Raw genomic sequence first — 54,900 nt, 5'->3', positions numbered from 1 at the left:
GGCGCTTCCCGGACGCGGCCGAAGCGGTCGACGAGCAGTTGGAGACCGACTACACCGACCTCGGGGAGTTCGTCACCCCGTACCGCCACGAGGGCGGCAAGACCGTCGCGTTCGAGCTCGTCGCGGACCTCGGTGACGCCCCCGACGTCGTCGTCGTCCCGACCGGGTCCGGCGAGGTCGTCGCCGGCGTCCGCAAGGGGTTCGTCGAGCTCGACCGGGTCGGTGCGATCGACGGGACTCCGAAGGTCGTCGCGGCGCAGGCGTCCGGCTGCGCCCCGATCGCGGCCGCGGTCGAGCGCGGCCTCGACGAGCCCGAGCCGTGGGAGACGCCGGACACGATCTGCGGCGAACTGGAGATCCCCGACCCGGCTGGCGGCGCCGCGGCCGTTGAGGCGGTCACGGAGAGCGGCGGGACCGCGGTCGGCGTCGACGACGAGGACATCCTCGCGAGCGCGACCGCCGTGGCGCAGAACGAGGTCGTCGAGATGGGCGCCACCGGCGGCGCGGCCCCCGCCGGGGCGTGGGCGCTCGCGGAGGACGGCTTCTTCGATGGCGACGAGACCGTCGTGCTGCTCAACAGCGACGCCGGACTGAAGACGCCGGACGTCCTGCGCAGCCACCTGATGGGTCAGGGAATCTGAGCCGGAACGTCGGTCAGCGGTCGGTGCGACTCGCGCGCTCCTCGCCGGTCACTCGCGCCGCGCGAGCAGCCCGGTCGCGAGCAGCGCGAGGGCGGCCGCGACGACGCCGAAGCCGGGCGACTCCGCGCCCGTCTCTCCGGCGCTTCCGTCGCTCTCGTTCCCGTCCGCGGCGGTCAGACCCGTTTCGTTCCCGTCCGCGCCGTCGGTCGACGAGCCGTCGTCCGCGCCGTCGGTCGCGGTACCGTTGCCCGACGAATCGCCGTCGTCCGCGCCGTCCGTCGACTCGCCGCCCTCGCTCCGGAGTTCGACCACCGCGTTCGACAGCGTCGTCGTCGACTCGATCACGCTGCGCGGCGCCGGCTGGTTGAGGTAGTTCACGTTCATGACCACGTAGCTGTCCTCGGTGCCCGCGGTCGTGCTGGCGTACGGTTCGGTGTCGAGGATCGCCGCTTCGGGGTCGGTGACGAGGATCAGTTCCGGGTTCGCTTCGAGGATGACCTCGTCGGAGAGCTGCGGGTACCCCGATCCGACGTCGGCGGCGACGTTCTCGGTCCCGCCGACGGTCATGATCGCGTCGATGAAGGTGTTGTTCGCCGCGACGTAGCCGCCGCCGAGCGGGTACAGCGCAGCCGGGCGGTCGACGCCGCTCGTCCGCTCCTCCGCGGCCTCGACCGCGTCGTACATCTCCTCGTTGGTCTCCGCGGCGGCGTCGCACGCCCCCACGAGCCGACCGATCGTCTCCGTCTTCTCGGCGATGTCGTCGATCGAGGTGGCCGCGGGGAAGTGGTACACCGTCAGCCCCTGCTCGCGGAGCGGCTCGACGTCGGCCGCCGAGGAGTTCGGCGCCAGCACGAGGTCGGGCTCGGTGGCGACGACGCGCTCGACGCTCGCGCCGAACGAGGCGGAGACGTTCGCGCGCTCCTCGGCGCCGTCGAGGTAGGTGGCGAACCGGCTCACGCCGACGACCCGGTCCTGTGCGCCCAGCTCCCACAGCGTCTGCGCGGCCGAGGGGTTGATCGTCGTGATCCGCTCGGGGCGCTCCTCCAGCGTCACCGTGGTCCCGGTGGCGTCGGTCGCGCTGACCGGGAAGCCGCAGGCGCCGTCAGTCTGCGCGGGGCCGCCCCCCGTCGCGCCCGCGGCTCCGACCGCCGGCTGCGCGCCCGCGGTCGGTCCGTCGATCGATATCGTCGGCTGTGCGCCCGCGGCAGTCCCGGCGACGCCGCCGATCAGGGCGGTCGTCACCAGCACGGCCATCGCGATCGCGAAGCTGTTTCGCATCGCATCCACGACCGGGCTCGTCCAATAAGTATTTACCTACTACAAGTTGTGTTGGAGTACGGATGCGTCCCTGGGTGCGGTCGGCGGGCTGGTCGGCGGCGATAGCCGCGCTGCTCGCGGTCGTCGTCGTCGTCAGCGCCGCGATCGGACCGGTCCGAATCCCACCCGAGACCGTCGTGAAATCGGTGTTGAACGCCTTTTCCGTGCCGTCGGGAATTGAGACGACCGCGAGCGGCGTCGGCCCGCTGCCGGTCCCCGGCGTCGGGCCGCTCACGCTCCCGGGACTCGGCCTCGCGTTCGCGTCGCCGTTCGCGTTCCCCGTCGACGCCGTCCACCAGCAGATCGTCGTGGGGGTGCGGCTCCCGCGGATCCTGCTCGCCGCGCTCGTCGGGTTCGCGCTCGCGGCCGCCGGCACGGTGATGCAGGGCTTCTTCCGCAATCCGATGGCGGACCCGTCGATCATCGGCGTCTCCTCCGGGGCCGCGGTCGGCGCGGTCGCGTTCATCGTCTTCCCCGTCGCGCTCTCGACGACCGTCGCCGTCCCCCTCCTCGGCGCCGTCGAGGTCTCGCTCTCGCGCGGCGCGGGGACCAGCCTCTTCGCGTTCGCCGGCGCGCTCGTCGCCGCCTTCGGCGTGTACGCCATCGCGACCCGTCACGGTCGGACGCCCGTCGCCACCCTGCTCTTGGCCGGCGTCGCGGTCCAGACGTTCCTCGGCGCGGTGGTCTCGTACCTCCAGCTACAGGCCGGCGAGTCGCTCCGGCAGATCGTCGCGTGGCTGATGGGCCACCTCTCGGGCGCGGCGTGGAGCGAGGTCGCTGTCACCGCCGCCGTCGTGCCGCCGCTGTTCGCCGTGTTGCTCGCGTACGCCCGCGACCTCAACGTCCTCCTGCTCGGCGAGGAGGAGGCCCGCGGGCTGGGTATCGCGGTGGAGCGCACGAAGCGGATCCTGCTCGCGGCCTCGGCGCTCGTCACGGCCGCCGGCGTCGCGTTCGCCGGCGTGATCGGGTTCGTCGGCCTCATCGTCCCGCACATGCTCCGGCTCGTCGTCGGCCCCGACCACCGAGTGCTCCTCCCGACCGCGGCGCTCGCGGGCGGTACCTTCCTCGTCGCGGCCGACACGGTCGCGCGCTCGGCGCCAGCCGAGTACCCGGTCGGCATCATCACCGCCGCGGTCGGCGCGCCCTTCTTCGTCTACCTGCTCGTGACCCGGGAGGTGACGGAGCTGTGAGCGCGGACCGCTCCGACGACGAGGCTCCCTCGGCCGCCGCGGCCGACCCCGAGTCGCTCCCCGACACGTCGCTCTCGTTCGGTGACGAACCGCTCCTGTCGGCGTCGGATGTCGCCGTCTCGTTCGACGACGTCGACGTCGTCTCCGGCGTCGACCTCCGGGTCGAGCCCGGCTCGCTCGTCGGCCTCGTCGGCCCCAACGGCGCCGGCAAGACCACGGTGCTGCGCGCGGTCACCGGCGCGGTCGAGCCGGACGCGGGAACGGTCCGGATCGGGGGCGAGCGGGCGTCGTCGCTGTCGCCCCGCGAGGTCGGGCGCCGCGTCGCGAGCGTCCCGCAGACGACGAACCTGGCGTTCGACTTCCCCGTGCGACACGTCGTCGAGATGGGGCGAACGCCGCACCTCGGTCGCCTCGACGCGCACGGGGTCGAGGACGACGACGCGGTCAACGCCGCGATGACCGCGGCCGACGTCGAGCGCTTGGCGGACCGGTCGATCACGGCGGTCTCGGGCGGTGAGCGCCAGCGCGTGCTGCTCGCGCGGGCGCTGGCGCAGGCGGCCCCGCTCCTCCTCCTGGACGAGCCGACCGCCAGCCTCGACGTGAACCACGCGGTCGAGACCCTCGAACTGGTCCGCGAGTTCGTCGACGACGGCGAACGCGGTGCGATCGCCGCGATCCACGACCTGGACGCGGCCGCGAGGTACTGCGACGAGGTCGTCGTCCTCGCGAACGGCGGCGTCCGGGCGGCCGGCCCGCCGGAGTCGGTGCTGTCGGCGTCCGCGGTCGGCGCCGCCTTCGACGCGGAGGCGTTCGTCGGTCGCAACCCGGCGACCGGGACGCCCGCGGTGACGGCGTTCCCGCACAGCGACGTCGAACCGCGGCGGGTTCACGTGATCGGCACGGGGCGCCCGGCCGCGCGCGTCGTCGCCCGGTTGGCCGCCGCGGGCCACGAGCCGTCGGTCGGGGTGGTCCCGGAGGGCGATGCGGCCGCCGGCGCCGCCGCGGACGCGGGCGCGACGGCGGTGACGGCGCCGCCGTTCGAGGGACCGACCCCGGAGACGACTGCCGCGGCCCGCGACCTCGCCGCCGAGGCGGACGCGACGCTCGCGGTCGGGACCGCCGGGGGCGAGTCCGTGATCGCGGGCGGCCCGAAGGCGGGCGGCCCGAACGCGGACGTAGCGGCGGCCGCGGACCGCCTCGTTCCCGTTCCGGCGGACGTCGACGACGCGAAACTGCTCGACGCGGTCGGGGCCGCGGCCGCGACCGCGGACCGAGGGTGACCCGCCGAGTTCCGCGCGCCATCCGCGAAGCGTCACCGTTTATTCGCTCGCCCCCCTCCGTCCGACGATGAGCGTTCCCTGCGTCGCCGTCGCCCGCGAGCGCGGCGAGACCGTTCGGAGCCGGCTCGCCGACGCCGACGCCCTCGACGGCGACCACCAGATCGCGGTCGACGACGACACGATATACATCCCCGTGGTCGGCCGCGACCGAGTCCCCGCCGACCTCGCGGACCGGATCGTCGCCCGCGACGCGGCGGCGCGGGACCGCCCCACGGCGCCCGCGGAGATCCTCGGCTACGAGCCCTCGCTCGAACGGCTGGGGGGTATCGTCATAATCGACGAGGACGACGACGAGCGCGCCCGCGAGATAGCCGACGCCGTGATGGCGGCCGACCTCCCCTGCGAGACCGTCCTCAACCGCGCGTCGCCGATCGAGGGCGAACTCCGGGTCCGCGAGTGGGACGTGCTGGCCGGGAACGGGACCGAGACCGTCCACCGCGAGTACGGCCACGAGTTCGCGCTCGACGTCGCGGCGGTCTACTTCTCGCCGCGGCTCGCGACCGAGCGCCACCGCGTGGTCGAGCAGGTCGAATCGGGGGAGTCGGCGGTCGACATGTTCGCCGGCGTGGGGCCCTACGCGATCCCGTTGGCGTCCCGCGGCGCCGACGTGGTCGCCTACGACCTCAACGAGCGCGCGGTCGAGTACCTCCGCGAGAACGCCGAGCGCAACGGCGTCGCGGACCGCGTCACCGCGATCGCCGGCGACGCCCGCGACCTCGCGGACTCGCACGCCGGGACCGCAGACCGCCTGGTGATGAACCTCCCGCACTCCGCCGAGGAGTTCCTGGAGGCCGCGGTCGCGCTCGCGGGCGACGACTGCGCGGTCCACTACTACGACATCCAACACGAGGACGACCCGTTCGGCCCGGGCCGGCGCGCGATCGAGGCGGCCGCGGGCGACGCCTACGCCGTCGACGTCGAGACCGAGCGCGTCGTCAGGTCGTACGCCCCTCACGAGTACAACGTCTGTCTCGACGTCCGGCTGACGCGCGTCGACGACTGAGCCCGCCGCCGGGCGCCCGGGGGCGCTCGGACAGACACGTCAGGGGAGTAACTTATGAGTGATGCTCACTAACGTCTCATGGCATGAGCGACGCCGCAGACCCCGAGGAGCGCATCGACGAGACGACCACCTGGCCGGAGCTGGCGATCGGACTGTACGACCGACTGACCGGACGGGACGCGGAGATACACTACCAGTTCGAGGACATGACCGTCGAGGTGCCGAGCGGCACGGGCGACGACGCCGAACACGCCGAGTGGCGCATCGACGGCGGGGTCCGGGTCACCACGAGTGAGCGGGAGTGAGTCGGGGCGGCGGCTCACGGTCGAGACCGAGGACCTGACGCTGTCGACGGGCGGGGCGGAGGCCGAAGTCCACGCGACGGACCGCCGGGTGTTCGTCGAGGTCGACAGCGCTCGCGACGCCCTCCGCATCGCCCGGCGACTCCCGGACGAGTCCGTCTCGAACCTCGCGGTCGCGGAGCTGGTTCGCGGCGGGCTCACCGCCGAGGTCAGGGTCCGCGGCCGAACGGTTGCGGTGGCGGGCGCTGACGCGCGCCCCGGTCCGCTCTCTCACCGCCTCGGCGTCGCGCCCGCCGAGGTCCGGCTCGCGGGGCTCGTCGGCGCCGGCTACGGCGGCCTCTCCGCGGCGGCGCGCCGGACGCGGCGGCTGTTCGCGTAGTTCGCGTCTCGCGCGCCGACGCTCGGATGCGCCGAGCGGTCCGGCCGCTCGCAAGGAGGCGTCGAGACAGCGAGAACGCCGCGCCGCCCGAGGGGGTCGGGGCGGCGCGGCCGTGGCCCGTCACATGACAAGCGGTCGCGGCGGCGGTCTCGGACCAGAGGCGATTCTGCGCTTGGCGCGTCGGAGACGCGTTTCACACGGTAGCCGCGACGGAACGCCGATCGGGATGACGGCCGCGCCGAGTCGTCGTGGGGGTGACGACCGGCGGGACCTTCGCCGCCCGGCACGGGCTTCGACCGGGCACGCACCGCCGAGGGATTCGATCCCCGCCGTCTCGGCACGCGGGCGGTGTCATCACGCTCAGATTGAAGTCCGAACACGTATTTAGTCTTTTTCCTTATATAGTTGTGTTGTCTCCCGATTTCTTGTGTGTCTCATGGTAGTATTCGAGGGTATCAGAGACGTATGTCTGATTAATATCGGAATAATTCACCGGTTCTAGCGAGCGACTGGAGGCGCCGAATCGCCGCTCCGTCACCGTTTCGGAACCCTTATTTTTCCGTCCGGGAATTGAAGCATGCGTGCCGGAGTAGCTCAGCTGGCAGAGCGATTCCTTCGTAAGGAATAGGTCGAGGGTTCAAATCCCTCCTCCGGCTCTTTTCACCGACCGCCGCCGAACCGAGGAGCCTCGACTCGGGCGCCGTCGCACTCCCGTCTTTCCCCGATCGACTACGTCCGATCGTTCGGTCACCGGAACTCGATATAGTATTTATATTATCCAAATAATATTAGGAATGTGAATATCTACCACGGGAGCGTGTGTAGATATATGCGACCAAAATACGACTGTGACGGCGAAGAAGTGTACGAGTGTTTCGAATGCGGTCGTCGGACCGGCTCGCCGGGCGAGTGCGAATGCGGGGGTGAACTCCACCACCTCGGGCGCTCGCGGGACCTGTGACCGGCGGACTCGACCGACCTCGGACGGTCGTCGGTTCGGTCAGTTGTCCCCGGTAGCGTCGGCCTCGTCGCTCCCGTCGTCGGAGTCTCTCTCGGCTCCCTCGCCGTCGCCCGCGTCCGCCTCGGGGTCGTAGCCGGGGAGCGAGAGGACGTTCTCGCGGCCCAGTCGGAACCCGTCGAGGTCGCCCTCGTCGCGGAGTCCGGTCACCACCTGGCTCGTCTTCGCGGCGGTCCAGTCCAACTCCTCGGCCACCCGCTTCTGTTTCATCCGCCCGCCCCGCGACTCGATCAGCCGAAGCACCTGTTCCTCGTTGCTCAACAGGTCGCTGTCGACGGGCGGCGTCTCGGCCGACCCGCGCTCCGATTCGCCGCCGTCCGCGTCGCCGCCGTCGCGCTCCGCCCCGTCGCTCGCGGCCGCGCCGACGGTCGCCGCGTCCGCCGCCTCGCCCGCGGTCGCCTCGCTCTCGGTCGCCGTCTCTTCGCTCCCGGCCGCGACGACTCCCGCGCCCGCGTCGTCCTCGTCGCCCCGCCGACGATACGCGACGGCCCCCCCGGCGACGACGAGCAGGCCGAAGAGCGCGACCGCTCCGGCGGTCGGCAGCCCGGAGAGCGGGCCCGCGGGGGCGACCGTGAGCCGCGGCTGCCCGGCCGAGAAGTCGACCGGGCCGTTCCAGACGACGGACTGCTCGCGCACCTCGTCCGGGTCCGGCGTCGTCTCTTCTAGGCGGTACCCCTCGGGCCACGAGACGATGAGCGACGAGGAGCCGTCTAAGAACAGCCCGCCGACCGCGTCGCCGACCCGGAGTCGGTCGCCGTCGACGGCGGCGAAGTTCGTCCACTCGAACCGATAGGTCAACACGCCGTACGCCTGGGGGAGCTCGCGGCGCTCGGCGGTCACGGTCACGTTCGACACCGTCATGTTTCGGCCCGTTGCCGACTCGGCGGTCGCCGCGGTCGAGACCATCCGCTCGCGGAAGCGGCTCGTGTACGCGTCGGTGTCGCTCTCGACGTCCGCGCGGAGTCCCTCGAACGCCCGTTCCTCCTCGTCGGTTGCGAGTCGGATCCGGTACTCCACGGTCCACTGCGCGTCGCCGTCCGGTTGGACCGCGACCGCCAGCGACACGTCGTCCGGTTCGACGTCCATCTGCGCGAAGCCGCCCTCGAACGGGACCGCGCCCGCGCCGCCGGCACCGAGCGCGAGACCGGCGACTCCGAGGAGGGCGACGACGACGAGGAGAACCGACGCTCGCTGCACGGATCACGTCACGCGGAGAGCCGATAAATTCCTTCTCATCCGCGACGGCTCCGATACCCCGGCGCGGGTCGAACTGCGCCGCGTTCCGAGCCCACCGCGCGGCATCGCTCACCCACCGAGTCGCGGCCCGGCGTCGCCGTTCGAGCCGTTCCCCTCGGAACGGTCACCGCCCGGACCGCCCGGACCGGTCTCCCCGTCGGCGTCGTCTCCGGAGTCGGGCGGGGCGCCCGTCGACGCGTTTCCGGAATCGTCGTCGGTCGCGGTACCGTTTCCGGGCGGGTCAGACGAGTCGGAGCCGTCCGCGGTATCGGTCTCCGAGCCGTTTTCGGCACTCTCTCCGGCGGGACCGTTCGGTCCGGGGACGCCGCTCGATCCGTTCCCGGGGCCCGTCTCCGACGGTCCCGTCGACCCGTTTCCCGAACCGGCGCTGGGCGTACCGGCTGCTCCGGCTCCCGGCGGTCCGACCGATCCGTTCCCGGGGCCACCCCCGGACGAGCCGTTCTCGGGTGGGCCGGCGTCGCCCGGCGGTCCGCGATCGGTTCCGTTGCCGGGTGGCCCGCGCCGTCCGGGTCCGATCGGCCCCCCGACACCCCCGCCGGCAACGCTGCGGGCGATTGCGGCGACCTCGGGGCCGCTGAGCTCGTTCGCGCGCTCTCGTAGCGCCGCCAACCGCTCGGGGTCGACGCCGCGCTCGTCCCGGACGGCGGCCGGGAGCGACGCGACGACGCTCGCGCTCCGATTCAGCGCGCGGGCGAGCGTCTCGATCCGCGCGGTCGTCCTCGCCATCCGGGCGGCGTACTCGCCCCGGCTCAGCTCGCCGGCCTCGCGCCGCTCGCGGAGCTCCTGCTGCCGCTGCTCCAGCTCCGCGAGGCGCTCTTCGGTCCGGTTCAGCCGGTCCGCGACGACGTCGGCGCGGCTCTCGTTGGTCTCGGACCGTCTGAGCGCCACCTCGAATGCGCGCGACTCGACTTCTCCCTCGATTTCGGCGCCCTGAACCCCGACGACGCCGGCGAGACGCTCACCGGGACTGAGGTCGAGCGAGGCGTTCGCGCCGCTCCCGTTCGTCGTCGTCGGGTCGAGCTGTGCGGTCACCGTTCCCGCCGGTGCGCCGGCGACGGCGCCGGCGATCACCGCCGCGGCGACGGCCGCCGCGAGGAGACTCGCGATCCATCGGTTCATCACCAGTCCGTACGCGTCCCTCACCTATATATCCGGAACTCCGTTAAGCCGGATCAACGCGGATTAATCGGGGGACGTGACGGGGACGGGGTGATATTCGGAAACGTGCGTCGCCGCGGGATCCCCCTCGTCCCGCGTCAGTACGTCTTCGCGAAGTACGCGGTCCGCTCGGCGTCGTCGTCGCACATCGCGCACGTCTCGTCGCCGTCACCGTCGACGAGCGGGTCGTCGTCCTCGAAGGGGACCATCACGATCTCGGCGGCCAGCGGCTCCTTGATCGGTTCCTCACAGGCCTCGTCGCCGCACCACGGCGCCTTCACGTAGCCGCCGTGCTGGCCGAGCGTCCCGAGGATCTCGGCGCGGTCGTCGGCCTCGCGCACGCCGTCGTCGAGGGTCTCCTCGGCGGTCGCGTACAGCTTGGCGTAGATCTCGTCGAACCCGTCGCGGACGGCGTCTGCGACGCCGTCGCGGTCGACCTCGATCGTCTCGCCGTCGGGGCGGTGAACGAGGGTGAGCTCCCCGTCGTCGACCTCGTGGGGCCCGATTTCGATCCGGAGCGGGACGCCGTTCAACTCGTGTTCGTTGAACTTGAACCCGGGGTTGCGCTCGTCGCGGTCGTCGAGCTCGACGCGGATCCCGGCCTCGTCGAGGTCCTCGGCCACGCCCTCGGCGTACTCCAGCACGTCGTCTTTCGTGTCCTCCTGCCAGATGGGGACGACGACGACCTGCGTGGGCGCGACCGTGTGCGGGAGGACGAGCCCCTGCTCGTCGGAGTGGGTCATGATCAGCGCGCCGAGCGCCCGCCACGAGAGCCCCCACGAGGTGGTGTGTGCGGTCCGCTCCTCCTCGTCCTCGTCGGAGTAGGTGATGTCGAACGCCTCCGCGAACGACTGTCCGAGGTGGTGGGAGGTGCCCGCCTGGACCGACTTCCCGTCGGGCATCAGCGCCTCGACGGTCGTCGTAGTGTCCGCGCCGGGGAACTTGTCGTGGTCGGGCTTCTGTCCCTTGAGGACCGGGAGCGCCAGCAGGTCCTCGTAGACGGACTCGTACTGGTCGAGCCGCGTCAGCGTCTCGTCCCACGCGTCCTCGCTGGTCGCGTGCGCGGTGTGGCCCTCCTGCCAGAGGAACTCCTTCGTGCGGAAGAACGGCTTCGTCTCGGTCGCCTCCCACCGGACGACGGAACACCACTGGTTCACGCGCAGCGGGAGGTCCCGGTGGCTCCGCACCCACTGGCTGATGTACGGGGTGATGATCGACTCGGAGGTGGGCCGGACGGCGAGGCGCTCCTCGAGCTCCTTGTTCCCCGCCTCCTCGACCCACGCCACCTCGGGGTCGAACCCCTCCACGATGTCCTTCTCCCGTTCGAGGTACGACTCGGGAATGAACAGCGGGAAGTAGGCGTTCTGGACTCCGGTCTCCTTGAACTTCGCGTCGAGGAACCCCTGGAGCCGCTCCCAGACGGCGTACGCTCGCGGGCGGGTGACGATGAAGCCGCTCATGCCCTCCGGTCCGTAGTCGGCTAGCCCCGCCTTCCGTACGACCTCGGCGTACCACTCGCCGGTGTTGTGCGTCTTGGACTCGGTGATGCCGAGCTCTTGGTCGTCGTCGCTCATTACTCTCGAAAGCGGGTGTCGCGGGCTTAAAAGGTCCGAACCCGACCGCCGCGTCGGGGCGGCGGCCACGCGCGCCCCGCTCTCGCTCGCGGACGCATCGCGTCGGCGGTCCCGGTCGGACCGGTCGTCCTCCCGGCGCGCCGCCCGCTTCGGTTGGCTCCGATTACTCCTCATAAATATCGCCGGTAAGGCCCGCTTTCGGCGTAAAACGAGCGAAATCCGGTGTGAACGGTCGTCGGGGTACTTGTCCGTCCCACCCGTGGGTCGACGCATGAGGTTCCCGACGAAACGGACCGTCCTACTCATCGCAGCGGCCCTCGTGCTGTCGGCGTTCGCGGCGACGATCGTCCAGCAGGCGCTCGCGGTGTGACCGGGGCAATCGGGGAACGACGGGTCGCCGGAGCCCCTCCCCGGACGCCCGTCGGACCGTCGCGTCCGGAATCCGCCCGAACGCGTGACACGTTCACGTCCACCGATACCGTCGCCGGGGAAACGTTAACCGCCTCGCGTCGCCTACCTCGCCCATGGACCTGTCGGGGCTGCGCCGACACACGCCGCGGTCGCTCGCCGGGCGGCGAGAGGCGGCGGTGCTGGCGCCCGTCATCGAGCGCGGCGGCGACGCCCACCTGCTGTTCACCAAGCGCGCCGCGCACCTCGGCGAACACCCCGGCCAGATGAGCTTCCCCGGCGGCGGCCGAGAGCCGATCGATCGGACGCTGACGGACACCGCGCTCCGCGAAGCCGACGAGGAGGTCGGAATGCGGGCGAACGACGTGGACGTGATCGGCCGTCTCGACGACACGCGCACGTCGAGCAAGTACTCGGTCCGGCCGTTCGTCGGCGTCGCGTCCGACCGCGAGTACGTCCCCGACGAGTCGGAGGTCGCGGAGGTGGCGGTGCTTCCCGTTGACGCCCTCACCGACCCCGACAACTACGAGTCGGAGCGGCGGGTCGGCCACCCTGAGTACGGCGATCACCGCGTCCACTACTTCCACGTCGACGGCTACACCGTCTGGGGCGTGACGGGGCGGATGGTCGTCCAACTGCTGGAGCGAACCACCGACTGGCGTGCCCCCGAGGAGCCGGACCGCGTCATCGGGGCAGACGCGGAACTGCCGATTTGAGGGTCGTTAGCTCCGGATGGGTACTTTTACCACACGGGAACAAAATCCATCGGCATGGTCGACCTCGTCGAAAGCCTCCGCGCCGTCGACGGCGCGGAGGCCCGGGTGATAGCCCACCTCGGGTCCCTCGATTTCACCGTCGAGTACGTCCGGGACGACCTCGAGTCGCGGTACTCCGACCGGGACCTGGAGTCCGCGTACCGGCTGATCATGGCGAACCAGGTCACCGGCGACGAGTTCAAGCAGCTCATAGACGAGTCGTTCGAGGCCCAGACGCTCTTCTTCGAGAACGTCGTCGTGTTCGTGTTGCCCTCGGCCCGCTACGAGGCTATCTTCGCCTCGTTCGACCGGACCGAGCCGTTTCCCGTCCTCGACCTCATCGACGCCGCCGACCGGTCCTGACCGCGCGGCCCGCGGCTCCCGGACGGCCGTTCACTCGGCGGGCTCGACCGCCAGTCGGAGCGTCAGCTCGGCCTCGTCGGCCAGCGCGGCCACGAGGTCGCGGTCGAGATCGGCCGCGGCCGCGTCGCCGTCGACGAGGACCGTCCGCTCGTCGTCGGTGTACTCGCTCGTGCGCCCCACCATCGAGCGGTCGTCGAGCAGGGCGAGGTCGGGGTGGCCGCGCCCGGTGACCGTTTCCGCGTACGTCTCGTCGCCCGCGTCGACGACGAGCGTCGCCTCGATCGTCGCGTCCGCGTCCCGGCACGCCTCCCGGAACGCGGCGGAGAAGTCCCGCGGGGTTCGGTCGGCCTCCACGCCGACGATACAGTCGCCGGCGGGCGTGAGCCAGTCGTCGGTCGTGAGTTCGAACGTGCTCGCGTGCTCGGCGGTCACGTTCTCGTGGCCGACCGCGCGGATCACCTCCACGAGGGGGTCGTCGGCGTCGTCGATCATTACCGTGAAATCCGGCGCGCGCGACAAGTGGCCGTCGCTTCGGCGGCGCGGACCGGTGCCGGAGCCGTCGGCTCCCACCGCCTCAGACATCGGCGCCCTCGGCGAGCGCGGGGACGAGGCGGGCGGGGTTCTTCGCCAGCACCCGGGCCATCAGGTCCTCTGAGACGTCGAGGGTGAGCACCTCCATCACGCCGACGTTGGGGTGGACGTCGGGCGCGCCGGAGCCGAAGAGGACGCGGTCGGGGTGTTCCAACACGCCGCGTTCCAGCACCTCGCGGTACCGGACCGCGCTCGTGTCGACGTACAGTCGGTCGTGTTCGTCCAGTAGGTCCAGCGTCCGATTCATCAGCTCGGCGTCCAGCGGGTACCCGCCGAAGCTCCCGAGGACGACCGGGAGGTCGTAGCCGAGCAGCTCCGTCTCGACCGCCTCGGGCGGGAACTCCCGCCCCGCGTGGACGAAGAGGGGGAGGTCGGCGTCCTCCAGCCGCCGGAGCACGTCCTCGTCCGGGAGCCCGTCGACGTGGGGCGCCAGCGTGAAGCCGTGGAAGCGGTCGTCGTAGGAGTACTGCTCGACGTCGTCCGGTCGGGTGTGGTGGTCGTCGCGCTCGGCGCGGAGGTTCCGGACGGCCGACACCGGGCCGGTACCCGGGTCGCGGGGACCGTTGAGGCGGGCGAACGCGACGAACGGGCGGTCGATCGCCAGCCGGGCGACGGCGTTGTTCGCGCGGAGGTAGCTCCGTCCGGCGGCGCGCTGGCCGGGGCTCGCCACGGCGCGGACGATCCCCGCCTGGAGCATCTCGCGTTCCAGTCGCTCCGGGGAGATGTCCCGCCCGTGGGTGGCGACCGACGACTCGTCGGGGTCGAGAGTCGCGCGGGTGTCGACGATCCGGAAGTCGTGTTCGAGCCCGAGCATGGCGGCTCTCTACCGTCCCGTCTCGGGCGACCCGCATGTGCCTGTCGGTCGCACGGCGGGTCGCCCCGCCCTCCCGGCTGCGAGCGCGACTCGACACCCCTCCCGGATGTGACGACGGCCCACGGCGCACGAAAACTGAAGGTCGTCTGCCGTCGTGGGGCGATATGGAACTCGTCGAAGCGACCGAGAACGACCTCGGCGCCCTCGTCGACCGATGGTTCGGCCTCGCGACGGCGATGGAGCCGTACTCGGAGCTGAACGAGATCGTCTACGAGGACGCGACGGACGTTCCGGACGACGGCTTTCGCGCGCACCTCGAAGAGCCGTCGATAACCGACTACCTCGTCGTCGTCAACGGCGAGACCGTCGGGTTCGTCACCCTCGAAACCGGCAGTCGTCCCTCCCGAAAGCGGTCCAGATACCTCAGCATCGTGAACGTCGAAATCGACGCGGAACACCGAAACCGTGGGTACGGCACGGCGGTCGTGGAACGGGTGGAGGCGATGGCTCGCGACGAGGACCGCGACTACCTCACGGTCTCGTGCGAGTGGCACAACGACGGCGCGCGACGGTTCTACCGCGACGCGGGGTTCGAGCCCAAACAGGTGACGTACGCGCGGCCCCTTGAGTGAGTCGAGGGAGCGCGTCGACGACGGTCGCCGCTCCGGTCTCCGATCACGGCCCCGCGGTCGAGACGATCTTGATCACGTCGCCCTCGGTCAGCTCGTGGTCCTCGCCGATCCGGCGCGAGGCGCGCGCGTCGACCGCGTGGAGGTACCCCTCGCCGATGTCGGAGTGGACCGCGTACGCGAGGTCGGGCGGGGTCGACCCCGCGGGCAGGAGGAAGGCGTCCGGGAGCACGTTTCCCGTCCCGTCCGTCCACTTGCCGGCGTCCTGGACCGGGTAGGCCGTGATCCGGTCGAGCAGGTCGTAGACGGCCGCGTTCAGCGCCGTCTGAACCCCCGTCCCGCCGTGTTCGTCCATCGACCCGCGGAGCGCGTCGAGGCCGGCGCGCTGGTCGTCGGAGACGTCTCCGACGATCTCGAACGACTCGTCGCCCGGGTCGTAGTCGACCACGCCCGCCTCCGCGGCCCGCCGCAGGGCCAGTTCGCCGTCGGCGGTCGCGGGGATCACGGGCTTGTCGGTCCCCTCGCGGATCCGGTCGACCGCACCCGCCGGCGCCGCGTCGACCTTGTTCGCGACGACGACGATCGGCTTGGTGCGGCGGCGGACCGCCCGCGCGAGGGCCTCGCGGTCGTCGTCGGTCCAGGCCTTCGGGTCGTCGGGGTACTCCAGCCCGCGGAGGACGGCGGCCACGTCGCCCTCGGTCGCGCCGAACCCGGTGAGCATCTCCGAGAGCGCGGCCTCCAGGTCGAAGTCGGGCGCCCGGGACTTCCGCTCGACGCCCTCCCAGTTACCGTCGACGATGCCCGCGAGCCACAGGTCCATCTCCTCCTCGATGAAGTCCACGTCGTCGAGCGGATCGTGGCTCCCCACCTCGACGGGGTCGCCCTCGGCGTTCGTGGCGCCCGAGGCGTCGACGACGTTCAACACCGCGTCCGCGTTCGTCAGCTCGTCGAGGAACTGGTTGCCGAGCCCCTTCCCCTCGTGCGCGCCCGGCACGAGCCCGGCGACGTCGAGCAGTTCGATCGGGACGTAGCGCGTCCCGTCGCGGCAGTTCTCGTTGCCACAGCGTTCGTCGCGGTCGAGACACGGACACTCGGTGCGGACGTGGGTCACCCCGCGGTTGGCGTCGATGGTCGTGAACGGGTAGTTCGCGACGTCGACGTCGGCCATCGTAGCGGCGGTATAAAATGTGGACTTGCCGGCGTTCGGCTTGCCCGCGAGCGCGACCGTGAGCATACCTGACGGTCGCGGCCCCGCGAAAAGCGCCTTTCGGTCGAACGGAGCGACGTGAGCGAGACTCGAGGACAAGACGACAACCGATCGAGACCCCGTGGCGGCGCGTGCCGGTGAGCGCCCGACCGGCGCGTGCCGGTGAGAGCTCGAAGACTCTCGCTGGAGTCGCGAGCGGTGAAACCGCGGGCAGCGAGCGACGGGGCCTCGGAGGTGTGAGGTCGCGGTGCCGTGCCGGGCGGGACTCGAAGGGGCAGTGGCGAGGACTCGCCACAGGGGATCCGGTGGTGTTCGCCACAGGGCGCTTAATGGCGATGGACGCCCGGCGGCATCTTCGCTCTCGGTTCCGGCCGCGCGTGATTAATACGTCTGCGCCGCCAACGAGTGAGCATGACGGACACCGAGACCGCGACGGTCGGCGGCGGCTGCTTCTGGTGCGTCGAGGCGGCGTTCAAGGAACTCGACGGCGTCGAGCGCGTCACCTCCGGCTACGCCGGCGGCCACGCCGACGACCCGGGCTACCGCGAGGTGTGTACCGGCAACACCGGCCACGCGGAGGTGGTTCAGGTCGAGTACGACGCCGACGCCCTGTCGTACGAGGAGATCCTCGAGGTGTTCTTCACCGTCCACGACCCGACGCAGTTGAACCGGCAGGGGCCGGACGTTGGCAGCCAGTACCGGTCGATCGTGCTCTACCACGACGACGAGCAGCGTCGGCTCGCCGAGGAGTACGTCGCGGCGCTCGACGAGGAGGGCGGCTACGACGACGAGGTCGTCACCGAGGTCGAGCCGCTGGAGACGTTCTACCGGGCCGAGGAGAAACACCAGGACTACTTCGAGAAGAACCCGGCCGACGCCTACTGTACGATGCACGCGCAGCCGAAGGTGGAGAAGGTCCGCGAGCGCTTCCGCGAGAAGGTGAAGGCGTAAGGATCGATACGGACCACCGCCGAAGCCTCATTCGTTTGTTTATAGCAGTTGAACGCAGATCGACGGGGAACACCGCTAAAGCCCCAGTCGTGCGGGCGTCGCACGCTCGCTGCGCGCTTCGGTCGTTCGCTTCGCTCACTCCCTCCAGTGCTTACGTCGCCTGCGACGCCCGCACGACTGCCCCTTCGATTCCCACCCGCACAGCACGGCAACGCACCTCTCACCTCCCCAGCCTCGTCGGCCTCCCTCCGCTTCGCTTCGGTCGGCCGACTCCCTCGCGCGCGCTCCTCGCGGCCGCCTTTGGCGGCCACTCGGAGGCACACGCCACCGCGAATGCCTATTTAAACCCCTCTCGGAACCCCACGACCCCGCCACCCGTCCCACAACACCCTCCCGCCGCAACCTATTCCCTGCCGCCGATCGAATCCCCTCGCGATGAAGATCGGCCTCATCTCGGACGTTCACGCGAACCTCCCCGCGCTGGAGACGGTGCTCGACGACATGCCCGCGGTCGACCGGATCTACTGCGCTGGCGACGTGGTCGGTTACAACCCGTGGCCGGCCGAGTGCGTCGAACGCGTGCGCGAGGTCGCGGCCGCGACGGTCCGGGGGAACCACGACCGCACCGTCGAGACCCCGGAGCGCTACGGCGCCAACCGGATGGCCGAGGCGGGCCTCGAACACGCGAAGGCGTCCCTCTCGGACGACCAGCGCGAGTGGATCGGCGACCTCCCGCGAGCGGAGACGTTCGCGGGCGACCGGTACCTGCTCGTCCACTCGCACCCCGCCGCCGAGCGCGAGGACGCCTACGTCTACCCGGAGGAGTTCCCGACCCTCGACCGCCACATGGGCGAGTACGCCGGCATCGTCCTCGGCCACACCCACGTTCAGGGGTGCCGCGAGGTGGCCGGCGGCTTCGTGTGTAACCCCGGCAGCGTCGGCCAGCCGCGCGACGGCGACCCCCGGGCCGGATACGCGGTCCTCGACACGACGGCCGAGGGAGTCGACGCGGTCGAGACGCACCGCGTGGAGTACGACGTCGACCGCGTCGCCGAGGCGGTCCGCGAGGCCGATCTCCCGGAAACGACCGCGGAGCGGCTCTACGAGGGGAAGTGAGTCACTCGGCGTTCGCGGCGTCGCGGTCGTCGGCCCCGGGCTCCATCCCTAACTGCTCGTAGCAGAACGCCCACGAGTCCGTCTGCTCGTCGACGACCATCGAGGCGGGCTTGCCGACGCCGTGGCCGGTGGCCGACTTCGTCCGCAACAGGAACGGGCCGCCCGCGGCCTCGTTCTGGAGCCGCGCGGTCATCTTCCGGGCGTGCGAGGGGTGGACGCGCGTGTCGCTCGCGGCCGTGGTGAAGTAGACGGGCGGATTGGTCGCGTCGGGGTCGACGTTGTGGTACGGGGAGTACGCCCGGAGGTACTCGAACGCCGCCGGGTCCTCCGGGTGGCCGTACTCCGTCGTCCACGACTCGCCGAGCAGGAAGCGGTGGAACCGGAGCATGTCCAGCAGCGGGACCGCGCACTGCGCGGCCGCCCACAGGTCCGGGCGCTGGGTGACGACCGCGCCGACCGAGAGCCCGCCGTTCGACCCGCCGGCGACGGCCAAGTGGTCGGTGTCGGTGAGCCCCGAATCGCAGAGCGCCTCGCCCGCGGCGACGAAGTCGTCGAAGGTGTGCTGTTTTCCGGCCAGCATGCCGGCCTCGTGCCACGGCTCACCGTACTCGTACCCGCCGCGGGCGCACACCGCCGCGAACGCGCCGCCGTCCGCGAGGAACGGCAGCCGGAACCGGCCGAACGAGGGCGTGACGCTGTTCCGGAACCCGCCGTAGCCGTACAGGAGCGTCGGGCGCGGGCCGTCGACGGCGACATCCTCGCGGTAGCAGACGAAGACCGGGACCTCGGCGCCGTCCGTCGAGTCCACGAACCGCTGTTCGACGACGAGGTCGTCGGGGACGGAGAGGTCGACCGAATCGAGCTCCGTCGACGGGAGGTCCGACGGGTCCTCGCCGCCCGAATCCCCGCCGCCCGCGTCGCCGTCGAGGTCGAGCCCGCGGACCGCCGGGGGCCGGTCGAAGCCGGTGAGCCCGAAGAACGCCTCCGGCGCGTTGCGGGCCCCGGAGACCCACGTGACGGAGCAGTACGACGGCAGCGACACGTCGCGACGGTGCGTCCCGTCGCGGTCGTGGACGGAGAGCCGCGAGTGCGCGTCGCGCTGCCGGTGGACGAGGAGGCGCTCGGGGGTCGGCACGACCGACTGGATGATCCCCTCGCCGCCGGGGAGGACCTCCCGGCACTCCTCGAACGAGAGGTCGCCCTCGCGGAAGCGGTCGACGGAGCAGGCGAGCAGCCGGCGCCGCGGCGCGCCGTGGTCGGTCGAGACGAACGCCGTTCCCCCGTGGAACTGGACCGACGTCTCGGCGTCGGTGTCGGTCAGGACCGGTCTGAGCTCCCCGTCGACGTGGACGTACCACTCGGTGCCGCCGACCATCTCGGAGAAGGCGACCGCGAGCAGCCCCGAGTCGGGGTCGACCGTGACCCGCGGCCAGACGTGCTGATCGTCGTGTTCGAGCAGGACCGTCTCCGCCTCGGGACCGTCCGCGAGCCGGAAACGCCGGATCTCCTTGTCCATCTGCGCGCCGTCGGCCGCGCCACCGGTGGCGACGTAGACGAACCCCTCGCCGTCGGCCGCCCACGCGAGGCTCCCCGCGTCGACGCGGCCGCGCTCGGGGAGGACGGCGACCTCCTCGACGCCCGGGCCGTAGCCGTCGTCCCCCGCGGCCTCGGGGTCGTCGGCGTCGGCGGTCGACCCCGCTTCGCTCGGGTCGGGCACCGAGAGGACGCGCACGTCGTAGTTCTCGTCGCCGCCCTCGGTGACGCCGACGGCGACGCGCTCGCCGTCGTGGGACGGGACGTACCACGCCATCGAGCGCGGCTCGCGGTCGTCGTCGCGGTTCGCCGGCCACGCGTTCGGGTCGACGAGGAGCCGGTCCGCGCCGTCGGGCGCGTCGCGGACCACGAGGCGGGCGTGGTCGTCCCCCGGTTCGCGGACCGTCGCGAAGTACCGCCCCTCGCGGACGGTTATCGGGCCGTAGTCGGCCACCTCGACGAGGTCCTCGAAGCGCGGGCGAAGCCGGTCCCGGAGCCCGTCGTCGAGGACGGCGTCGACGTGGGCGTTCTGCGCGTCGACCCAGTCGTCGACCGCCGCGCCGTCGCCTTCGAGCCACCGGTACGGGTCGTCGACGTCGACCCCGTGAAGCGTCTCCGTGACGACCTCTCGCTTCGTCTCCGGCGGAGAGCGGGCCGGAACGGATTCGCGTGACATACGGACCGGTGTCGCCGGCGACGCAAAACCGCTGGGGTCGCGGCGGCCGAGACCGCTGATCCGCCGGTCTCGCGGGCGACGAGGCGGCGGTTACGGTCGAGGGCCGACCGGGAGCCTCACGCCCACAGGCCCGCGACGAACAGCAGGTTCCGCGCGGCGACCGCGAGCGAGAGGGCGCCGACGCCCGCGCACATCAAGGTCGCGACGAACCGCCGCGTGCCGCCGGCGACCGCGACCGGAACGCCGATGACGGCCATCCCGACGACCTTCGTGAGGAGCATCCCGCCGAAGAGCCCGAACCGGGCGATGAACAGGCGACCGACCGGCGAGCCCTCGACGTACTCGCTGCCGGAGAGCGCGACGTACGTCGTTCCGACGTCCGCGGCGGCCCCGGCGATCAGGAGACCGACGGCGAGGGCGAGACGAGAGGGCACTGGCCGACCGAACGCGGTGCGAAGGCATAAACTTCGGGGCACGCGGTCGGGTCGTGACCACGCCGACGCCGAGAGCCCGTGACGCGCTGCGACCCGAACGACCGTGGCTGGTCGCGGTCAGCGCACAGCACGGGGCGATTTAAACCGCCGCATCACGTACGATCGGTAATGAGTTCGTCCGACGACGAGTACGAGATTGCGGTGGTCGGCGGCGGGCCGGCCGGGCTGACGACCGCGCTGTACGGGGCCCGACTGGGCCACGAGACGGTGCTGATCGACCGCGGCGGCGGCCGCGCGGCGATGATGGCCGACACCCACAACGTGATCGGCGTCACGGAGGACGTGTCCGGCAACGAGCTGCTCGCGACCGGCCGCGAGCAGGTGGAGTCGTACGGCGGCACCTTCGTTCAGGACTTCGTCACGGACGCCGTCGAGACCGACGACGGCCGCTTCCGGCTGACGACGAGCGACGACGAGATCCTCGCGGACCGCGTCGTGCTCGCCACCGGGTTCTCCGACGAGCGCCCCGACCCGCCGCTGCCGCGGAACGCGAAGGGGCTCCACTGGTGTCTCCACTGCGACGCCTACATGTTCGTCGACGAGCCGGTGTACGTGATGGGGCACGGCGAGGCCGCCGCCCACGTCGCGATGATCATGCTGAACATGACCGACGACGTGGACCTCCTGACCCGCGGCGCGGAGCCGACGTGGAGCGACGAGACGGCCGCCCAACTGGAGGCGCACCCCGTCGAGATCGTTCACGAGGACGTCACCGGCATCGAGAACGACCCGGACTCCGGCTGGCTGGAGGCGATGGAGTTCGAGGACGGCACCCGCCGCGAGTATCGCGGCGGGTTCCCGATGTACGGCTCCGACTACAACACCTCGCTCGCGGAGGGGCTCGGCTGCGACCTCACCGACGGCGGGGAAGTCGACGTCGACGACCACGGGCGCACCAGCGAGGACGGCGTGTTCGCGGTCGGCGACGTGACGCCGGGCCACAACCAGGTGCCCGTCGCGATGGGGCAAGGCGCGAAGGCCGGCATCGCGCTCCACAAGAGCCTCCGCGACTTCCCGCGCTCGACCGAGGAGATCGCGCGCGACGGTCCCGTCGACGCCGACGAGGTGCCCGCGATCCCGCCGGACCTCATGGCGACTGCCGTCGCCCACGAGGGGCACGCCGGCGGCCCGCGGACGGAGGTGGCCGAGACGGACGACGCCGAGGCGCCGGCTGCCGACGACGACTGATTCGCGCTTCCGGCGGCCCCCGGGTCGACACGCTGACCGGGCCGGGCGTCCGACGTGAGACCGGCGCGCGGGGACGCCGAGAGGAACGCGGAGGCGACGCTCTTCCGAGCGGGCCGTAGTTACAGAAGAGAATTTCGGTAACGCGCGTTACAGAAATGTAATTCAGATTATATTTAACTTCCCGTAGTGCCTTTCATCGGTTGCGATGCAACACGGACCACTCGATCCGCCGATCGGCGACCATCAGGGGCCAAGCGGCCCGCGAACGCTATCCGGACTCGCCGCGTTCACCCTCCTCGCGGCGTTCGTCGTCGGGACCCTGCTCGTCCCGGCGGTCGGCATCGCAGCCGTCGTCGCGGCGGCGGCCGTCGGCGTCGGTCGCGAGGCGTACCGACGCCGCGAAGCCGGTCGGCAGCCCCCCGCTGACGCGTCGCCTTCCGAACCGCGGCCGCGCCCGGACTGAGCCGACGGATCGGCTCCGAGCGCACCGACGCCGCGGTTCGCCGCCACCGACTCGCAAATACCGACACCCTCCGACCGGCCCGCCTCGGCGGCCCGCGAGCGCCGTCGACACGCCCGGCGGTTCGGCGGTCGCGCGTCGCGCCGAGGGCCGGCCGAAACACTAAGTCGGACCTCTCGGATGGTGTCGGTGTGACGAGCGACGGCTTCCTCACCGATTCCGGGGTCGAACTGGAGCGGGCGTTCGGGCTCGTCGCCAGCGACACCCGAATCGAGATCCTCCGAGCGCTGTGGGACGTTCGCGTCTCCGACGGGGAAGGCGCCTCGTTCTCGGAGCTCCGCGAGCGGGTGGGGGTCAGCGACGGCGGCCGGTTCAACTACCACCTCGGGAAGCTCGTCCCGGAGTTCGTCCGCAAGCGCGAGGAGCGCTACAGCCTGACCCACACCGGGGCGAAGCTGATCGGCGACGCCGTCTCGGGGGCCTACACGGAGACGGACGGACCGAGCGTCCGACAGGCGGCCGTCGGCGACTGCCACATCTCGGACTGCGACGGGAGCACGACCGTCGAGTACCGCGACGGCGAACTGCGGTTCGGCTGCGACACCTGCGACCGACGGCCGGACGCCGTCCCGGTGCCGCCGATCGTCGTCGAGTCGAACGACGCGGACGACGTCCCCGTGGTCGGGAGCCGCTTCTCGATGCTGACCGTCGAGCGGACCAACCGAGGGTTCTGTCACCTGTGCGACGGTCCGATCGAGCAGACGGTCGCCCGGTTCCACCCCGACTTCGAACCCGACCTTGACGGTTCGGTCGACGTCATCCACGAGTGCCGAGCCTGCGGGGAGTGGCGGCGGAGCGGCGCCAGGGGGACGCTCATCGGCCACCCCGCGACGGTGTCGCTGTTGTACGACGCCGGGATCGACTACCGGGCGGTCCCGCACTGGGAACAGACGTGGCTCAACGAGGCGACCGAGCGGGTGGTCGACGAGGATCCGGTCCGCGTCGCGGTGACGGCACCAATCGGCGGCACCGAACACCGGTTCACGCTCGACGGGTCGCTCGACGTGGTCGACTGGGAGTGAGCCTGTTGACGTTCGCTTCGCTCGCTCTCTGATTCGAATCCCTCGGCGCATCCTCCCGCACCGACTCACTCGTCGCTGTCGCTCCTCGTTCGTTATGTGCGGGAGGATGCGCCGGCCGGGATTTGAACCCGGGCCATGAGCTTGGAAGGCTCAGGTCCTACCACTAGACCACCGGCGCTCGCGTCGGCCGATGACGCACCTACACGTAGGCGGAACGAGTCTCATAAGCGTTCCGTGTTCGGGTGGGTCGGCAGGTGGAACGCCGCCCGAGGGGCGCGGTTAGGTGTTAAAGACCCACGATACTGCGGACCTCTCCCAGCTCGTTAGAACCCTTTTCAGCCGCTTAGAAACCTGTTCGGGACATATGTGTGTACCCACCCAACGTACATCCGTGAGGTGAGACCGATGTCATACCAATCGAGCAATCCGCTGGTCGGCGAGACCGAGTTCGCGCTGGACGGACCGTGGGCGACCTACTGGATCGCGTTCATCCGCGTCGTCACCGGGTGGTGGTTCTTCCACTCCGGGATCACGAAGATCATCGAGAGCGGCTTCGCGTACACCTACGGCTCGGCGTACATGCAACAGATGACCGGGACCGCCCTCGGCGGCATCCCGGTCTGGATGGGGAACAACCTCGCGTGGCTCATCGAGCCCGGGGTACCCCTCTTCGAGACGCTCATCGGCCTCGCGCTGATGGCGGGAGCACTGACCCGGTTCGCCGCGTTCGGCGGAGTCATCTTCATGAGCCTCTTCTGGATCGGCAACGCCGGGTTCGGTCACGGCGTCGTCAACAGCGACCTGATGGGGCTGCTCCTGTTCATGACGGTGATCGTGCTCGCGGCCGGGCGGTACTACGGCCTCGACGCGCTCATCGAACGGACCGAACTCGTCAAACAGAACCCCAAACTGCGGTACCTACTCGGCTGAGAGGTGACCACTAATGACAGACATCATCGACACGGCGGCGCGGGCGTTGAGCGCGGGACTGATGCTGTTCGGCATCGTCGTCCTGGGACTCGTAGAGGTCCTGGCGGGACAGCCGTACAGCCCGGTTCCGATGACGAACGAGGCGGGCGAGGTGGTCGCGACGCCGCTGATCGCCCCCGAGATCCGGACGGGATTCGTGCTGGCGGGCCTCGCGGTGCTCGGCCTGTACGCGGCGTACCGTCTCGTGGCGCCGCTCCCGGAGGACCGGGACGTCAGCCACGAGACGATGGCCGACTGAACCGAGGCGGAGTCACCGACCGCGACTCGACCGACGTGCGGCGGCGTCGCGGACGACGGTCACTCTTCTGCGGTACTCGCCCGTTCGTCGAGTGACGCCTCCGAGTCCTTCGGTCCGTCCAGCGGCGGATCGTCCGCCGAGTCCGCTCCGTCGGCGGTGCCGCCGTCCGTGCTGGCGGGGGCGGTCGAGTCCGGATCGCCGTCGCCGCCGAACGTGAACGCCGACTCGCCCGTCTCCGTCGTCGCCGCCGACTCGCCGGCCTCCGCGTCACTCGTTGGACCGTCGTCACCGACCGCACCCGCCTCGACGTCGACATCGAAGGCCTCGGTCGTCCGCCGGAGGTCCGCCGCCCGTTCGCGGAGGTCGTGCGCCTGCTCGGAGACCTCGCCGAGCGTGGCGGCCTGCTCCTCGGCGGCGGCGGCGACGGTGGTCGCCTCGGCGGTGGTCTGCTGGCTCACGCCCGCGAGGTCGTCGACCGCGCCGGTCACCTCGTTGACCGACGTCGCCTGCGCGTCCATCGCGCCGGATATCTCCTGAACGCCGTCGTCGGCCTCGCTCACCCGGTTCGCGACCTCAGAGAGCGCGTCCTCCGCGTCCTCGACGACCGCGACGCCGTCGTCGACGCCGTCGCGGATCGCGGCCATCTCGTCGACGCTCTCGTCGGTGCGCTCGCGGAGGCCCGCGATGAGGGACTCCACCTCGGCGGCGGACGCCTGCGTCTCCTCGGCGAGCGTCTTCACCTCCTCGGCGACGACCGCGAAGCCGGAGCCGGCCTCGCCCGCGCGGGCGGCCTCGATCGAGGCGTTGAGCGCGAGCAGGTTCGTCTGGTCGGCGATCTCCGAGATCGTCTCGACGATCGCGTCGACCTCGGCCATCTCGGCCTCGAGCCGCTCGATCGTCTCGGCGGCGGACTCGGAGCGCGCCTCGATCGCGTGGAGCTCCGCGACGGCGTCGGCGGCGGCCTCGCGCCCCTCCTCGGTGAGCGCGTCGGCCCGCCGGGAGGTGGTCGCGACCTGGTCCGCGGAGGCGGCGACCTCCTCGACGGTCGCCGACATGTCCTCCATCTCGCCGGCCACCTCGGCCAGCCGGCGGCTCTGCCGCTCCGCGCCGGCGGATATCTCGTCGACCGCCTCGCTGGTCTCCCGGCCGGCGGCCGCGGCCTCGTCGGTGCCGTCGGTGACCGCGTCGCTCCGCTCGGCCACCTCGACCGCGAACGCGTCGACCTCGGCGATCGCGCCCTCGAGTTCGTCCATGGCGTCGTTGAACTCCGTGGCGATGGAGCGGAGGGCGTCCGGGTCGTCGGGCTCGACGCGTAGCCGGGCGGTGAGGTCGCCGTCCGCGCAGGCCGCCATCGTCTCGCCGAAGTCGCCCGCCCGAGACTCCAGCCGGTCGGCGAACGCCTCGCTCTCCGCCTTCGCCGCCTCGGCGCGCTCGCGCTGCGTCTCGGCCGACTCGATCTGCTCGCGCAGCGAGTCGCGCATGGTCGCGAACGCGACGGAGAGGTCCCCGAACTCGTCGCGTCGCTCCGTGTGGAAGTCAACGCCGAGGTCGCCGTCGGCCAGCGCCGACGCCCGCGCCCGGAGCCGGTTCAGTTCGACGACGGTGCCGCGACCGAGGGTCGCGCCGATCAGCCCGAGCCCGACGATCGCGACGCCGACGATGAGGATCAGGTTCCGCCCGATCATCCCCGAGAGCGCGTACGCCTCAGAGCGGGGGACGTGGACGGCGACGGACCAGCCCTCGGACGGGACGGGGGCGTACGCGACGAAGTAGCGCGCGCCGTCCGCGAAGCCGAGCGTCGCCGACGAGACGTGTCCGACCGAGTCCTTCCCGTCGGAGAGCCGCGAACGGAGCGTCTCGTCGTATCGCTCCCCGGCGACGCCGTCGCGGTCGCTCGCGCCGATCGTGCCGTCCCCTTCGACCAGCGTCGTGAACGCGCCGTCCGTCGGCTGCCGGAACTCGCCGACCATCGACTCGAGCGAGACCTCCACGACCGCGTACTCCCGCTCGGGCGTCCCGGCGACGTACGCGACCCGACGCTCCCCGTCGACCTCGTACGTCGGCGTGGTCGTGACCGTGTCGCCGAGCAGGAGCCCGTCGTCGAACCACGGCCGGCTCGTGAGGGTCTCCGCCCGGTCGCCGCCCCCCTGGGCCTCGTCCGTCGACGCGATGACCGTCCCGTCTTCGCGGTCGATAAAGTGGAACGCCCGGACGTCGTCGCTCGCCCGCGACAGCCGCGACGAGAGGTACGCGGCGACCGCGTCCGGATCCTCGCCGTAGACGTCGTTGTCCGCGACCTCACCGGCGAGGCTCCGCCGCTCGCTGGTCCAGCCGTCGGCCTCGAGGGCGCCCAGCTCCGCGACGGCCGTGTAGTCGCCCTGCGCGCTCGATTCGAGCTGATCCGTCGTCTCCGCGTACGTGACGGCCCCGACGGCGCCGATCGCGAGGACGACGACGACGAGGGCCACGAGGAACTTCGCGAGATAGCTTCGAGCCACCACGCCGGGCGCGACCCGACGGAGGAGCCGCTCGAGGAAGGTATCGGCCATTACCACGAGACGGTCGACAAACCTTATTTAATCCCCGCACGCTGGTATCACACGCGATAATCAGCTGTCCGGAGCCGAGACGGTCGCGTAGCAGTTCCCGCTCGAAACCGCGGTTTCGAGCGTTTCGAGGGCGCTTTCGTCGAGGTCTGACTCGAACTCCGAAGGCGAGTAGATGTGATAGTACCTCGGGACCGTCTCGCCGCCCGGCAGGGTCCAGTCGACGGTCGTGTCGAACCCGTCGTCGCGGTCGAATCGGTCGTGTGCCGTGCTCCACGCGCTGACGAGCGCGACCCCGCCGGGCGCGAGGGCGCGCGCCAGTTCGTTCAGGCTCTCGATCCGGGCTGCTCGCGGCGAGAGGTGGTGGAGCGTTGCGACGTAGACCCCGAGGTCGACCGCGTCGTCGCGGACCGGCAGCGCGGCCGCGTCCCCGTGGACGAACTCGGTCGCGTCCGCGAACCCGCGCCCGAGAGCGCGGGCGGCCGCCTCGTCGAGCAGCCCGCGGCTGAGGTCCACGCCGACCGCGGTCTCGGCACGCGTCGCGAGCGCCTCCGTGTGTCGCCCGTTCCCGCAGCCGACGTCGAGCGCGAGGGTCCCCGACCGCCCCTCCAGGAACGACTCGACCTCGGGCCACGCGTGCTCCCGGGTCTTCGAGAAGTGCGCCGCGATGCGGTCGTACGTCGACTGGAGGTCCATACGCTCTCCCTCGGCCGCGAGGGGTATATGCCGACCGGACCGCGTCACACCACGCCGATCGCGACGAACGAGACGAGCGTGAGCGCGAGCAGCGCCACGACGTGTTTCACGCCGTCGCGCACCGAGCCCTCCCCGAGCTGGCCGGCGACGAGGCCCGAGCAGATCGCCTGAACCGTCGCGGCGTGGAAGAACAGCTGCTCGTAGGCCGCGGCGTTGATCTCGGCGATCCCGTCCGTGATCCCGCCGCCACCGAGAGAGGCGCCGGTCCCGGCCGCCGGGAGGCTACCGCCTCCCGTCTCCGGGACGGCGGCCGTCTCTATCGCCGGGATGAACGACACCGAGAGCGCCGCGATGATCCCGAGGAAGACGAAGAAGGAGATGTAGATGACGATGAGATACGTTAACATTACTTGTCGTCGCTCACGCCGGAGCGACCAGGTCGCACGCGACTCGTCCGCCGCGATCCGGAGGACGGGTCCGACGTCGCCGCTCGCTCGCATCGCGTTGGTGACGAGGGCGACCGCCCGGGACATCATCGGCGATCGGACCCGCCGCTCGAGGCGGCGCAGCGCGGTCGCGACGTCCGCCCCCCAGTCGACGTCGCGGCGGGTCCGGCGGAGGTCCGCCGTCAGCGCCTCCAGGTTCGAGTCGGCGACGCGGCGGACACTGCCGACCACGGCGGTCCCCGCCTCGTTGACGCTGGCGAGGCGGTCGAGGAAGTCGGGCACCGCGGACTCGATGCGGCGGACCCGACGCTTGCCGAACTCGTAGGCGACCGCGTAGGCCGCGAGGGCGAAGGCGGTCGCGGCGACGATCGGCCCGTCGACCTGGTCGGCCATCTCCACGGGCGTCCCGAGCGTGATCGGGAACGCGAAGACGAGGAGTCCGACGACCGCGACCGGGACCGCGACGAGAAACACCGTCCGCGGCGAGGCCAGCACCGTCTCGGCCGGCGACGCGATCAGCCGACGCACCCAGCGGAGGCGGTCGTATATCCGGAGGCGCTCGCGACTCTCCGTCCAGCGGTTCGCGCCGGCGCCGCTCGCGTCGACCCCGTCCGAGCCGCTCCCGGTCGCCGTTCCCCCGTCGAACCGCGGGGGGTCGCCCCGGTCCCCGGACCCGTCCGTCGCGTTGCGAACTCCGGTGACCGACGGGGTGTTCGGGTCGTCGAGCGACGACTCCGCGACCGTCTCGGTGCCGCCGACGCCCTGCGTCACGCTGTCGACGTAGACGACGAAGCCGAAGGTGCCGAGCGGCACGCCGAGGTAGACGACGACGCGGAGGAGCGGCATCGTGTCCTGTAAGACGAGCCCGATGACGACGAGGATGGTGATGAAAAACAGCGGTCCGGCGACCAGCGCCGTCACGTACGCCTCGGCGAACGTCGAGAGCAGTTCCAGGTACTGCTCCTGTTTCGCCTCCGCCTCCGCCTGATAGCGCTCGTACTGGTCCTTGAGGAACGTCGACACGGACTGCCCGGTTCCGAGGACCGACGCGAGGTTCTCCGAGAAGTCCGAGAGGTCGTCGCTGGGCGTCCGCCGCGAGATGCGCTGAAGCGCGGTGAGCGCGTCCGTCCCGAAGGCGTTCATGTCGCGGACGGCCACCGACAGCTCCGTGGCGGCCTCGCCGTACACCGCCTCGTTCTCCGCGAGCGTGTCCATCACGCGGGGGAACGCCATCCCCGAACGCGAGAGCGCGTACATGAACGCGACCGTCCGCGGCAAGGTGGCGTCGATCTCGGCGGCTCGCGCGGCCGCCCGCTGGTCGAGCAACTGCCAGCGACCGACGTACACGCCCAGCGCGAGCCCCGCCCCGACGGTCGCGGAGGCGACGAGGAGGAGGACGAACAGCCGTCCAAGCCCGAGGTCGGCCAGCCGCGCGACGCCCGCGAGGAACCCGAGCTGGGCCGGGAGCGCCTCGCGGAGCGCGGCCTCGCCGACGTCGAGCGCGGCGAGCAGTCCCCCGGCCGCGTACACGCCGATCACGCCGCCGGCGACCCCGAGGACGGCCGCGTACAGCAGGGTCCGCGACGCGTAGACGCGGTGCGTGGTGCCGGCGACGTGGGCCGCGCGCATCCGGTCGCGCTGGGCCTTTCGCCGCGTCTCGTTCTCGCCGACGTAGTCGCCGAACGCCGACAGCGCGACGCGGGTGACGAACAGGTCGGCCCGGTCGTCGACGAACTGGAGCGCGAGCGCGAGGCAGGCCCCGACCGCGACGACGAGGGGCAGGTACTCGATCATCGGCCCGCGGGATCGGTCATCGGGTCTCCAGCGCCGGTTCGGCCCTCACCGACCTCCTCGCCGCCGAGGTCGTCGGCGTCGACGTCGTCGGCCGCGGCGGCGCGCTCGTCGAGCTTCTCCATCACGCGGTCGGGGTCGGCGTAGTACTCGTTGACGAGGGCGGTGAACGTGCGGTAGTCGTCGATGCCGAGCGCGGAGAGCAGTTCGAGGAAGCGCTCGCGGCGCCGGACCTCGCGGAGGAGCTCTGAGCGCGACCAGGCGCGCTCGTCGGCGATCTCCGCCAACAGCGACGAGTCGTTCCGCTGGAAGGTGTCCGAGTCCGGGCGCCACTCGAACGCCGAGGAGTAGTCGAGTTCGCCGGTGCGCTGGTCGATGCCGCCGATCTCGCCGATCGTCTTCGCGCGGCGCACCCGCTCGTCCCCGGAGCGCGTGAGCGTCTGGACCGAGAGCATGTCGAGCGACTGGACCATCGCACGCGGGACGTTGATCGGCTCGTTCTCCAGCCGGTTGATCACCGTCTCGATCGAGTCGGCGTGCATCGTCGAGAAGGTGGTGTGGCCCGTGTTCATCGCCTGGAACAGGGTGATCGCCTCCTCGCCGCGCACCTCGCCGACGACGATGTACTCGGGGCGGTGGCGCAGCGCCGAGCGCAGCAGGTCGTACATGTCGATGTCGGTCCCCTCGAACCGGCGCTCGCGGGTGACCGCCGAGAGCCAGTTGTCGTGGTATAAGGAGAGCTCGCGGGTGTCCTCGATGGTGAGGACCTTCGCGCGCGGCGGGACGAACATCGACACCGCGTTCATCGAGGTGGTCTTCCCGGAGGCGGTGCCGCCCGCGAAGATGAGGCTCTTGTTGTGCTCGATACAGAGCCAGAAGTACGCCATCTGCTCGATCGAGAACGTGCCGTACTCCACGAGGTCGACCGGGGTGAACGGGTCCTCCGCGTACTGGCGGATCGTGAACGCCGAGCCGCGCGGCGTCACCTCCTCGCCGAGCGCCAGCTCCGCGCGGGACCCGTCGGGGAGCGTCGTCTCGACGATGGGGTCGCCGACGGAGACGTGACGGCCGGACTGCTGAGCGAGGCGGATCACGTAGCTGTCGAGCGCTTCTTGGCCGAACGAGACGTTCGTCTCGATGTCCGTGTACTCGTCGTGGTAGACGAAGATCGGGAGGTCGTAGCCGTCACAGGAGACGTCCTCGATGTGGCGGTCGTTCAAGAGCGGGTCGACCTTCCCGTAACCGCGGAAGTCGCGGTAGAGGTAGTACGCGATGGCGTGGAACGTGTCCATCCCGGCGTCGACGCCGTACCCCTCTAACAGCGTCTCGAGCTCCGTCCGCAGCGTCTCCTCGTCCGTCTTCCCGCTCCCTTCGCGGTAGAGGAGCGGGTCGCGGATGTCGTCGACGACGCGGTCGAGCAGGTCGCGCTCGAACGCGTCGAGTTCGGGCTCGACCGCGTAGTAGCGGTGTTCGCTCTCGACGTCGTCGTAGGTGATCACGACGTACGCGTACGGAGCGTTCACCCAGTACCGGTCGACCTCGCGTTCGTCCTCGGGAACGGTGAACGAGGCGAGCGGTCCGTCCTCGTCCGGGCTGAACGGCCGGACGTCGAGCGTCGAGCCCTGGAGCAGCTCCCACGTGCGGGAGAGGCGCCGCTGGAGGGCCTCGATCCGGTCGCCGAGGTCGCTCCCGCCGGCGTCACTCGCCATGGCTACGGGGACGTAGAGGCGGGGGGAAGTTAAACTCCCCCCGGCGATTATCACGGGCGACATCGAACCGAACCGGCGTCCGGATCGGACCGGACCGGCGTCCGGATCGGACCGAACCGGCGTCCGCGTCGATTCGCGCTGGCGCGTGCGCGTCGCCCACCCCGCGCTACCGCCGATCCGCCCGTTACGTTGATACGGCCGGACCGCAAAGCAGTTGGTACGAAATGCGGCGTGACTACTTCGATTTGACCGTTGAGGGCGTCGGGGACGGCGCCGGCTCTCGGTCGCCCCCGCTGGTGCGGATCGACTTCCACGGACCGGAGGAGCTGCTCCGCGAGCAGTTCTCCGGGGGCGAGAGCGACGGCGCCGACGGCGAGGGCGACGACTTACTCACCGCCGACGAGGTAGACGTCGCCTTCCGGCTCCGCGAGCCCCTGGACGAGGCGGACGACCCGGAGGGCGTGGTCGGCGTCACCAACCGGTACACCGGCGACTTCATCCTCGAACTCAACGAGACGGCGACCGACGTACTCCCCTTCATCCACGCCGCGCGAGACGCCACCGACGACGGCGACGCCCGGTACCGGGTCGAAATCGACGTGGACGGCGAGCGGCTCGTCACCTACGACAAAGACACCTTCCTCGTCTACGACCACGAGGGGAACCTCCTCCGCAGCGAGAGCCTGATCCCTTCGGGCGTCGAACTCTGAGGCGGACGGACGGTCTCGGGCGGACGCCCCGACCCTCACAGGCTGACGCTGTCGGGGACGAACCGGACCGAGTCGCCGGGTCGGAGGTCGAACGCGCCGTCGCCGCGCCCGTCGTTGACGTCGCACTCCGCGTAGCCGTGGCTCCCGACGGTGACGAGGCGGTCGCCGGGGTCGACGGCGCCGAACGTCGCCGCGACGGGCGTGAGGTCGCCGTCGACGCGGATCCAGTCGCGGCCGCGGACCAGTTCGCCGGGGACGTTGGTGATCACGTTGCCGAACCGGTCGATCGCGAGTACCTCGCCGTCGACGGCGACGACCTCGCCGCCGCCCTCCCCGTCACTCCCCTCGCCGTCGCCCGCCTCGTCGCGCTCCACCGTCGGCTCCGGGAAGCGGATGTCGACCGGGTCGCTCGCTGGCGAGAGGTCGTCCGTCCCCGCGAGCGTCTCGGCGACCGCGTCGGGATCGCTCGGGCCGTCTCCCGCCGCCGCACCGTCTCCCGCCGCCGCGTCGTCGAGGGCCGCCCGGACGCGGGCCGCGGTCGGGGCGAACACGTCGCGGCCGTGGAACGTCTCGCTCGCGGGCTCGTCGACCGCGATGGTCCAGACTTCGACGTCGGAGTCGTCGGCCGCGAGCGCTCGGGCCGGCGGCATCGCGAGGCCGTTGTCGGGCGCGACGAGGACGTGCGCGCCGGCGCGGACGACGAGCGCGTCGCGGTCGGTGCCGACCCCGGGATCGACGACGGCGCAGTGGACCGCCGGCGGGAACTCGGGGAGGACGAACCGCAGCCAGAAGGCGGCCGCCCGCGGGTCCCCGCGCGGCAGGTCGTGCGCGACGTCTATCATCTCGGCGTCCGTGTGTCGGCGGACGACGCCCTTCATCGCGGCGGGATACGGCGATCCGAAGTCCGAGGTCAACGTGATCAGACCCGATGTCATATCTGAAACCGCGTCCGGCGAGCGGTTAAAACGAACGGGCGACCGCGCCGTTCACCCGCCCGCCGCGGTGGCGCGCGCCTCCGAGTGGCCGGCAGGCCACGAGGAGCGCGTGCGAGGGAGCGGTGAGCGCTCGCAGAGCGCGAACCGCGAGGCTGGGGAGGCGTGAGGGCGGTGCTGTGCGGTCGCGGTGCGGGGCGGGACTCGAAGAGGGCAGCCGGGGCTTCGGAGACGGTCACCGCAGATTGACGGGTATCCATTACGAGAGAGCGAGGCCATCGAAGCTGTTCGCCGCCGGTACACGCTCGACGATTCGCGACCGACGGCCCTCGCTCCGCTCGTACTCCCCGCCCTACTCGTCCGAGGGCTCGTCGCCCAGTGAGTCGGTCTCGGCGATCCGGCGGATGCGCTCGACGCCGTCGACCTCGCGGATCACGTCGACGACGGCGTCCGGGACGAGGTCCTCCCAGTCGCGGCCGCGGATCATCCGCTCGCGGAGTTCCGTCCCCTCCAACACGTCGCGGCGGAACATCGGTGACTGGCGCACCTCGACGCCGGCCTCCTCGAACAGGCGGACTACGAGGGGGTTGTTCGAGTACGCGACATCGAACCGCGGAGTCATGCTCTGGACGTGGCTCACCCACACGGAGTTGCGGTCGAGGTCCTCGATGGGGACGACGTAGGTGGTGACGTCCAACCGCTCGACCGACTTCGTCACCATCATCACGCGCTCGCCGGCCGTGAAGGGGTTCCGCGTGGTGTGAGAGTCGCCCGCGGAGCCGATTCCCAAGACGAGTTCGTCGACCTCCGAGGCGATCTCTTCCACCATGTGCTGGTGGCCGTCGTGAAACGGCTGATACCGGCCGATGTAAAACCCCCGCATGGATCCACGTAGCGTCGCCGCCATTTATAAACCCGGCGGGAACGGCAGGAGGCCGAGATCGGTGAGTAAACGGCTTCAAAACGGTGTTTACTGCCCCCGAACCGACGCCTCCGGGGGGAGAAAGTATATCAGTAACCGACCCTTCCTTTCCAATAGCGACACTCGATTCTATGAGCAACGAGAAGGACACGAACGACCCGACGGCCGACGACCCCGACGAACCGCCCCACGGCGGCGTCGACGACTCGAGTCCGGCGGGGAACGGCGAGGACGCCGCGCACGGCGACCCCGAGCCCGACGACGGTCCGGCGAACGAGCCCCACGTCGACGACGCCGCGGACTCCGACGGGGAGTCGGCCGCGGACCCCGACGAGGAGTCGGCCGCGGACCCCGACGACGGGGACGACCCCTGGGACGACGGGATCGTCGTCGACGACGGCGGGGTCGACGAGACCGAGGTCGTCGGGGAGGGTCCCGACGGCGGCCGGAACGGCGATACCGCCGGTCCGGTCGACGACGGCGGGATCGACGAGCTCGGCAGCACCGTTGAGGTCGAGGGCGCCGAGATAGAGGAGGACCCGGACGAGGACGACCTCCTCGGCGGGCTCAAGATCGACACGACCGCCGAACTCGAGATCCCCGACCGGCTCGTCGACCAGGTCATCGGGCAGGAACACGCCCGCGACGTGATCATCAAGGCGGCCAAGCAGCGCCGCCACGTGATGATGATCGGCTCGCCCGGGACCGGGAAGTCGATGCTCGCGAAGGCGATGTCCGAACTCCTCCCCAAAGAGGAGCTTCAGGACGTCCTGGTGTATCACAACCCCGACGACGGCAACAAGCCGAAGATCCGGACCGTGCCGGCCGGCAAGGGCGACCAGATCGTCGAGGCGCACCGCGAGGAGGCGCGCAAGCGCAACCAGATGCGATCGCTGCTGATGTGGATCATCATCGCCGTCGTGCTGGGCTACGCGCTCATCATCGTCGGCCAGATCCTCGTCGGCATCATCGCGGCCGGCGTGGTGTACCTCGTCTTCCGGTACCTCAACCGCGGGTCCGACGCGATGATCCCGAACCTGCTGGTGAACAACGGCGACACGAAGACGGCGCCGTTCCGCGACGCGACCGGCGCGCACGCCGGTGCGCTGCTCGGTGACGTCCGGCACGACCCGTTCCAGTCCGGCGGGATGGAGACGCCCAGCCACGACCGCGTCGAGGCGGGCGCCATCCACAAGGCGAACAAGGGCGTGCTGTTCATCGACGAGATCAACACGCTCGACATCCGCAGCCAGCAGCACCTCATGACGGCGATCCAGGAGGGCGAGTTCTCGATCACGGGCCAGTCCGAGCGCTCCTCGGGCGCGATGGTCCAGACCGAGCCCGTCCCGACCGACTTCGTCATGATCGCGGCCGGGAACCTCGACGCGATGGAGAACATGCACCCGGCGCTGCGCAGCCGTATCAAGGGGTACGGCTACGAGGTGTACATGGAGGACACCATCGAGGACACCCCGGAGATGCGCCGGAAGTACGTCCGGTTCATCGCCCAGGAGGTCGCGAAGGACGGCCGCCTGCCCGAGTTCTCCGCGGAGGCCGTCGAGGAGATCATCCTCGAGGCCAAACGGCGCTCGGGCCGGAAGGGCCACCTCACGCTGAAGATGCGGAACCTCGGCGGGATGGTCCGCGTCGCGGGCGACATCGCCCGCGGCGAGGACGCGGACATCACGACCCGCGAGCACGTCCTTCAGGCGAAGGGCCGCTCCCGGTCCATCGAACAGCAGCTCGCGGACGACTACATCGAGCGCCGGAAGGACTACGAGCTCCAGGTCTCCGACGGCTACGTCGCCGGTCGCGTCAACGGCCTCGCCGTGATGGGCGAGGACTCCGGGATCATGCTCCCGGTGATGGCCGAGGTGACGCCGACCCAGAGCGGCGGGCAGGTGATCGCCACCGGTCAGCTCAAGGAGATGGCCGAGGAGTCCGTTCAGAACGTCTCGGCGATCATCAAGAAGTTCTCCGACGAGAACATCTCGGAGAAGGACATCCACATCCAGTTCATCCAGACGGGCCAGCAGGGCGTCGACGGCGACTCCGCGTCGATCACGGTCGCGACCGCCGTCATCTCCGCGCTGGAGAACGTCGGGGTCGACCAGAGCCTCGCGATGACCGGCTCGCTGTCGGTCCGCGGCGACGTGCTCCCCGTCGGCGGGGTCACCCACAAGATCGAAGCGGCCGCGAAGGCCGGCTGCGACCGGGTAATCATCCCCGCGGCCAACGAGCAGGACGTGATGATCGAAGACGAATACGAGGAGATGATCGAGGTTATCCCGGTCTCGCACATCAGCGAGGTCCTCGACATCGCCCTCGAGGGCGAGACCGAGAAGGACTCGCTCGTCTCCCGGCTGAAGTCGATCACGGGGTCGACGCTGAAGGACGGCAACGTCTCCGGTCCGTCCAGCCCGAGTCCGCAGTAGACGGCGTCGCCGTCTCTCTGTGATTTCTCACTTCCCCCGGTTCGCGAGCGGCCGCTTCGCCGTTATCGCTCAGATCCGCCCTCCCTCTTTTTATTCCGGGGGCGTCTACGGCGGGTGATGAGCGGGAAACCGACCGTCGGAGAGTATATGACCCGCGAGGTGGAGACGGTCAGTCCGGACGAGACGGTGGCGGCCGTCGCGCGCCGCATGGCCGACAGCGACGGACACAACGGGTTCCCCGTCACCCAGGGCCGGACCGTCGAGGGGTTCGTCTCGGCCGGGGACCTGCTGCTCGCGGACGACGAGGCCCCCGTGTTCACGGTGATGACGGAGGACCTGATCGTCGCACACCCCGATATGAGGGTGACCGACGCGGCGCGAGTGATCTTACGCTCCGGCATCCAACGGCTCCCGGTCGTCGACGACGCCGACAACCTCGTCGGGATCATCTCGAACACCGACGTGGTCCGCTCGCAGATCGAGCGCGCCACGCCGGGCAAGGTCGGGAAGCTGATGCGGACGCTCTCGCAGATCCACGGCGTCGAGCTCGACGAGGTGCGCCGCGAGGTCGCCATCGCGGACCTGACGCCGACGCAGGCCCGCGTGTACGCCGACGAACTCGAGGGCCGACAGTACGAGCTCGAACACGGGCTCGCCGAGCCGCTCGTCGTCATCGACAACGGCGGCACCCTCTATCTCGCCGACGGCCACCACCGCGCCATGGCCGCCCGCGAGGCCGGCATCGAGGCGATGGACGCGTACGTGATCGTCCCGCAGACGCCGGTCGACCTCGGAATGGCGAAGACCGCGGAGAAGGAGGGGCTCCGCGTCGTCGACGACATCGAAGTCGTCGACTACGCGCGCCATCCGCTCGTGGAGACGACGAAGCGGCTCCAATAGGCTGCGGCGACGCGTATCCGCCGCGTCCGTACGCCGATCCGGTCGACCGAACCAATTCGTGGCTTTCGCAGACACATTTTTATGAACAGACAAGAAGTGGGGAGTATGGGATCCCGAATCCGAAACGCGGTTAACAGGGCGAAGTACGCGGCGGTCGGCGCCGCGGTGGGCGCCGCAGTCGGCGGGCTGTGGAGCCGGAACGCGGCCAACACCGGCGGCGCGCTGGGCGGGTTGGCCGGGGCGACGCTCGCCGAACTGAAGTCCGGCGCCGACGGCCTGTTCGCGGACGGGGCCGACGCGGACGCCGATGACGACGGGGGAGCCGAGGCCGACGCGGCGGCTTGACATCCTCCCCGCGCTGAAACGCGAGGCTTTCGCCTCGAATTTTCCGTAATCGGTCCGACGGGACGGCCGGTCCGCGAAGCGGATAGCCCGCGGGCGCGTCGGGAACGTCACCACGAGCCGGGCGAGCAGCGGCGGCAACGAGCGAGGCCTCCGGCGGCGGGGTCGGTCGGCTCGAACCGCCGGCGAGCGACGCGACCGGCGGGCGACACGGCTTCCGGAGGGGACGAAGCGGCAAGCGCGCCGGTCACCTCGTGGAGTGTGACGCCGCCGTGGGCGCCGTCCGGCGGTAGATTGATAATGCTGGTGTCGGGACGAGTGTCACATGACAACAGGGGATAGTTTGGTCGAACTCGACGAGGTGACGAAGCGGTTCGGTGATCTCACCGCGGTCGACGGCATTGACTTCTCCGTCCGAAAGGGCGAGTTCTTCACCCTGGTGGGCCCGTCCGGTTGCGGGAAGACGACGACGCTCCGGATGATCTGCGGCTTCGAACACCCGACGGAAGGCGAGGTTCGGATCGACGGCCGGTCGATGGGATCGGTTCCGCCGGAGGCTCGGGACACCAACCTCGTGTTCCAGCAGCTCTCGCTTTTCCCCCACATGACCGTGGGTGAGAACGTGGGGTACGGACTCGCCAAGGCGGGCGTCGAGGCGAACGAGCGGTCGGAGCGCGTCTCCGAATACCTCGATCTCGTCGACCTCGGCGGGTTCGAGGACCGCAACCCGGGGGAGCTCTCAGGGGGCCAACAACAGCGCGTCGCACTCGCTCGCGCGCTGGTCAACGAGCCGGCGGTGCTGCTGCTCGACGAGCCGCTCTCCAGTCTCGACCGGAAGCTCCGGAAGCAGATGCAGGTCGAACTCCGGCGGATCCACAAGCAGACGCAGGGCGGGTTCTTCTACGTGACCCACGACCAGGAGGTCGCGATGACGCTCAGCGACCGGATCGCGGTGATGAACGACGGCCACATCGAACAGATCGGCCCGCCGGAGCAGATCTACCGCGAGCCGGCGTCCGAGTTCGTCGCTGACTTCATCGGTGACACGAACCTCATCACGGCGCAGATCGTCGAGCGGAACGGAACGACGGTCGCAGAGATCGGCGGTGACGGGGGTTTCAGCGTACCGGTAGAGGACCGGGCCGGCGAGGTCACCATCTCGATCCGACCGGAGGATTTCACCATCGCGACGGGTGACGACGTCCTGCGCGGCGTCGTCGTCGAGCGGTACTTCCAGGGAGACCAGACGAACTACGTCGTCGACCCAGACGAGGATATCGACGAACTTCAGGTGGTCATTCAGGGACGCGAGTCGTCGGTCGACACCGGCGACGACGTCGCGCTGGGCGTGGTCGACGGCGCGCCGACCGTCTTCTGATCACCGTCTTCTGACCGCCGGGGTACGGCGGTTCGCCTCGTCGTGCGTTCGTACGCGGGTGGTTCGCGGTCTCGAAACGCCCCTCGAAACGGTCCCCCCGGTCGGGAGCTACTCCTCGTCGGCGACCGTTCCGGCGACGTAGCCGGTCACGTTGCCGACGTTCATCGCGACCGCCAACGCGACCGCGACGCCGAACACGATGAGCGCGGAGACGGCGTTGAGCTCCGGCGCGTCGAGCTGTCGGATCCGGCTGAACATCCAAATCGTTAACACGTCCGTGTTGGGACCGGTGAGGAACAGGGCCCGGATGTAGTCCTCGAACGACCGGATCCACGCGAACAGGAAGCCCGCTCCGACGGCCGGAGCGATCACGGGGAGCGTGACGTCTCTGAACACCGTGATCGGGTCCGCACCGAGGTCTCTGGCCGCTTCCTCCAACGACTCGTCGAAGGTATACAGCCGAGCCGAGACGATGAGGAGCACGAACGGAAGCCCGTACAACGAGTGGGCCAACACCACGGTCGTGAACCCGGGGAGGATGCCGAGCAGGTTCTGAAAGTAGATCCGGAGCGCCACGCCGAGGATGATACCCGGGATCACCATGGGAATAATTCCGAAGGTCCGGTACATTTCCCGGAGGCGGAACCGGTAGCGCGTCAGCGCGAAGCTCGCCAGCACGCCGAGTATCGTCGCGATCGACGCCGCCACCGTCGCGATCGTGAAACTCCCGGCGAGCGACGAGCGCATCGAATCGCTGCTGATAGCCAGCCGGAAGTTGTCGAGGGTGAACCCCTCGAACGGGAAGATAGTCACGGCGTTCTCCGCGAACGCGAGGAAGATGATGATCGCGAGGGGAACCCACAAGAAGAGGAGCAACAGCCCGGACACGACGTACAGCGAGGTGCTGAGTAGCTTCTCTACCTGCTGGTGGCCGACGAGCCGGGTCGGCTCCGTCGTTTCGTTCGACTCGGCGGTCTCGGTCGCCATCTCAGGCACCCCCCAGTTCCTCGATGCTCACGTACCGGAAGGCGAGGACCATCGCGCCGATGATCGAGACGAGTACGAACATCGACGCCGCGCTCGCGTATCCGATCGAGTACGTCCCGGCGACCCGGTTTTCGATGAGCATCCCGATCATCTGGATTTTCCCCTGACCGAGGAACGTCGGCGTGATGAACGCGCCGACGCTCGGGACGAAGACGAAGAGGCTCCCGCCGATGATCCCGGGGAGCGTGAGCGGGATCACGTGGTCACGGAACACCTCGACCCGCGACGCCCCCAGGTCGCGGGCGGCCTCGATGATCGAGAAGTCGAGACCGTCGAGGCTCGCGTACAGCGTCAACAGCATGTACGGGAAGTACGCGTGCGTGAGTCCGACGATGATGGCCGGGATGCCGTAGTTGAATATCGCCAGCGGGGCGTCGATCAGCCCCCAGTTCATAAGCGTGCTGTTGATCACGCCGCCCGGGCCGAACATCAGGACCCACGAGTACGCCCGCACGAGGTACATCGTGAAGAACGGCAAGAGGACGAAGAAGATGACGACTTTGAACAGCCGTCCCCCGTTCCGCGCGAGCAGGTACGCCAGCGGGAACGCGAGCGCCAAACACAGCACCGTGGTCACGGTGGCGATGACGTACGAGAGCCACAGCGCCGTGACGAACGGGGTGTTCCATATCGCGCCCCCGCCGTCGAAGAGCGACCGGTAGTTGCTCAGCGTCGGCTCGTAGATTATCTGATACGTCAGCGAGCTGACTTCGAAGAAGCTCACGGCGACCATGAACGCCAGCGGCGCGACGAGCAGCGTGAGTATCCACGCCGCGCTGGGGCCGACCGTGACGCCGAGCCGACTGCGCGGTCCGCTCAGCAGCCGCACCGCTCTCGCCCGCCTGCTCTCGTCCGGCTGGTCGGTCGACATCTATGCCGCCTTGACCTCTTCCCACGTGGAGAGGTACGCCTCCTCGACGTCGGAGGCGATGTCCTTGAGCGAGTACATCCCTTCGAGACGCGAGGGATCGATCCGCCCGTACAGTTCGTTCTGTTCCTCGGTCAGTTCGTCCGCCACGTTGGGGTTCGTGCTCGGCGAGAAGCCCGCCTCGGCGAGGGCCGCGCCGTTCTCGGGCGTGATGAACTCGTTCACGACCTCCCACGCGGTTTCTTGGTTGTCCGAGGCGGCCGAGACGACCGCGGTCTCGTACCACGCCAGCGCGCCCTCTCTGGGAGCGACGAACTCCACCCAGTCGTCGCCCTCGCTCCGCATCTGGACGGTCTCGTTGCGCCCGCTGTGTCCGACGAGGAAGTTACCCTGCCGGAACTCCTGAATGAAGGTCGGGTCGGGGGCGATGTACCCCTGTAGTCGCGACTTCTGGTCGATGAGCACCTCCTGGATCTCCGTGAGCTGCTCCTCCGTGAACGTCATCCGCGCGCCGGACATGGCGTCGTCCATGCCGAGGTACAGCGCCGCCGCGGGGATCGTCTTCGCCGCCTCGTTGTACATGATGATCTCGCCGTCGAGGTCGGCGTCGACGTAGTCCTCCTCGAACAGGATGTTGTAGCTCGGCTCGTGGTCCGGAACGCTCCGGGAGTCGTAGGAGTAGCCGTACCAACCGAAGCGGATCGGAACCCCGTAGGCGTCTCCGCCCTCCGTGAACTGTTCGTCGACGAACGTCTGGAACCGGTCGTACATCGAGTCGAAGTTCGTCACCACGTCGCGGTTCACGGGTGCGACGAGGCCGGCGTCCATGAACCGCGGAACGAGGTTGTTGTTGGGGACGGCGATGTCGTACTGCGCGTCTTGGCCGGCGCTCCACTGCGAGAACATCTCCGTCGACGACGTCGAGGGAGTGATGTTGAGTTCCACCCCGTCGAGCGTGGACTCGATGTTCTCTTGCATCTCGGCGTACTCCTCCCACGTGATGATGTTGATCGTGGTCGTCCCGTTGCCGCCCATGCTACCGCCGTTGCTACCGTTGCCACCGCCGCCACCGCTGCCACCGCCGCCACCGCCGCTACAGCCGGCGAGTGCGACCGCACCGGCCGCACCGGCACCGGCGATGTACTGACGACGACTCACGCTCCTGTTCGATCGTGCCGAGTCCTCGTGACTCGTTGGCATACGCCGTATGTACGAAGTAGAGTAAATAAATATTTCCCACGTAATACATATACAGAGTTATTTAATTTATCTGCCATTATTGGGGTGTATCCGTGCTTTCGACGCGCTGCGGGGCGATTCGTCCGTGAACCGGTGTTACGGCCCAGCGCTCGTCGCGCGGATGGCTTCGGGAACGCCTATACGGGCGGGGAGAGTAACGGCTCGTCATGAGCGAAGACGTGGCGCCGGACTCGCCGCCCGACGTCGGTAGTGCGGGCTGGTTCGCTGTCGCGGTCGCCGGTGCGGACGACGACGCCGCGGCGCGCCGCGACCGAATCCTGACCGGGAGCGCCGCGTCGCCCGCCGACTGGCCCGCGCGCGCCGTCGAGGCCGGATTCGCCGGCGACGCGGACGAGTACTACGACCGGCTCAAGGCCGCGACGACGCGCGCCACCCGCGAGGCGGTCCGCGAGCGGGAGCGCGCGGACGACGCGCAGCTGATCCACGCGATTCGAGCCATGGACGACGCCGAGCGGACCGCTAACGAGCTGGCCGAGCGCGCCGTCGAGTGGGCGGGGAGCCTCTTCGACGACGTCGACCCCGGCGTCGAGGGCGCCCGAGCCGTCGCGGCGCGCGAGCCCGAGGGCGAGGTCGAGCGACGGGCCGTCTCCCTCGCCGAGCGCGCGGCCGAACTCGACGACGAGCGGGCGGCGCTCGCGGAGACGATCGGCCGGATCGCGCCCGCGGTCGCGCCGAACCTCACCGAGATGGCCGGGCCGGAACTCGCCGCGCGGCTGATCGCGCTCGCGGGCGGGCTGGAGCCGCTCGCGAAGAAGCCGTCGGGCACGGTTCAGGTGCTCGGCGCCGAGGACGCGCTGTTCGCGCACCTCTCCGGACGAGCGCCCTCGCCGAAACACGGGATCATCTACACGCACGAGTTCGTCCGCGGGACGCGGCCCGAAGACCGGGGGTCCGCGGCGCGCGCGCTCGCCGGGAAGCTCGCGCTCGGCGCGCGTGCGGACCACTACGCCGGCGAGCGCCGGGAGCGACTCCACGACGACCTCCGCGAGCGGATGGCGACCATTCGGGCGCGGGCGGACGGCGAGGGGGACGCGGGCGAGGCGGAAGACGGAGAGACGGAGGACGGGGGGGCCGCCGATGAGTGAGTCCGCCCTTCCCGACGGGGTCGAACGTCGCCAGATCGAGGGCGGGGGGCGGTTAGCGACCCGGGGCGAGCCCGTCTACGGCGAGCCGACCGCGGACGGCTGGCGCGCGTGGGACCCCGAGCGGTCGAAGCTCGGCGGGATGCTTGAACTCGGGGTTGAGACGGGGCTTACGGGCGGCGAGACGGTCCTCTACCTCGGCGCCGCGAGCGGCACCACGGTCAGCCACGTGGCCGACTTCGCGGGCCCGACCTACGCGGTCGAGTTCGCGCCCCGGCCGGCGAGGGACCTGCTCGACGCCGCGGCGCCGCGCGACCGCCTGTTCCCGCTGCTCAAGGACGCGCGGAAGCCGGAGACGTACGCGCACGTCGTCGAGGCCGACGTGGACGCGATCGTTCAGGACGTGGCCACGCGCGGCCAGGCCGAGGTGGCCGTGCGCAACGCGCAGTTCCTGGCGGACGACGGGCGGCTGCTGCTCGCGGTCAAGGCGCGCAGCGAGGACGTGACGGCGGATCCGGAGACCGTGTTCGAGGGCGCGCTCGGCCGCCTCCGAGAGGCGTACGAGATTCTGGAGACGCGGCGGCTCGACCGGTTCCACGAGGACCACCTCGGCGTCGTGGCGACGCCGAAGTGATCACTCATCGGGGTCGAAGCGGTCCTCGATCCGGCAGTCGAAGTGGTCCGCGAGGCCGAAGGCGAGCTCCAGCGAGGGGTCGTACCGCTCGCGTTCGATGGCGTTGATCGTCTGGCGAGTGACGCCGACCGCGGCGGCGAGGTCGGCCTGGCTCTCGCCGGTCTCGGCGCGTCTGTCTGAGACGTCGTTTCTCATATGCGCCGCTTGTAGTAGAGGACTGACGCGCCGAACGCGACGAAGCCCCCGAAGAGGGTCCAGGTCGCGCCGTAGAACTCGCCCGGAAGCGTGACGACGCCGCTCCCCTGTAGCGCGAGCCCGCCGGGCGTCCCGAGGACGGACACGTACGCGAAGCCGTTCATCGTGTTCTGGCTCGCCTTGCGCTCGATGGTGGTGTCGCGCTCGTCGTACAGTTCGACGGGGCTGAACCGCTGGACGAGCCCCAGCCCGAGGCCGCCGGCCCAGTACAGGGCGACGCCGAGGACGAAGCGGTCGAGGGCGATACCGATCCACAGCGCGAGGACGCCGGCGCCGAGCGGGCCGTACGCGATGCGTTCGTAGCGTTTCCGTGAGGAGGGCCGAGTCGTCGCGGAGGTGGTGTGTTCGCTTATGCTGGGGGTAAAGCGAGCGGGAACTGTGTGTAACGCTCGCTTTACAGTAACGGACACTGTACGTTAGAAACTAAGACCGTCGCCGTCGAAGACGACTCTGGTCCGCGACGGAAGAGACGGTCTTACGCACCGTCTCCGCCGTTTCACCACGACGGCGGCGAGAAGCCGGCGTCTTCGAGGATCGGCTTCCAGCGCTGCTGGACCGAGAGCCGCGAGACGTCCATCGCGTCCGCGACCGCGGACTGCGACCGCTCCTCGCCCCGGATCAGGCCGGCGGCGTAGAGGCTGGCGGCGGCCGCGACGCGCTTGCCGCGGTCGTCGTCGGGCGCGCGGGAGAGGAAGAGGTCGACCGCGGTCGAGCGGGTCTCCTCGTCGAGGTCGAGGGAGACGCACGCCTCCTCGAGCAGCTCGATCCACGCCTCGTTGTCGACCCGGTCGCTCGCCCGGTACACGCGCCGAGGTAGTCGCGGGGGATATATAAACGGCCGCGTCGGCCGGCCGCGCTCCGCCCGCGGTCGCCGTCCCGAGGTTTCCGACGTCCGCCGGCCTCAAGTCGACCGCACACGTATCGCGCGTATGTCGACACAGCAGTGGGACGAGACGCGGGTCCGGGCGCTTCACGACGACCTCGTCGAGCTGTACGAGCCGGTCGACCGCGTCGCCGAGCACGGCGCGGACCCGACCGCGGAGCCGGGCGAGGGCGTCCGCCAGCTGGTGACGACGATCCTCTCGCAGAACGTCGCCGACGAGAACACGCGGCGCGCATCGGAGGCGCTGTTCGACCGCTACGACGACTTCGCGGCGATAGAGGCGGCCGACCACGAGGAGCTGAAGGAGACGATCCGCGTGGCGGGCCTCCCCGATCAGAAGGCAGCCCGGATCCGGCGCGCGCTGACCGCGATCCGCGAGGAGACCGGCGGCGCGTACTCGCTGGCGTTCCTCGACGCGATGGCCACCGACGACGCGAAGGCGTGGCTCACGGAGATCAAAGGCGTCGGCCCGAAGACCGCCAGCGTCGTGTTGAACTTCCACTTCGGGAAGCCGACGATGGCGGTCGACACCCACGTCGAGCGCGTCTCGAAGCGGTTCGGGCTGGTGCCGGAGTCGGCGTCGAACGAGCGTGCGCACGAGGTGTTGGACGAGCAGGTGCCCGACGAACTGATCTACCCGCTTCACGTGTTGTTGATTCGGCACGGCCGCGAGCACTGCTCCGCTCGGGGCGCCGACTGCGACAACCCCGTCTGTGACGAGTACTGCGACTGCGAGTACTGCTGAGACGGTGGGGCGGGGTCAGTTGGTAGTGGTTTATAAGTGAACGGTGACGCCCGCTTGGTAGCGAACACGTCCAAAGCCCCGGCCGCGAGGGCTCGATGCGCTCGCTGCGGTCCTCGTCGCTCACTCCGTTCTCTCCTGCGGTCTCGCCGGCGGCTCCGCCGCCGGCTGTCCGAGAGACCGAAGGTCTCTCGCTACTTGCGTCGCGCGTCTTCGCCCTCGCGGCCGCCCCTTTGAGTCCCACCCCGCACGGCACCGCAACCGCACCTCACACCCCCCCAGCCTCGTCGGCCGCCCTTCGCTTCGCTCTGGGCGGCCGACTCCCTCGCGCGTGCGACTCGCGCCCTGCGGGCGCTCGTCGGCACGCGCCATCGTATTTATAAATCGCATCGCCGCTGGTGGTTCGTCAGGTTCTTGACTCGGTTTCGCGTATTCGGGGTTGCGCGCGGGTTGCCGAGCCAGGCCAAAGGCGTAGCGCTTAGGACGCTATCCCGTAGGGGTCCGCCGGTTCGAATCCGGTCCCGCGCACTGAACGGAAGCCGACGAGCAAAGCGAGTCGGCTGGAGTGAGGGAGCAGGAGCGGATTTGTAACCCAGCGAGAAAGCACAGCGAACGGAGTGAGCGAGCATTTCTCGCCTCGGTTCGAATCCGGTCCCGCGCACTCCCTTTACAGGTAGAAGCGACGCCGAGTCGCGACTACTCCGCGTCGGCGTCCGACACCCGCACCACCTGCTTGCCGATGTTGTCGCCGGAGAACAGGCCGAGGAAGGCGTCGGGCGCGTTCTCCAACCCCTCCACGACCGTCTCACGGTGTTTGAGGTCGCCGCTCGCGACCCACCGGCCCAGCCGCTCGCTCGCCTCGCCGAACCGGGTCGCGAAGTCGCTGACGAGCAGGCCCTCGACCTTGGCCCGCACCGGAATCAGCTGCGGGAGCTTCCGCGGGCCGGTCGGGGTCTCCTCGTCGTTGTAGTGGGCGATCTGGCCGCAGACCGCGACGCGCGCGTCGAGGTTCAGCGTCGTGAAGACGGCGTCCGTGATCGGGCCGCCGACGTTGTCGAAGTACACGTCGACGCCGTCGGGCGCCGCCTCGTCGAGCTCGGCGCGGTAGTCGTCCGCGGTCTTGTAGTTGATCGCGGCGTCGAAGCCGAGGTCGTCGGTGAGCCAGTCGGTCTTCTCGTCGCTGCCCGCGAAGCCGACCACGCGACAGCCGTTCCGCACCGCGATCTGGCCGACCACCGAGCCGACCGCGCCGGCCGCGCCGGAGACGACGACCGTGTCGCCGGGCTTCGGCTCGCCGACCTCCAGCAGTCCGAAGTACGCGGTCCGCCCGGGCATGCCGAGGACGCCGAGGTACGCCTCGGGGGGCGCGACAGCCGGGTCGACGAGCGCGACGTCGTCGGCGTCGAGCGTCGCGTAGTCGGCCCAGCGCCCCTCGCCGGTCACGAGGTCGCCCGCGTCGTACGCGTCGCTCGCGCTCTCGACCACCTCGCCGACGACCCCGCCCCTGAGCGCGTCGCCCACGTCCCACGGCTCCGCGTAGGACTCGGCGTCGCGCATCCGGCCGCGCATGTACGGGTCGACCGAGAGGAACCGGACGCGGACGAGGAGTTCGCCGGGGTCGGGGGCGGGGACCTCGGTCTCGCGCAGTTCGAAGCTGTCCTGATCGGGCTCGCCGGTCGGCCGCTCGGCGAGAAGCCACTCGCGGTTGGTGTTCGTCACGGTCCCCGTTTGTGGATGGACCGCAATAGGGTTTGGACCCCAGCAGCCGTCGTGGGGATCCGGAACCCGCGGCCGGCGCGACGATAGCGGCCCCGCGAGGGCTCCCCGTCGCGCAGCGGGATCGACACGCGACCGCCGGGCCGCCCGCCGACGGAACGACTCACGTGACGGAGCGCCTCACGCGACAGCGACGCCGTTGCGGGCGAGGTAGTCGCTGGCGGCCTTGATCTCGACCGGGCTGCCGATAATCCGGTACCGGTCGTCGGTCTCGACGACGGTGACGGTGAAGCGGGCTTCGAGGGGCTCCCGGTGCCCGTCGAGCGCGCGGCGCGGGAGGACGATCTGCGTACTGTCGCGAAGGCTCGACGGATCTGGCATTCGGCGTGTCAGAGGATTATTCGTCTCCGATATAACCGTGTCGAAGTATCGGCGGACCAACCACTCATTCGGCGCGAACCGCCGATTCGCGCGGGGCTGTCGGCCGATTCGCGCGGAGCTGTCGGCCGATTCGATCCCCGCCGACGGGCCGGCGATCCGAAGGAACACCTTTAACGAGCCGACCGGCCGAGGGTGTGGTAATGGGACTGGAGGAGGAGATCGAAGACCTCCGCGAGGAGATCGCCGAGACGCCCTATAACAAGTCGACGGAGGCTCACATCGGGCGCCTGAAGGCGAAACTCGCCGAGAAGAAGGAGAAGCTGGAGAACCAGTCCTCCGCCGGCGGCGGTCACGGCTACGCGGTCGAGAAGCACGGGGACGCCACGGTCGCGTTGGTCGGGTTCCCCAGCGTCGGCAAGTCCACCCTCATCAACGCCCTCACCAACGCCGACAGCGAGGTGGGCTCCTACGAGTTCACCACCCTCGACGTCAACCCCGGCATGCTACAGTACCGCGGCGCGAACATCCAGATCCTCGACGTGCCGGGGCTGATCGAGGGCGCCGCGGGCGGTCGTGGCGGCGGCAAGGAGGTGCTCTCGGTCGTCCGGACCGCGGACCTCGTGGTGTTCATGCTCTCCGTTTTCGAGATCGAGCAGTACGACCGCCTCCGCGAGGAGCTGTACGCGACCAACATCCGCCTCGACACCGATCCCCCGAACATCAACATCCGGAAGACGCACAAGGACGGGCTCGGCGTGACGATGAGCGACGACGTGAGCCTCGACGAGGAGACGGTCAAGCAGGTCCTCCGCGAGTACGGCTACGTCAACGCGAAGGTGACGATCCCGCACGACCTCACCATCGACGAGCTGGTCGACGCCGTGATGGACAACCGCGAGTACCTCCCCTCGATGGTCACCGTCAACAAGGCGGACCTCATCGACAAGAGCTACCTCCCGACGGTGAAAGCGGAGTTGCGCGAGCGGGACCTGGACCCCGACGACGTGCTCTTCATCTCCGCCGAGAAGGAACTCGGCCTCGACGGGCTCAAGGAGCGGCTCTGGGAGGAGCTGGGCGTTATTCGCATCTACATGGACAAGCCCGGTCGCGGCGTCGACTACGAGGAGCCGCTAATTTTGTTCGAGGGCGACACGGTCGGCGACGCCTGTACGAAGATCGGCGGCGAGTTCGACGAGCGCTTCAAATTTGCGCGGGTGTCGGGCGACAGCGCGAAACACGACGACCAACAGGTCGGGAAGGGCCACGAGTTGGCTGATGAAGACGTGTTGCGGATCGTCGCGCGGAAGTGAATTTCTAAACCCGCGTCGGGTGAAGATACCTCCAAAGCCTCAGGCGCGAGGGCCTTCAAAAGACGTGTCCGTCCGCTTCGCCGTGCGGGCTGCGACGCTCGTGGTCTCGCTCGTTTTCGCTGCGGGGCTCGCGCGGCTTGCTGTCGCCCGAAAATCTCCGATTTTCGGGATATCGTCAGAACTCCTCGGCTCCTGACTGCTAGCCGGAAGTCTGTGACTCCCGGCGGCGACGAGAGAGCGAAGCTCTCTCGAACCGCGCTCCTCGCTCGCCGCGTCCAGCGAGGGACCGAAGGTCCCGCTGGCAGCCGGCGCCTAGCGCCGGCGACAGCGAGGCGCGACGCGCCTCTGGCAGTCGGGCGAAGCCCGACTCCCTCGCGCGTGCGACTCGCGCCCTGCGGGCGCTCGTCGGCACGCGCCGCCGCAGTGGGTCTCATCCGGAATCCTCCCGCGTCGCGGCACCGTCCCCGAACGCGTTCGCCCGGCAACCCTGCGGTCGAACGGTAGACCTTTGCCGTCTCCCGCGTCAGGTTCGGTATGGTCTCGCTGGGACTGGTGGTGGCGCGGTTCAACGACTCCGTCACGGAGCCGATGGCCGAGGCCGCCCGGGAGGCGGCCGCCGACCGCGACGCCGTCGTCGTCGACGAACTGAGCGTGCCGGGCGCGTACGACAGCCCGCTGGCCGCCGACCGGCTCGCGCGCCGGGACGACGTCGACGCCGTCGCGGTCGTCGGCGCCATCGTCACCGGCGACACCGACCACGACCGCGTCATCGCGAACGCGACCGCCGAGAAGCTCACCGACGTGAGCCTCGACCGGGACACCCCGGTCACCTTCGGCGTGAGCGGCCCGGGGATGTCCGGCGCCGAGGCGCGCGAGCGGATCGACAAGGGGGCGGACGCGGCGGCGGCCGCGATCGACCTCGCGGCGGAACTAGACTGACGGACACGAGCCGACTACACACCACACATGAGCGACGGATACGACTTCTCGGAGCGGATCGGACGCGTAGAGCCCAGCGCGACGCTGGCGATATCGAACCTCGCGGCGGAGAAGGAGGCGGAAGGCGCGGACATCGTCGACCTCTCCGTCGGCGAGCCGGACTTCGACACCCCGGAGAACGTCGTCGCGGCCGGCAAGGACGCCCTCGACGCGGGCCACACGGGGTACACCTCTTCGAACGGTGTCCCCGAACTCAAGGCGGCCATCGCGGAGAAGCTCCGCGGCAACGGCGTCGACGCCGACGCCGACGAGGTGATCGTCACGCCCGGCGGCAAGCAGGCCCTCTACGAGACGTTCCAGACGCTGATCGACGGGGGTGACGGGTCACACCCGTCACCCAGTGGGACGTCGTCCCACGCCGGCGACGAGGTCGTCCTGCTGGACCCGGCGTGGGTCTCCTACGAGGCGATGGCGAAGCTCGCGGGCGCCGACCTCTCGCGTGTTGACCTCGCCCCGCACGGCTTCCAGCTGGAGCCCGCGCTCGACGACCTCGCGGAGACCGTCTCCGACGACACCGAACTGCTCGTCGTCAACTCCCCGTCGAACCCCACGGGCGCGGTGTTCTCGGAGGCCGCCTTGGAGGGCGTCCGCGACCTCGCCGTGGAGCACGACGTCGCCGTGATCGCCGACGAAATCTACGAGCGGATCGTCTACGACGCCGAGCACGTCTCGCTCGCGAGCCTCGACGGGATGGCCGACCGCACGGTGACGGTCAACGGCTTCTCGAAGGCGTACTCGATGACCGGCTGGCGGCTCGGCTACCTCCACGCCACCGACGAGTTCGTCGACGAGGCCGGCAAGCTCCACTCCCACTCCGTCTCCTGCGCGACGAACTTCGTCCAGCGCGCGGGGATCGAGGCCCTCGAAAACACCGAGGAGTCGGTCGAGGAGATGCGCGCGGCGTTCGAGTCCCGCCGCGATCTCCTCGTCGACCTGTTCGACGAACACGGCGTCGACGTCGACGTGGGCGACGGCGCCTTCTACATGATGATCCCGGTGGCGGACGACGACCAGGCGTGGTGCGAGGCGGCGATCGAGGAGGCCGCGGTCGCGTGTGTCCCCGGCAGCGCGTTCAACGCCCCCGGCTACGCGCGGATCTCCTACGCCGCGAGCGAGGAACGGCTGCGCGAGGCGGTTGACCGCCTCGTCGCGAACGACCTGCTGTAGGTCGCCGATTCGGCGGAGACGGTCCCGAATCCGACGGGTCAGGCGGTCCCATCCGCCGCCAACGTTTTCTGTCAGCTCTGAGAATTTCGGACGGGTGACACCATGTACCAGACGATCCTCTACCCGACGGACGGGAGCGAGGGGGCCGAGGCCGTCGTCGACCACGTCCGAGAGCTCGCGGCCGCGTTCGACGCGACCGTTCACGTCCTCCACGTGGTCGACGCGCGAAGCGCCAGCTACGGACTGAGCGGCGCCTTCCTGACGAAGGAGGGATCGGGCGTGCGGGCCGACCCGGCGCCCGGCGACGGCAGCGGCATGGTCGGTGAAGGGACCGACGCGGAGGCGACGCGGTCGGCGCTCGTCGAGCACGGCGAGGAGATCGTCGAGGCGACGGCCGCGTCGCTCCGCGACGGCGAGGCGTCGCCGGAGACGGTCACCGCCGTCGAGACGGGAACGCCGCACTCGGCCATCCTGGAGTACGCGAGCGCGAACGACGTCGACCTCGTGGTGATGGGGACCCACGGGCGGACCGGCGTCGAGCGGTACCTGCTCGGCAGCGTCGCGGAGAAGGTGGTGCGGCTGTCGGACGTTCCGGTGACGACCGTGCGGGCGGACGCGTGAGGGCGCGGAGCCGAACGGTAGCGAGTCGACGTGCGACCGCGGAACCGCGCGCGGGCCGACGGTTTTTCGGGCTCCCCCTGCCACCCACACCCGTGAGCGACCCGGAGCGAACGCCGATCGGAGACGACGCTCGCGAGGCCCTCCTCGACCGCGTGAACAGCCCGAGCGCGACCGTCGGCGCGAGCGTCCCCGACGAGGTCGAGATCCACGGGGAGACGGTCGACCTGTCCGCGTTCATCGTCGAGAGCCGGAAGGTCGACGCCGTTCCGCCCGCGCTCGACCGCAAGGTGACGGCGGCGCGCGAGTCCCTCCGAGCGGAGCGGGAGCGACGGGTCGAGCGGCTGGAAACCGAGGACATCGACCGGGAGACCGGCGAGACGCTCGTCGAGGAGGCGATCGGCATCGACCGCGCGCTGAACGCCTTGGAGGGGATCCGCCGCCCCGGCTTCGCCGACGAACACCACGCCGACACCCTCGCCGGCCACGAGCGTTGGCTCGCGTTCGTCGATCAGGTGCGGTGACTCGCCGTCCCGCTGGTCGGTTCGGGCGACGGTCCCGCCCGCGGCGCGGCCGACCGCTCCGGGTCGCCGGCCCCCTTCCGAAACCCTTACTCGCCGCCCGCGTGGTACGTTCGAGTATGAGCGACACCGCAGCGTCGGACGACGGCGAGGACGCGACCGCCGTCGACGCCGAGGAGGTCAGACACGTCGCCGACCTCGCGCGGGTGCGGCTCGCCGACGACGAGGTCGACGAGTTCGCGGCGCAGTTCGGCGACATCTTGGAGTACTTCGAGGCGCTCGACGAGGTCCCCGAGGTCGAGCGCGAGGAGGAGCTCGTCAACGTGATGCGCCCGGACGAGGTCGAGTCGGGGCTCTCCCAGGAGGAGGCGCTCGCGAACGCCGAGGAGACGGAGGACGGCTTCTTCGTCGGGCCGAAGGTGTCGTAGATGGCGGCCGACCTCAACGCCTTCGTCACGGAGGAGACGATCGAGGGCGACGCGGACGCCGACGGCCCGCTCGCGGACGCGACCGTCGCGGTGAAGGACAACATCTCCACCGAGGGGATCCGGACGACCTGCGGCTCGGAGATGCTGGCCGACTACGTGCCGCCCTACTCCGCGACCGTCGTCGACCGACTGACCGGCGCGGGCGCAACGATCGTCGGGAAGACGAACATGGACGAGTTCGGGATGGGGACGACGACGGAGACCTCCGCGTTCGGCCCGACCCGGAACCCGGTCGACACCGACCGCGTCCCGGGCGGCTCCTCCGGAGGGTCCGCGGCCGCGGTCGCGGCGGGCGAGGCCGACGTGGCGCTCGGCTCCGACACCGGCGGCTCGGTGCGCTGTCCGGCCGCGTTCTGCGGCGTCGTCGGGATCAAGCCCACCTACGGGCTCGTCTCCCGGTACGGACTGATCGCGTACGCGAACTCCCTCGAACAGATCGGCCCGATAGCGGGCACCGTCGAGGAGGCGGCCGCCGCGCTCGACGTCATCGCCGGCGACGACCCGAACGACGGGACGACGCGCGACTTGAGCGAGGTCGACGGCGCCGACCCCGACGCGAGCTACGCCGCGGCCGCCGACGGCGACGTGGCGGGGCTGACGGTCGGGGTCCCCGCGGAGCTGTTCGACGGCGCCGACGAGCGCGTCGTCGAGACGGTCGAGACCGCGATCGACGACCTGGAGGCGCGGGGCGCGGAGACGACCGACATCTCGCTGCCATCCGTCGAGCACGCGGTCCAGGCGTACTACGTCATCGCGATGGCGGAGGCCTCCTCGAACCTCGCGCGCTTCGACGGGGTCCGGTACGGCCGCCGCAGCGACGCCGACGGCAACTGGAACGAGTCGTTTGCGGAGACGCGCGAGGAGGGGTTCGGCGCGGAGGTCAAACGCCGGATCCTGCTCGGCACGTACGCGCTCTCGGCCGGCTACCACGACAAGTACTACGAGAAGGCGCAGGACGCACGCGCGTGGGTCCGGCGGGACTTCGAGGACGCCTTCGAGGACGTCGACGTCATCGCTTCCCCGACGATGCCGGTCCTCCCGTTCGAGCTCGGCGAGAGCCTCGACGACCCGCTGCGGATGTACCTCGCGGACGCGAACACGACGCCGGTGAACCTCGCGAACCTCCCGGCGATCTCCGTGCCCGCCGGCGAGGCCGATGGGCTCCCGGTCGGGCTCCAGCTCGTCGGGCCGAAGTTCGGCGAGGAGACGATCGTTCGCGCCGCGAGCGCGGTCGAAAAGCGATGAGCCTCACGGACGAGGAACGCGGTCGGCTCGCGGACGTGGTCCGCCTCCAGCCGACGAAGAACGGCGAGCTCCGGGACGCCTGGGAGATGGAGAGCGGCAGCGAGGTCCACGGCTACCTCGAGGACCACCTGAAGGAGTACTACTACCGGGACGACGACAGCCTGATCCGCGCGACGGCGGAGGCGAACGACCTCGTCGACGTC

General features: G+C 70.2%; 56 protein-coding genes and 3 tRNA genes (2 of these 59 cut by a window edge). 35 read left to right on the top strand and 24 right to left on the bottom strand.

Features of this window, described 5'->3' with window-relative positions; all coding sequences use genetic code 11:
* On the top strand, positions 1-641 hold the 3' portion of the coding sequence (locus EXE42_RS04820) for a pyridoxal-phosphate dependent enzyme (RefSeq protein WP_137705993.1). 607 nt of this gene lie to the left of the window's left edge; only the last 641 of its 1,248 coding nucleotides appear in the window; its start codon lies off the left edge, out of view; it ends in the stop codon at positions 639-641.
* A 48-nt stretch (positions 642-689) separates the two neighbouring features.
* Here EXE42_RS04820 and EXE42_RS04815 read toward each other — a convergent pair whose 3' ends face one another.
* Positions 690-1,919: a PGF-CTERM-anchored ABC transporter substrate-binding protein gene (locus EXE42_RS04815; protein WP_137705992.1), complete on the bottom strand. Its 1,230-nt coding sequence runs from the start codon at positions 1,917-1,919 to the stop codon at positions 690-692.
* 62 nt (positions 1,920-1,981) lie between these two features.
* Between EXE42_RS04815 and btuC the strand changes: the two genes are divergently transcribed.
* The 7 genes from btuC (at position 1,982) to EXE42_RS04780 (ending at position 7,133) form a co-directional block, all read left to right on the top strand.
* Positions 1,982-3,148, top strand: a complete 1,167-nt coding sequence (btuC, locus tag EXE42_RS04810; protein ID WP_092921249.1) for a vitamin B12 ABC transporter permease BtuC — start codon at positions 1,982-1,984, stop codon at positions 3,146-3,148.
* Positions 3,145-4,428 carry an ATP-binding cassette domain-containing protein gene (locus EXE42_RS04805; protein WP_137705991.1) on the top strand — a complete coding sequence of 428 codons (1,284 nt, stop codon included), beginning with the start codon at positions 3,145-3,147 and terminating at the stop codon, positions 4,426-4,428. Before btuC ends, EXE42_RS04805 begins: the two co-directional genes overlap by 4 nt.
* Before the next feature lie 67 nt (positions 4,429-4,495).
* Positions 4,496-5,491, top strand: coding sequence for a class I SAM-dependent methyltransferase family protein (locus EXE42_RS04800; protein WP_137705990.1), 996 nt, complete (start codon positions 4,496-4,498; stop codon positions 5,489-5,491).
* An 83-nt stretch (positions 5,492-5,574) separates the two neighbouring features.
* The gene (locus EXE42_RS04795) at positions 5,575-5,796 is read left to right on the top strand and encodes a hypothetical protein (RefSeq protein WP_092921252.1); all 222 of its coding nucleotides are present in this window, start codon (positions 5,575-5,577) and stop codon (positions 5,794-5,796) included.
* Complete coding sequence (locus tag EXE42_RS04790) at positions 5,783-6,172, top strand: peptide ABC transporter ATP-binding protein (RefSeq protein ID WP_092921253.1); 390 nt, start codon at positions 5,783-5,785, stop codon at positions 6,170-6,172. The genes EXE42_RS04795 and EXE42_RS04790 overlap by 14 nt, the downstream gene beginning before the upstream one ends.
* A 583-nt stretch (positions 6,173-6,755) precedes the next feature.
* A tRNA-Thr gene (locus EXE42_RS04785) sits at positions 6,756-6,828 on the top strand.
* Between the two features lie 173 nt (positions 6,829-7,001).
* Complete coding sequence (locus tag EXE42_RS04780) at positions 7,002-7,133, top strand: rubrerythrin-like domain-containing protein (protein ID WP_137694416.1); 132 nt, start codon at positions 7,002-7,004, stop codon at positions 7,131-7,133.
* 39 nt (positions 7,134-7,172) lie between these two features.
* Here the strand turns inward: EXE42_RS04780 and EXE42_RS04775 are convergent, their stop codons facing one another.
* The 3 genes from EXE42_RS04775 to proS all read right to left on the bottom strand — a co-directional run bounded on the left by EXE42_RS04775 (position 7,173) and on the right by proS (position 11,179).
* On the bottom strand, positions 7,173-8,387 hold the full coding sequence (locus EXE42_RS04775) for a hypothetical protein (RefSeq protein ID WP_092921254.1): 1,215 nt from the start codon (positions 8,385-8,387) through the stop codon (positions 7,173-7,175).
* A 108-nt stretch (positions 8,388-8,495) separates the two neighbouring features.
* Positions 8,496-9,566 (bottom strand): hypothetical protein, encoded by a 1,071-nt coding sequence (locus EXE42_RS04770; RefSeq protein ID WP_137706020.1) that lies wholly within the window; start codon positions 9,564-9,566, stop codon positions 8,496-8,498.
* A 137-nt stretch (positions 9,567-9,703) separates the two neighbouring features.
* Positions 9,704-11,179, bottom strand: a complete 1,476-nt coding sequence (gene proS, locus EXE42_RS04765; protein ID WP_092921256.1) for a proline--tRNA ligase — start codon at positions 11,177-11,179, stop codon at positions 9,704-9,706.
* A 524-nt stretch (positions 11,180-11,703) separates the two neighbouring features.
* Here proS and EXE42_RS04760 point away from each other — a divergent pair.
* Together EXE42_RS04760 and EXE42_RS04755 are read left to right on the top strand one after the other, a co-directional pair.
* Complete coding sequence (locus tag EXE42_RS04760; protein WP_137705989.1) at positions 11,704-12,303, top strand: CoA pyrophosphatase; 600 nt, start codon at positions 11,704-11,706, stop codon at positions 12,301-12,303.
* Positions 12,304-12,357: 54 nt separating this feature from the next.
* A complete protein-coding gene (locus EXE42_RS04755; RefSeq protein WP_092921258.1) occupies positions 12,358-12,705 on the top strand; it encodes a hypothetical protein in 348 nt (115 codons plus the stop codon).
* Positions 12,706-12,735: 30 nt separating this feature from the next.
* Here EXE42_RS04755 and EXE42_RS04750 read toward each other — a convergent pair whose 3' ends face one another.
* The gene (locus EXE42_RS04750; protein WP_137705988.1) at positions 12,736-13,197 is read right to left on the bottom strand and encodes a DUF371 domain-containing protein; all 462 of its coding nucleotides are present in this window, start codon (positions 13,195-13,197) and stop codon (positions 12,736-12,738) included.
* An 82-nt stretch (positions 13,198-13,279) separates the two neighbouring features.
* The gene (locus EXE42_RS04745; protein WP_092921260.1) at positions 13,280-14,110 is read right to left on the bottom strand and encodes an amidohydrolase family protein; all 831 of its coding nucleotides are present in this window, start codon (positions 14,108-14,110) and stop codon (positions 13,280-13,282) included.
* 164 nt (positions 14,111-14,274) lie between these two features.
* On the opposite strand from EXE42_RS04745, the gene EXE42_RS04740 reads away from it, so the two are divergent.
* Positions 14,275-14,742 carry a GNAT family N-acetyltransferase gene (locus tag EXE42_RS04740; protein ID WP_137705987.1) on the top strand — a complete coding sequence of 156 codons (468 nt, stop codon included), beginning with the start codon at positions 14,275-14,277 and terminating at the stop codon, positions 14,740-14,742.
* 43 nt (positions 14,743-14,785) lie between these two features.
* Here EXE42_RS04740 and EXE42_RS04735 read toward each other — a convergent pair whose 3' ends face one another.
* On the bottom strand, positions 14,786-15,973 hold the full coding sequence (locus EXE42_RS04735; protein WP_092921262.1) for a redox-regulated ATPase YchF: 1,188 nt from the start codon (positions 15,971-15,973) through the stop codon (positions 14,786-14,788).
* A gap of 384 nt (positions 15,974-16,357) precedes the next feature.
* Here EXE42_RS04735 and msrA point away from each other — a divergent pair, with 384 nt between their 5' ends.
* Both msrA and EXE42_RS04725 read left to right on the top strand, forming a co-directional pair.
* Positions 16,358-16,897 (top strand): peptide-methionine (S)-S-oxide reductase MsrA, encoded by a 540-nt coding sequence (gene msrA, locus EXE42_RS04730; protein WP_092921264.1) that lies wholly within the window; start codon positions 16,358-16,360, stop codon positions 16,895-16,897.
* A 435-nt stretch (positions 16,898-17,332) separates the two neighbouring features.
* The gene (locus EXE42_RS04725) at positions 17,333-18,013 is read left to right on the top strand and encodes a metallophosphoesterase (protein ID WP_137694408.1); all 681 of its coding nucleotides are present in this window, start codon (positions 17,333-17,335) and stop codon (positions 18,011-18,013) included.
* Position 18,014: 1 nt separating this feature from the next.
* Here EXE42_RS04725 and EXE42_RS04720 read toward each other — a convergent pair whose 3' ends face one another.
* Positions 18,015-20,222, bottom strand: a complete 2,208-nt coding sequence (locus tag EXE42_RS04720) for a prolyl oligopeptidase family protein (protein ID WP_137705986.1) — start codon at positions 20,220-20,222, stop codon at positions 18,015-18,017.
* A gap of 116 nt (positions 20,223-20,338) precedes the next feature.
* Positions 20,339-20,656 (bottom strand): hypothetical protein, encoded by a 318-nt coding sequence (locus EXE42_RS04715; RefSeq protein ID WP_092921270.1) that lies wholly within the window; start codon positions 20,654-20,656, stop codon positions 20,339-20,341.
* Positions 20,657-20,824: 168 nt separating this feature from the next.
* Between EXE42_RS04715 and EXE42_RS04710 the strand changes: the two genes are divergently transcribed.
* The 3 genes from EXE42_RS04710 to EXE42_RS04700 all read left to right on the top strand — a co-directional run bounded on the left by EXE42_RS04710 (position 20,825) and on the right by EXE42_RS04700 (position 23,446).
* Complete coding sequence (locus tag EXE42_RS04710; protein ID WP_092921272.1) at positions 20,825-21,904, top strand: NAD(P)/FAD-dependent oxidoreductase; 1,080 nt, start codon at positions 20,825-20,827, stop codon at positions 21,902-21,904.
* Positions 21,905-22,109: 205 nt separating this feature from the next.
* Positions 22,110-22,367, top strand: a complete 258-nt coding sequence (locus EXE42_RS04705) for a hypothetical protein (RefSeq protein WP_092921274.1) — start codon at positions 22,110-22,112, stop codon at positions 22,365-22,367.
* 188 nt (positions 22,368-22,555) lie between these two features.
* Positions 22,556-23,446: a winged helix-turn-helix domain-containing protein gene (locus EXE42_RS04700; RefSeq protein WP_092921276.1), complete on the top strand. Its 891-nt coding sequence runs from the start codon at positions 22,556-22,558 to the stop codon at positions 23,444-23,446.
* 107 nt (positions 23,447-23,553) lie between these two features.
* Here EXE42_RS04700 and EXE42_RS04695 read toward each other — a convergent pair.
* Positions 23,554-23,624 (bottom strand) — tRNA-Gly (locus EXE42_RS04695).
* Between the two features lie 227 nt (positions 23,625-23,851).
* On the opposite strand from EXE42_RS04695, the gene EXE42_RS04690 reads away from it, so the two are divergent.
* Both EXE42_RS04690 and EXE42_RS04685 read left to right on the top strand, forming a co-directional pair.
* The gene (locus EXE42_RS04690; RefSeq protein WP_092921278.1) at positions 23,852-24,376 is read left to right on the top strand and encodes a DoxX family protein; all 525 of its coding nucleotides are present in this window, start codon (positions 23,852-23,854) and stop codon (positions 24,374-24,376) included.
* A 13-nt stretch (positions 24,377-24,389) separates the two neighbouring features.
* On the top strand, positions 24,390-24,674 hold the full coding sequence (locus tag EXE42_RS04685; RefSeq protein WP_092921281.1) for a hypothetical protein: 285 nt from the start codon (positions 24,390-24,392) through the stop codon (positions 24,672-24,674).
* Between the two features lie 59 nt (positions 24,675-24,733).
* Here EXE42_RS04685 and EXE42_RS04680 read toward each other — a convergent pair whose 3' ends face one another.
* The 4 genes from EXE42_RS04680 to EXE42_RS04665 are packed head-to-tail and all read right to left on the bottom strand — an operon-like array spanning position 24,734 to position 31,862.
* Positions 24,734-27,223: a methyl-accepting chemotaxis protein gene (locus tag EXE42_RS04680; RefSeq protein ID WP_137705984.1), complete on the bottom strand. Its 2,490-nt coding sequence runs from the start codon at positions 27,221-27,223 to the stop codon at positions 24,734-24,736.
* Between the two features lie 60 nt (positions 27,224-27,283).
* On the bottom strand, positions 27,284-27,916 hold the full coding sequence (locus tag EXE42_RS04675; RefSeq protein ID WP_137694396.1) for a class I SAM-dependent methyltransferase: 633 nt from the start codon (positions 27,914-27,916) through the stop codon (positions 27,284-27,286).
* A gap of 44 nt (positions 27,917-27,960) precedes the next feature.
* Positions 27,961-30,156 (bottom strand): type II secretion system F family protein, encoded by a 2,196-nt coding sequence (locus tag EXE42_RS04670; protein ID WP_092921287.1) that lies wholly within the window; start codon positions 30,154-30,156, stop codon positions 27,961-27,963.
* Positions 30,153-31,862 (bottom strand): type II/IV secretion system ATPase subunit, encoded by a 1,710-nt coding sequence (locus EXE42_RS04665; RefSeq protein WP_092921289.1) that lies wholly within the window; start codon positions 31,860-31,862, stop codon positions 30,153-30,155. Before EXE42_RS04665 ends, EXE42_RS04670 begins: the two co-directional genes overlap by 4 nt.
* 224 nt (positions 31,863-32,086) lie before the next feature.
* Between EXE42_RS04665 and EXE42_RS04660 the strand changes: the two genes are divergently transcribed.
* On the top strand, positions 32,087-32,572 hold the full coding sequence (locus EXE42_RS04660; RefSeq protein ID WP_092921291.1) for a DUF5793 family protein: 486 nt from the start codon (positions 32,087-32,089) through the stop codon (positions 32,570-32,572).
* A 35-nt stretch (positions 32,573-32,607) separates the two neighbouring features.
* Here EXE42_RS04660 and EXE42_RS04655 read toward each other — a convergent pair whose 3' ends face one another.
* Positions 32,608-33,495, bottom strand: coding sequence for an S-adenosyl-l-methionine hydroxide adenosyltransferase family protein (locus EXE42_RS04655; protein WP_137694414.1), 888 nt, complete (start codon positions 33,493-33,495; stop codon positions 32,608-32,610).
* 361 nt (positions 33,496-33,856) lie between these two features.
* A complete protein-coding gene (locus tag EXE42_RS04650) occupies positions 33,857-34,387 on the bottom strand; it encodes a nicotinamide-nucleotide adenylyltransferase (protein ID WP_137705983.1) in 531 nt (176 codons plus the stop codon).
* Between the two features lie 170 nt (positions 34,388-34,557).
* Here EXE42_RS04650 and lonB point away from each other — a divergent pair, with 170 nt between their 5' ends.
* The 4 genes from lonB (at position 34,558) to EXE42_RS04630 (ending at position 39,481) form a co-directional block, all read left to right on the top strand.
* Entirely contained in the window at positions 34,558-36,861 is a 2,304-nt protein-coding gene (gene lonB, locus EXE42_RS04645; RefSeq protein WP_137694395.1) for an ATP-dependent protease LonB, read from the top strand.
* Positions 36,862-36,978: 117 nt separating this feature from the next.
* A complete protein-coding gene (locus EXE42_RS04640; RefSeq protein ID WP_137694394.1) occupies positions 36,979-37,761 on the top strand; it encodes a CBS domain-containing protein in 783 nt (260 codons plus the stop codon).
* Between the two features lie 105 nt (positions 37,762-37,866).
* Positions 37,867-38,106, top strand: a complete 240-nt coding sequence (locus tag EXE42_RS04635; RefSeq protein ID WP_137705982.1) for a glycine zipper domain-containing protein — start codon at positions 37,867-37,869, stop codon at positions 38,104-38,106.
* Positions 38,107-38,428: 322 nt separating this feature from the next.
* Positions 38,429-39,481, top strand: a complete 1,053-nt coding sequence (locus EXE42_RS04630; protein WP_137705981.1) for an ABC transporter ATP-binding protein — start codon at positions 38,429-38,431, stop codon at positions 39,479-39,481.
* A 108-nt stretch (positions 39,482-39,589) separates the two neighbouring features.
* On the opposite strand, the gene EXE42_RS04625 is transcribed toward EXE42_RS04630, so the two are convergent.
* The 3 genes from EXE42_RS04625 to EXE42_RS04615 are packed head-to-tail and all read right to left on the bottom strand — an operon-like array spanning position 39,590 to position 42,596.
* Entirely contained in the window at positions 39,590-40,468 is an 879-nt protein-coding gene (locus EXE42_RS04625) for an ABC transporter permease (protein ID WP_137694392.1), read from the bottom strand.
* Between the two features lies 1 nt (position 40,469).
* On the bottom strand, positions 40,470-41,399 hold the full coding sequence (locus EXE42_RS04620) for an ABC transporter permease (protein WP_092924362.1): 930 nt from the start codon (positions 41,397-41,399) through the stop codon (positions 40,470-40,472).
* Positions 41,400-42,596, bottom strand: a complete 1,197-nt coding sequence (locus EXE42_RS04615; protein WP_137705980.1) for a PotD/PotF family extracellular solute-binding protein — start codon at positions 42,594-42,596, stop codon at positions 41,400-41,402. It abuts the gene before it with no gap.
* 206 nt (positions 42,597-42,802) lie between these two features.
* On the opposite strand from EXE42_RS04615, the gene EXE42_RS04610 reads away from it, so the two are divergent.
* The gene (locus EXE42_RS04610) at positions 42,803-43,741 is read left to right on the top strand and encodes an NOP5/NOP56 family protein (protein ID WP_137705979.1); all 939 of its coding nucleotides are present in this window, start codon (positions 42,803-42,805) and stop codon (positions 43,739-43,741) included.
* A complete protein-coding gene (locus tag EXE42_RS04605; protein ID WP_137705978.1) occupies positions 43,734-44,372 on the top strand; it encodes a fibrillarin-like rRNA/tRNA 2'-O-methyltransferase in 639 nt (212 codons plus the stop codon). The genes EXE42_RS04610 and EXE42_RS04605 overlap by 8 nt, the downstream gene beginning before the upstream one ends.
* Here the strand turns inward: EXE42_RS04605 and EXE42_RS04600 are convergent, their stop codons facing one another.
* From EXE42_RS04600 to EXE42_RS04590, 3 genes are all read right to left on the bottom strand, one after another.
* Positions 44,373-44,567 carry a helix-turn-helix transcriptional regulator gene (locus EXE42_RS04600; protein ID WP_137694389.1) on the bottom strand — a complete coding sequence of 65 codons (195 nt, stop codon included), beginning with the start codon at positions 44,565-44,567 and terminating at the stop codon, positions 44,373-44,375.
* Positions 44,564-44,980, bottom strand: a complete 417-nt coding sequence (locus EXE42_RS04595; RefSeq protein WP_137694413.1) for a DUF2178 domain-containing protein — start codon at positions 44,978-44,980, stop codon at positions 44,564-44,566. The genes EXE42_RS04600 and EXE42_RS04595 overlap by 4 nt, the downstream gene beginning before the upstream one ends.
* A gap of 143 nt (positions 44,981-45,123) precedes the next feature.
* Positions 45,124-45,432, bottom strand: coding sequence for a cyclin (locus EXE42_RS04590; RefSeq protein WP_092924352.1), 309 nt, complete (start codon positions 45,430-45,432; stop codon positions 45,124-45,126).
* A 124-nt stretch (positions 45,433-45,556) separates the two neighbouring features.
* On the opposite strand from EXE42_RS04590, the gene nth reads away from it, so the two are divergent.
* Entirely contained in the window at positions 45,557-46,255 is a 699-nt protein-coding gene (nth, locus tag EXE42_RS04585) for an endonuclease III (protein ID WP_092924349.1), read from the top strand.
* A gap of 440 nt (positions 46,256-46,695) precedes the next feature.
* Positions 46,696-46,780 (top strand) — tRNA-Leu (locus tag EXE42_RS04580).
* A 168-nt stretch (positions 46,781-46,948) separates the two neighbouring features.
* Here the strand turns inward: EXE42_RS04580 and EXE42_RS04575 are convergent.
* Together EXE42_RS04575 and EXE42_RS04570 are read right to left on the bottom strand one after the other, a co-directional pair.
* Positions 46,949-47,971, bottom strand: a complete 1,023-nt coding sequence (locus tag EXE42_RS04575; protein ID WP_137705977.1) for an NADP-dependent oxidoreductase — start codon at positions 47,969-47,971, stop codon at positions 46,949-46,951.
* Positions 47,972-48,148: 177 nt separating this feature from the next.
* Positions 48,149-48,349: a hypothetical protein gene (locus EXE42_RS04570; RefSeq protein ID WP_137705976.1), complete on the bottom strand. Its 201-nt coding sequence runs from the start codon at positions 48,347-48,349 to the stop codon at positions 48,149-48,151.
* Positions 48,350-48,549: 200 nt separating this feature from the next.
* Here EXE42_RS04570 and EXE42_RS04565 point away from each other — a divergent pair, with 200 nt between their 5' ends.
* From EXE42_RS04565 to EXE42_RS04530, 8 genes are all read left to right on the top strand, one after another.
* Positions 48,550-49,659, top strand: coding sequence for a GTP-binding protein (locus EXE42_RS04565; RefSeq protein WP_092924386.1), 1,110 nt, complete (start codon positions 48,550-48,552; stop codon positions 49,657-49,659).
* 534 nt (positions 49,660-50,193) lie between these two features.
* On the top strand, positions 50,194-50,598 hold the full coding sequence (gene ribH, locus EXE42_RS04560) for a 6,7-dimethyl-8-ribityllumazine synthase (RefSeq protein WP_137693769.1): 405 nt from the start codon (positions 50,194-50,196) through the stop codon (positions 50,596-50,598).
* Between the two features lie 27 nt (positions 50,599-50,625).
* Positions 50,626-51,825: a pyridoxal phosphate-dependent aminotransferase gene (locus tag EXE42_RS04555; protein ID WP_092921402.1), complete on the top strand. Its 1,200-nt coding sequence runs from the start codon at positions 50,626-50,628 to the stop codon at positions 51,823-51,825.
* 102 nt (positions 51,826-51,927) lie between these two features.
* On the top strand, positions 51,928-52,446 hold the full coding sequence (locus tag EXE42_RS04550) for a universal stress protein (protein ID WP_092921404.1): 519 nt from the start codon (positions 51,928-51,930) through the stop codon (positions 52,444-52,446).
* Positions 52,447-52,538: 92 nt separating this feature from the next.
* Positions 52,539-52,967 (top strand): DUF5788 family protein, encoded by a 429-nt coding sequence (locus EXE42_RS04545; RefSeq protein WP_092921406.1) that lies wholly within the window; start codon positions 52,539-52,541, stop codon positions 52,965-52,967.
* A 116-nt stretch (positions 52,968-53,083) separates the two neighbouring features.
* On the top strand, positions 53,084-53,392 hold the full coding sequence (gene gatC, locus EXE42_RS04540; protein WP_092921408.1) for an Asp-tRNA(Asn)/Glu-tRNA(Gln) amidotransferase subunit GatC: 309 nt from the start codon (positions 53,084-53,086) through the stop codon (positions 53,390-53,392).
* Entirely contained in the window at positions 53,393-54,697 is a 1,305-nt protein-coding gene (gatA, locus tag EXE42_RS04535; RefSeq protein WP_092921410.1) for an Asp-tRNA(Asn)/Glu-tRNA(Gln) amidotransferase subunit GatA, read from the top strand. It abuts the gene before it with no gap.
* Positions 54,694-54,900, top strand: partial view of a DUF5797 family protein gene (locus EXE42_RS04530; protein WP_137693767.1) — the beginning only. 300 nt of this gene lie beyond the right edge of the window; the window shows 207 of its 507 coding nt (coding positions 1-207); its start codon is at positions 54,694-54,696; the stop codon falls past the right edge of the window. The genes gatA and EXE42_RS04530 overlap by 4 nt, the downstream gene beginning before the upstream one ends.

This window comes from Halorubrum sp. SP3 (genome assembly GCF_005435195.1).
Lineage (GTDB): Archaea > Halobacteriota > Halobacteria > Halobacteriales > Haloferacaceae > Halorubrum > Halorubrum sodomense.
The sequence above is the reverse complement of the archived record's forward strand: the minus strand, read 5'-3'. Positions and strand labels throughout refer to the sequence as shown.

Bases quoted from the DNA above. Each gene is read 5' to 3' on its own strand.
- EXE42_RS04760 (WP_137705989.1), top strand. From the start codon at position 11,704: ATGGACCTGTCGGGGCTGCGCCGACACACGCCGCGGTCGCTCGCCGGG.
- EXE42_RS04745 (WP_092921260.1), bottom strand. From the start codon at position 14,110: ATGCTCGGGCTCGAACACGACTTCCGGATCGTCGACACCCGCGCGACT.
- gatA (WP_092921410.1), top strand. From the start codon at position 53,393: ATGGCGGCCGACCTCAACGCCTTCGTCACGGAGGAGACGATCGAGGGC.
- nth (WP_092924349.1), top strand. From the start codon at position 45,557: ATGTCGACACAGCAGTGGGACGAGACGCGGGTCCGGGCGCTTCACGAC.
- EXE42_RS04780 (WP_137694416.1), top strand. From the start codon at position 7,002: ATGCGACCAAAATACGACTGTGACGGCGAAGAAGTGTACGAGTGTTTC.
- EXE42_RS04665 (WP_092921289.1), bottom strand. From the start codon at position 31,862: ATGGCGAGTGACGCCGGCGGGAGCGACCTCGGCGACCGGATCGAGGCC.
- lonB (WP_137694395.1), top strand. From the start codon at position 34,558: ATGAGCAACGAGAAGGACACGAACGACCCGACGGCCGACGACCCCGAC.
- EXE42_RS04710 (WP_092921272.1), top strand. From the start codon at position 20,825: ATGAGTTCGTCCGACGACGAGTACGAGATTGCGGTGGTCGGCGGCGGG.
- EXE42_RS04740 (WP_137705987.1), top strand. From the start codon at position 14,275: ATGGAACTCGTCGAAGCGACCGAGAACGACCTCGGCGCCCTCGTCGAC.
- gatC (WP_092921408.1), top strand. From the start codon at position 53,084: ATGAGCGACACCGCAGCGTCGGACGACGGCGAGGACGCGACCGCCGTC.
- EXE42_RS04650 (WP_137705983.1), bottom strand. From the start codon at position 34,387: ATGCGGGGGTTTTACATCGGCCGGTATCAGCCGTTTCACGACGGCCAC.
- msrA (WP_092921264.1), top strand. From the start codon at position 16,358: ATGACGGACACCGAGACCGCGACGGTCGGCGGCGGCTGCTTCTGGTGC.
- EXE42_RS04620 (WP_092924362.1), bottom strand. From the start codon at position 41,399: ATGTCGACCGACCAGCCGGACGAGAGCAGGCGGGCGAGAGCGGTGCGG.
- EXE42_RS04680 (WP_137705984.1), bottom strand. From the start codon at position 27,223: ATGGCCGATACCTTCCTCGAGCGGCTCCTCCGTCGGGTCGCGCCCGGC.
- EXE42_RS04690 (WP_092921278.1), top strand. From the start codon at position 23,852: ATGTCATACCAATCGAGCAATCCGCTGGTCGGCGAGACCGAGTTCGCG.
- EXE42_RS04630 (WP_137705981.1), top strand. From the start codon at position 38,429: ATGACAACAGGGGATAGTTTGGTCGAACTCGACGAGGTGACGAAGCGG.
- EXE42_RS04635 (WP_137705982.1), top strand. From the start codon at position 37,867: ATGGGATCCCGAATCCGAAACGCGGTTAACAGGGCGAAGTACGCGGCG.
- EXE42_RS04800 (WP_137705990.1), top strand. From the start codon at position 4,496: ATGAGCGTTCCCTGCGTCGCCGTCGCCCGCGAGCGCGGCGAGACCGTT.
- EXE42_RS04640 (WP_137694394.1), top strand. From the start codon at position 36,979: ATGAGCGGGAAACCGACCGTCGGAGAGTATATGACCCGCGAGGTGGAG.
- proS (WP_092921256.1), bottom strand. From the start codon at position 11,179: ATGAGCGACGACGACCAAGAGCTCGGCATCACCGAGTCCAAGACGCAC.
- EXE42_RS04755 (WP_092921258.1), top strand. From the start codon at position 12,358: ATGGTCGACCTCGTCGAAAGCCTCCGCGCCGTCGACGGCGCGGAGGCC.
- EXE42_RS04685 (WP_092921281.1), top strand. From the start codon at position 24,390: ATGACAGACATCATCGACACGGCGGCGCGGGCGTTGAGCGCGGGACTG.
- EXE42_RS04670 (WP_092921287.1), bottom strand. From the start codon at position 30,156: ATGATCGAGTACCTGCCCCTCGTCGTCGCGGTCGGGGCCTGCCTCGCG.
- EXE42_RS04735 (WP_092921262.1), bottom strand. From the start codon at position 15,973: ATGCTCACGGTCGCGCTCGCGGGCAAGCCGAACGCCGGCAAGTCCACA.
- EXE42_RS04600 (WP_137694389.1), bottom strand. From the start codon at position 44,567: ATGAGAAACGACGTCTCAGACAGACGCGCCGAGACCGGCGAGAGCCAG.
- EXE42_RS04675 (WP_137694396.1), bottom strand. From the start codon at position 27,916: ATGGACCTCCAGTCGACGTACGACCGCATCGCGGCGCACTTCTCGAAG.
- EXE42_RS04605 (WP_137705978.1), top strand. From the start codon at position 43,734: ATGAGTGAGTCCGCCCTTCCCGACGGGGTCGAACGTCGCCAGATCGAG.
- EXE42_RS04795 (WP_092921252.1), top strand. From the start codon at position 5,575: ATGAGCGACGCCGCAGACCCCGAGGAGCGCATCGACGAGACGACCACC.
- EXE42_RS04660 (WP_092921291.1), top strand. From the start codon at position 32,087: ATGCGGCGTGACTACTTCGATTTGACCGTTGAGGGCGTCGGGGACGGC.
- EXE42_RS04555 (WP_092921402.1), top strand. From the start codon at position 50,626: ATGAGCGACGGATACGACTTCTCGGAGCGGATCGGACGCGTAGAGCCC.
- EXE42_RS04625 (WP_137694392.1), bottom strand. From the start codon at position 40,468: ATGGCGACCGAGACCGCCGAGTCGAACGAAACGACGGAGCCGACCCGG.
- btuC (WP_092921249.1), top strand. From the start codon at position 1,982: ATGCGTCCCTGGGTGCGGTCGGCGGGCTGGTCGGCGGCGATAGCCGCG.
- EXE42_RS04550 (WP_092921404.1), top strand. From the start codon at position 51,928: ATGTACCAGACGATCCTCTACCCGACGGACGGGAGCGAGGGGGCCGAG.
- EXE42_RS04770 (WP_137706020.1), bottom strand. From the start codon at position 9,566: ATGAACCGATGGATCGCGAGTCTCCTCGCGGCGGCCGTCGCCGCGGCG.
- EXE42_RS04750 (WP_137705988.1), bottom strand. From the start codon at position 13,197: ATGATCGACGACGCCGACGACCCCCTCGTGGAGGTGATCCGCGCGGTC.
- EXE42_RS04725 (WP_137694408.1), top strand. From the start codon at position 17,333: ATGAAGATCGGCCTCATCTCGGACGTTCACGCGAACCTCCCCGCGCTG.
- EXE42_RS04565 (WP_092924386.1), top strand. From the start codon at position 48,550: ATGGGACTGGAGGAGGAGATCGAAGACCTCCGCGAGGAGATCGCCGAG.
- EXE42_RS04720 (WP_137705986.1), bottom strand. From the start codon at position 20,222: ATGTCACGCGAATCCGTTCCGGCCCGCTCTCCGCCGGAGACGAAGCGA.
- EXE42_RS04615 (WP_137705980.1), bottom strand. From the start codon at position 42,596: ATGCCAACGAGTCACGAGGACTCGGCACGATCGAACAGGAGCGTGAGT.
- EXE42_RS04570 (WP_137705976.1), bottom strand. From the start codon at position 48,349: ATGCCAGATCCGTCGAGCCTTCGCGACAGTACGCAGATCGTCCTCCCG.
- EXE42_RS04705 (WP_092921274.1), top strand. From the start codon at position 22,110: ATGCAACACGGACCACTCGATCCGCCGATCGGCGACCATCAGGGGCCA.
- EXE42_RS04610 (WP_137705979.1), top strand. From the start codon at position 42,803: ATGAGCGAAGACGTGGCGCCGGACTCGCCGCCCGACGTCGGTAGTGCG.
- EXE42_RS04815 (WP_137705992.1), bottom strand. From the start codon at position 1,919: ATGCGAAACAGCTTCGCGATCGCGATGGCCGTGCTGGTGACGACCGCC.
- ribH (WP_137693769.1), top strand. From the start codon at position 50,194: ATGGTCTCGCTGGGACTGGTGGTGGCGCGGTTCAACGACTCCGTCACG.